Annotated in this window: 44 protein-coding genes; 34 read left to right on the plus strand and 10 right to left on the minus strand. The window is 69.7% G+C overall.

The features are described from left to right. The first annotated feature begins 100 nt into the window (after nucleotides 1-100). The 11 genes from FPZ12_RS33065 (at nucleotide 101) to FPZ12_RS33115 (ending at nucleotide 12422) form a co-directional block, all read left to right on the plus strand. Nucleotides 101-1075, plus strand: a complete 975-nt coding sequence (locus tag FPZ12_RS33065) for a sugar ABC transporter substrate-binding protein (RefSeq protein WP_166462989.1) — start codon at nucleotides 101-103, stop codon at nucleotides 1073-1075. Nucleotides 1076-1095: 20 nt separating this feature from the next. Then, on the plus strand, nucleotides 1096-2079 hold the full coding sequence (locus FPZ12_RS33070) for an ABC transporter permease (RefSeq protein WP_144749896.1): 984 nt from the start codon (nucleotides 1096-1098) through the stop codon (nucleotides 2077-2079). After that, entirely contained in the window at nucleotides 2079-2831 is a 753-nt protein-coding gene (locus tag FPZ12_RS33075; protein ID WP_144749898.1) for an ATP-binding cassette domain-containing protein, read from the plus strand. The genes FPZ12_RS33070 and FPZ12_RS33075 overlap by 1 nt, the downstream gene beginning before the upstream one ends. After that, nucleotides 2828-4012 carry a CaiB/BaiF CoA transferase family protein gene (locus FPZ12_RS33080; RefSeq protein WP_144749900.1) on the plus strand — a complete coding sequence of 395 codons (1185 nt, stop codon included), beginning with the start codon at nucleotides 2828-2830 and terminating at the stop codon, nucleotides 4010-4012. Before FPZ12_RS33075 ends, FPZ12_RS33080 begins: the two co-directional genes overlap by 4 nt. A 16-nt stretch (nucleotides 4013-4028) precedes the next feature. Further along, complete coding sequence (locus tag FPZ12_RS33085) at nucleotides 4029-5006, plus strand: MaoC family dehydratase (RefSeq protein ID WP_144749902.1); 978 nt, start codon at nucleotides 4029-4031, stop codon at nucleotides 5004-5006. Nucleotides 5007-5096: 90 nt separating this feature from the next. Then, nucleotides 5097-6455, plus strand: a complete 1359-nt coding sequence (locus FPZ12_RS33090; RefSeq protein WP_144749904.1) for an MFS transporter — start codon at nucleotides 5097-5099, stop codon at nucleotides 6453-6455. Next, the gene (locus FPZ12_RS33095; protein ID WP_144749906.1) at nucleotides 6452-7447 is read left to right on the plus strand and encodes a MaoC family dehydratase; all 996 of its coding nucleotides are present in this window, start codon (nucleotides 6452-6454) and stop codon (nucleotides 7445-7447) included. The genes FPZ12_RS33090 and FPZ12_RS33095 overlap by 4 nt, the downstream gene beginning before the upstream one ends. A 2-nt stretch (nucleotides 7448-7449) precedes the next feature. Beyond that, nucleotides 7450-9141 carry a thiamine pyrophosphate-binding protein gene (locus FPZ12_RS33100; RefSeq protein WP_144749908.1) on the plus strand — a complete coding sequence of 564 codons (1692 nt, stop codon included), beginning with the start codon at nucleotides 7450-7452 and terminating at the stop codon, nucleotides 9139-9141. 13 nt (nucleotides 9142-9154) lie between these two features. Next, entirely contained in the window at nucleotides 9155-10336 is a 1182-nt protein-coding gene (locus FPZ12_RS33105) for a CaiB/BaiF CoA transferase family protein (protein WP_144749910.1), read from the plus strand. Beyond that, the gene (locus FPZ12_RS33110) at nucleotides 10336-11049 is read left to right on the plus strand and encodes a GntR family transcriptional regulator (RefSeq protein ID WP_208026102.1); all 714 of its coding nucleotides are present in this window, start codon (nucleotides 10336-10338) and stop codon (nucleotides 11047-11049) included. Before FPZ12_RS33105 ends, FPZ12_RS33110 begins: the two co-directional genes overlap by 1 nt. After that, a complete protein-coding gene (locus FPZ12_RS33115; protein WP_144749912.1) occupies nucleotides 11046-12422 on the plus strand; it encodes a xylulokinase in 1377 nt (458 codons plus the stop codon). The genes FPZ12_RS33110 and FPZ12_RS33115 overlap by 4 nt, the downstream gene beginning before the upstream one ends. A gap of 206 nt (nucleotides 12423-12628) precedes the next feature. Here FPZ12_RS33115 and FPZ12_RS33120 read toward each other — a convergent pair whose 3' ends face one another. Then, nucleotides 12629-13246, minus strand: coding sequence for a TetR family transcriptional regulator (locus tag FPZ12_RS33120; protein ID WP_144749914.1), 618 nt, complete (start codon nucleotides 13244-13246; stop codon nucleotides 12629-12631). A gap of 353 nt (nucleotides 13247-13599) precedes the next feature. Here FPZ12_RS33120 and FPZ12_RS33125 point away from each other — a divergent pair, with 353 nt between their 5' ends. The 20 genes from FPZ12_RS33125 to FPZ12_RS33220 all read left to right on the plus strand — a co-directional run bounded on the left by FPZ12_RS33125 (nucleotide 13600) and on the right by FPZ12_RS33220 (nucleotide 33232). Further along, nucleotides 13600-15102 (plus strand): aldehyde dehydrogenase family protein, encoded by a 1503-nt coding sequence (locus FPZ12_RS33125; protein WP_144749916.1) that lies wholly within the window; start codon nucleotides 13600-13602, stop codon nucleotides 15100-15102. 5 nt (nucleotides 15103-15107) lie between these two features. After that, entirely contained in the window at nucleotides 15108-15335 is a 228-nt protein-coding gene (locus tag FPZ12_RS33130) for a ferredoxin (protein WP_208026103.1), read from the plus strand. After that, on the plus strand, nucleotides 15332-16555 hold the full coding sequence (locus FPZ12_RS33135; RefSeq protein ID WP_144749920.1) for a cytochrome P450: 1224 nt from the start codon (nucleotides 15332-15334) through the stop codon (nucleotides 16553-16555). The genes FPZ12_RS33130 and FPZ12_RS33135 overlap by 4 nt, the downstream gene beginning before the upstream one ends. Before the next feature lie 32 nt (nucleotides 16556-16587). Further along, a complete protein-coding gene (locus FPZ12_RS33140) occupies nucleotides 16588-16977 on the plus strand; it encodes an SCP2 sterol-binding domain-containing protein (RefSeq protein ID WP_144749922.1) in 390 nt (129 codons plus the stop codon). Between the two features lie 8 nt (nucleotides 16978-16985). Further along, nucleotides 16986-18095, plus strand: a complete 1110-nt coding sequence (locus FPZ12_RS33145) for an NDMA-dependent alcohol dehydrogenase (RefSeq protein WP_144749924.1) — start codon at nucleotides 16986-16988, stop codon at nucleotides 18093-18095. 57 nt (nucleotides 18096-18152) lie between these two features. Then, on the plus strand, nucleotides 18153-18725 hold the full coding sequence (locus FPZ12_RS33150; protein WP_144749925.1) for an RNA polymerase sigma factor: 573 nt from the start codon (nucleotides 18153-18155) through the stop codon (nucleotides 18723-18725). Between the two features lie 102 nt (nucleotides 18726-18827). After that, entirely contained in the window at nucleotides 18828-19751 is a 924-nt protein-coding gene (locus tag FPZ12_RS33155) for an MlaE family ABC transporter permease (RefSeq protein WP_144749927.1), read from the plus strand. Nucleotides 19752-19764: 13 nt separating this feature from the next. Next, nucleotides 19765-20559: an ABC transporter permease gene (locus FPZ12_RS33160; protein WP_144749929.1), complete on the plus strand. Its 795-nt coding sequence runs from the start codon at nucleotides 19765-19767 to the stop codon at nucleotides 20557-20559. A gap of 28 nt (nucleotides 20560-20587) precedes the next feature. After that, nucleotides 20588-21394: an ABC transporter ATP-binding protein gene (locus tag FPZ12_RS33165; protein ID WP_144749931.1), complete on the plus strand. Its 807-nt coding sequence runs from the start codon at nucleotides 20588-20590 to the stop codon at nucleotides 21392-21394. A 2-nt stretch (nucleotides 21395-21396) separates the two neighbouring features. Further along, nucleotides 21397-22635, plus strand: a complete 1239-nt coding sequence (locus tag FPZ12_RS33170; RefSeq protein WP_144749933.1) for an MlaD family protein — start codon at nucleotides 21397-21399, stop codon at nucleotides 22633-22635. Further along, nucleotides 22632-23951, plus strand: a complete 1320-nt coding sequence (locus FPZ12_RS33175) for an MlaD family protein (RefSeq protein ID WP_144749935.1) — start codon at nucleotides 22632-22634, stop codon at nucleotides 23949-23951. The genes FPZ12_RS33170 and FPZ12_RS33175 overlap by 4 nt, the downstream gene beginning before the upstream one ends. Nucleotides 23952-23953: 2 nt before the next feature. Next, complete coding sequence (locus tag FPZ12_RS33180) at nucleotides 23954-25237, plus strand: MlaD family protein (RefSeq protein ID WP_243770161.1); 1284 nt, start codon at nucleotides 23954-23956, stop codon at nucleotides 25235-25237. Then, nucleotides 25237-26541: an MlaD family protein gene (locus FPZ12_RS33185; RefSeq protein WP_144749939.1), complete on the plus strand. Its 1305-nt coding sequence runs from the start codon at nucleotides 25237-25239 to the stop codon at nucleotides 26539-26541. The genes FPZ12_RS33180 and FPZ12_RS33185 overlap by 1 nt, the downstream gene beginning before the upstream one ends. Beyond that, entirely contained in the window at nucleotides 26538-27800 is a 1263-nt protein-coding gene (locus tag FPZ12_RS33190) for an MCE family protein (RefSeq protein ID WP_144749941.1), read from the plus strand. The genes FPZ12_RS33185 and FPZ12_RS33190 overlap by 4 nt, the downstream gene beginning before the upstream one ends. Continuing rightward, on the plus strand, nucleotides 27800-29107 hold the full coding sequence (locus FPZ12_RS33195) for an MlaD family protein (RefSeq protein WP_144749943.1): 1308 nt from the start codon (nucleotides 27800-27802) through the stop codon (nucleotides 29105-29107). The genes FPZ12_RS33190 and FPZ12_RS33195 overlap by 1 nt, the downstream gene beginning before the upstream one ends. Continuing rightward, nucleotides 29104-31383, plus strand: a complete 2280-nt coding sequence (locus FPZ12_RS33200) for an MMPL family transporter (protein WP_144749945.1) — start codon at nucleotides 29104-29106, stop codon at nucleotides 31381-31383. The genes FPZ12_RS33195 and FPZ12_RS33200 overlap by 4 nt, the downstream gene beginning before the upstream one ends. Then, nucleotides 31380-32414: a peptidylprolyl isomerase gene (locus FPZ12_RS33205; protein ID WP_144749947.1), complete on the plus strand. Its 1035-nt coding sequence runs from the start codon at nucleotides 31380-31382 to the stop codon at nucleotides 32412-32414. Before FPZ12_RS33200 ends, FPZ12_RS33205 begins: the two co-directional genes overlap by 4 nt. After that, nucleotides 32411-32599 carry a hypothetical protein gene (locus FPZ12_RS33210; protein WP_144749949.1) on the plus strand — a complete coding sequence of 63 codons (189 nt, stop codon included), beginning with the start codon at nucleotides 32411-32413 and terminating at the stop codon, nucleotides 32597-32599. The genes FPZ12_RS33205 and FPZ12_RS33210 overlap by 4 nt, the downstream gene beginning before the upstream one ends. Further along, nucleotides 32596-32838 carry a hypothetical protein gene (locus tag FPZ12_RS33215; RefSeq protein WP_144749951.1) on the plus strand — a complete coding sequence of 81 codons (243 nt, stop codon included), beginning with the start codon at nucleotides 32596-32598 and terminating at the stop codon, nucleotides 32836-32838. The genes FPZ12_RS33210 and FPZ12_RS33215 overlap by 4 nt, the downstream gene beginning before the upstream one ends. After that, nucleotides 32801-33232, plus strand: coding sequence for a hypothetical protein (locus tag FPZ12_RS33220; protein ID WP_144749953.1), 432 nt, complete (start codon nucleotides 32801-32803; stop codon nucleotides 33230-33232). The genes FPZ12_RS33215 and FPZ12_RS33220 overlap by 38 nt, the downstream gene beginning before the upstream one ends. A gap of 94 nt (nucleotides 33233-33326) precedes the next feature. Here the strand turns inward: FPZ12_RS33220 and FPZ12_RS33225 are convergent, their stop codons facing one another. The 4 genes from FPZ12_RS33225 to FPZ12_RS33240 are packed head-to-tail and all read right to left on the minus strand — an operon-like array spanning nucleotide 33327 to nucleotide 37197. Beyond that, on the minus strand, nucleotides 33327-34064 hold the full coding sequence (locus tag FPZ12_RS33225) for an SDR family NAD(P)-dependent oxidoreductase (protein WP_144749954.1): 738 nt from the start codon (nucleotides 34062-34064) through the stop codon (nucleotides 33327-33329). A gap of 19 nt (nucleotides 34065-34083) precedes the next feature. Then, nucleotides 34084-34848: an enoyl-CoA hydratase gene (locus FPZ12_RS33230; RefSeq protein WP_144749957.1), complete on the minus strand. Its 765-nt coding sequence runs from the start codon at nucleotides 34846-34848 to the stop codon at nucleotides 34084-34086. 1 nt (nucleotide 34849) lies between these two features. After that, on the minus strand, nucleotides 34850-36007 hold the full coding sequence (locus FPZ12_RS33235) for an acyl-CoA dehydrogenase family protein (RefSeq protein WP_144749959.1): 1158 nt from the start codon (nucleotides 36005-36007) through the stop codon (nucleotides 34850-34852). Between the two features lie 11 nt (nucleotides 36008-36018). Beyond that, entirely contained in the window at nucleotides 36019-37197 is a 1179-nt protein-coding gene (locus tag FPZ12_RS33240; protein WP_144749961.1) for a thiolase family protein, read from the minus strand. 148 nt (nucleotides 37198-37345) lie between these two features. On the opposite strand from FPZ12_RS33240, the gene FPZ12_RS33245 reads away from it, so the two are divergent. Genes FPZ12_RS33245 through FPZ12_RS33255 form a run of 3 tightly spaced genes read left to right on the plus strand, consistent with a single transcriptional unit; the run spans nucleotide 37346 to nucleotide 40058 of the window. Beyond that, the gene (locus tag FPZ12_RS33245; RefSeq protein ID WP_144749963.1) at nucleotides 37346-38326 is read left to right on the plus strand and encodes an NAD(P)H-dependent flavin oxidoreductase; all 981 of its coding nucleotides are present in this window, start codon (nucleotides 37346-37348) and stop codon (nucleotides 38324-38326) included. Beyond that, the gene (locus FPZ12_RS33250; protein ID WP_144749965.1) at nucleotides 38323-39084 is read left to right on the plus strand and encodes a 3-hydroxyacyl-CoA dehydrogenase; all 762 of its coding nucleotides are present in this window, start codon (nucleotides 38323-38325) and stop codon (nucleotides 39082-39084) included. The genes FPZ12_RS33245 and FPZ12_RS33250 overlap by 4 nt, the downstream gene beginning before the upstream one ends. Before the next feature lie 17 nt (nucleotides 39085-39101). Beyond that, complete coding sequence (locus tag FPZ12_RS33255) at nucleotides 39102-40058, plus strand: NADPH:quinone oxidoreductase family protein (protein WP_144749967.1); 957 nt, start codon at nucleotides 39102-39104, stop codon at nucleotides 40056-40058. 709 nt (nucleotides 40059-40767) lie between these two features. On the opposite strand, the gene FPZ12_RS33260 is transcribed toward FPZ12_RS33255, so the two are convergent. From FPZ12_RS33260 to FPZ12_RS33280, 5 genes are read right to left on the minus strand one after another with little or no spacing between them, the layout of a single operon-like run. Next, entirely contained in the window at nucleotides 40768-41805 is a 1038-nt protein-coding gene (locus tag FPZ12_RS33260) for an LLM class F420-dependent oxidoreductase (RefSeq protein WP_144749969.1), read from the minus strand. Then, nucleotides 41802-44018 carry a molybdopterin-dependent oxidoreductase gene (locus FPZ12_RS33265; RefSeq protein ID WP_144749971.1) on the minus strand — a complete coding sequence of 739 codons (2217 nt, stop codon included), beginning with the start codon at nucleotides 44016-44018 and terminating at the stop codon, nucleotides 41802-41804. The genes FPZ12_RS33260 and FPZ12_RS33265 overlap by 4 nt, the downstream gene beginning before the upstream one ends. Further along, nucleotides 44015-45595 (minus strand): FAD-dependent oxidoreductase, encoded by a 1581-nt coding sequence (locus FPZ12_RS33270; protein WP_144749973.1) that lies wholly within the window; start codon nucleotides 45593-45595, stop codon nucleotides 44015-44017. The genes FPZ12_RS33265 and FPZ12_RS33270 overlap by 4 nt, the downstream gene beginning before the upstream one ends. Before the next feature lie 3 nt (nucleotides 45596-45598). Further along, nucleotides 45599-47116: a class I adenylate-forming enzyme family protein gene (locus FPZ12_RS33275; protein WP_144749975.1), complete on the minus strand. Its 1518-nt coding sequence runs from the start codon at nucleotides 47114-47116 to the stop codon at nucleotides 45599-45601. A gap of 23 nt (nucleotides 47117-47139) precedes the next feature. Then, on the minus strand, nucleotides 47140-48585 hold the full coding sequence (locus FPZ12_RS33280) for an aldehyde dehydrogenase (RefSeq protein WP_144749977.1): 1446 nt from the start codon (nucleotides 48583-48585) through the stop codon (nucleotides 47140-47142). Nucleotides 48586-48705 lie beyond the last annotated feature (120 nt).

Here is a 48705-nt window from a genome sequence, read left to right on the forward strand (position 1 = left end):
ACCCCACCCCGGTCTTGACAAGCCCCGCCGCGCCATGGCTAGATGTCTAGACGTATAGACCGATGCATTCCTGAGTCGACGATGTCTGAGGAGTGACCCCGTGCCCACCCTTCCCCGCCGCTCGGCGTTGTCCGCCGCGCTGCTCCTGGCCCTCACGGGCTGCTCGACCGGCCTGGAAACGAGGCCCGACAACACAGTCCAGTCCGGCGCGCTACAGGTCGGCGCCCTGATGTACGCCCGCGACCTCGAGTTCTGGCAGCTCGTCGAGGCCGGCATGAAGCAGGCCGCGAACGAGGCCGGGGTGCCGTTGCACGTCGACGTCTCGGACCGGAAGCTGCAGAACGAAAGCCAGCTGCTCGACACCATGTACGCCCGCGGCGACAACGTGCTGCTCGTCGCCCCGTACGACAGCGACGCGTCGTCCGCCGCGCTCCGCAGGGCGCGGGCGCGCGGGCTGACCATCGTGCAGTACGACGAGCGCGTCGACGACCAGTCCTTCGCCTACTTCGTCGGCGTGGATCAGAAAGTGCTCGGCGAAGCGGCCGGCGAAGCCGCGCAGCAGTACATCGACAGCCAACTCGGTGGGCACGCGAAGGCCGCGCTGCTGACCGGGGAGACCGAATCGCACGGCCCGCCGCGGCGGGAATCCTTCCTGGCCAAGGCAACCGGCGCCGAAGTGGTGACGACGACGGAAGCGGTCGGCTCGCCCGAAGCGGGGGCGCAGGCCTTCGAAACCGTGCTGCAGAGCCACCCCGAGACGCAGCTCGTGTTCGCGTGGAACGGCGCGGCGCTGCAGGGGGCGGCGATCGCGGCCCGGCGGCTGCGGTCGCCGGTGAAGATCGTCGGGGTCGACATGTCGCGCCAGCTCGCCGATCTGCTGGGGCAGCGGGATTCCCCGGTGCTCGCCGTCGCCGACCAGGACGCCTACCAGGTCGGCTACCGGACGCTGCAGATCGGCGTGGCGCTCGCGCGGGCGAAACCCGTTTCGCGGGATACCGCCGTGGCCCCGGTGATCTACCGCGCCGGCGACCACGCCGCGCTCGACACGTTCTACCGCGAACTCGACAACCGCTGAGTCCACAAAGGAGTGGTGTGATGACGATCCAGGCCACGGCGCCGCCGGACGGGCGCCGCACGATCGGGCTCGCCTCGTGGCGCGCCGAACTGGGCATCGCCGGCGGGCTCGTGCTGCTGGCGGTGCTGTGGACGGCGTTCGCGCCGAACTTCGCCAGCGGCACCAACCTGTCCATCCTGCTGCAGCAGACCTCCGTGCTGATGATCGTCGCGGTAGGACAGACGTTCGTGATCCTCACCGGCGAGATCGACCTGTCCGTAGGCTCGACGATCGGGCTGACCACCGTGGTGCTCGCGCTGCTCACCGTCGACGCGCACGTGCCACTGCCGATCGCGATCGTGACCGTGTTCGTGATGGGCGCGCTGATCGGGCTGTTCACCGGGATCCTGCGCGTGGTGTGGAACATCCCGTCGTTCATCATCACGCTCGGCCTGCTCACCGCGCTGCAGGGGCTGGCGTTCACGCTGTCCGGCGGGGTGACGGTTTCGCCGCTGCCGGAAGCGCTTTCCCCGTTGTGGGACGGCCGGTTCCTCGGCCTCCCGACGCCGGTGTGGCTGATGATCGTGGTGATCGCGGCCGGGCTGTGGGTGCTGCGCCAGACCCGCTACGGACGGCATCTGTACGCGATCGGCGGCAACACCGAGGCGGCGCGGCGGTACGGGCTCAAGGTCAATGCCCTGCGCGTCAGCACTTTCGTGATCGTGCAGTGCCTCGCGGTGTTCGGCGGCATCCTCTACGCCGCGCAGCTCAACTCCGGCAACGCCACCGTCGGCGACCAGCTGGAACTGGACGTGATCGCCGGGGTGGTGGTCGGCGGCGTCGCGCTGTTCGGCGGCCGCGGCAGGCTGCTCGGCACGGTGGTCGGCGTGCTGTTCATCGAGACGCTGGCCAACGGCCTGACCCTGCTCGGTGTCTCCTCGTACCTCTACCTCATCGCGCAGGGGCTCGTGGTCATCGCGGCGGTCGTGTTCGCCGCGGTGCAGCAGCGCCGGAAGGAGCACTGATGACCGCCCCACTGCTCAAGGCGAGCGGGATCGCCAAGCACTACGGCGCCGTCCGCGCACTGTCCGATGTGGACTTCGAGATCCGACCGGGCGAACTGGTCGGGCTCGTCGGCGACAACGGCGCCGGCAAGAGCACCTTCGTCAAGGCGCTCGCGGGCGCGGTGCAGCCGACCTCGGGAACCTTTGAGCTGGACGGGAAACCGATCCGGCTCGCGTCCCCACAGGACGCCCGCGAGGCGGGAATCGAGACGGTGTACCAGGATCTCGGGCTGTGCGACAACCTGACCGTCGCCGAGAACATCTACCTCGGCCGCGAACCCACGCGCGGCTGGGGCCCGTGGCGGCGGGTGGACCGGCGCCGCATGGGCGCGGAGGTGCGCGAGGTGCTCGGCACGTTGTCGATCAACATGCCGGATCCGGGTGCTCAGGTCACCGCGCTGTCCGGCGGGCAGCGGCAGGCGGTGGCGTTGTCGCGGTGCAAGCTGTGGCAACGACGGCTGGTGCTGCTGGACGAACCCACCGCGGCGCTCGGCGTGCAGGAGAGCGCGCGGGTGGTCGAGACGATCCGGGAGCTGTCCGCTGCGGGCGCGGCGATCGTGCTGATCAGCCACGACATCCCGATGGTACTGGCGCTGACCGACCGGATCGTGGTGCTGCGCAAGGGAAGCAAGGCCGCCGACGTACCCACGGCCGACGTCGGCGAACACGACGTGGTCGCGCTGATCACCGGTGCGAAGAGGGAGGCCGCATGACCGGGGCGCTGGACGGAATCCGGATCCTGGACCTGTCGCGGTTCATCGCCGGGCCGCTGTGCTGCCAGATCCTCGGCGACATGGGCGCCGAGGTGATCAAGGTGGAGCGGCCGGGCGGCGAGGACGCGCGCCGGTTCACGCCGCTGCACAACGGGCATTCGATCTACACGATGATCTACAACCGCAACAAGCACGGCATCACCCTCGACACGCGCAACCCCGAAGCGATCGAGGTGCTCGAGAAGCTGGTCGCGGAATGCGATGTGGTGGTGGAAAACTACCGCCCCGGCACGATGGCGGCGATGGGACTGCCGTATGAGCGGCTGCGCGAGATCAACCCGCGGGTGATCCTCACGTCGATCTCCGGGTTCGGGCAGACCGGGCCGAACACGCAGCGCGCGCTGTTCGACGCGATCGCGCAGGCGGCGTCCGGGCTGATGTCGGTGACCGGCGAACCGGACGGCGCGCCGATGATGGCGGGCACGTTCGTCGCCGACTACATCTCCGCTTTCCACGGTGTGATGGGCACTTTGCTCGCGCTGCAAGGCCGGGACCGGACCGGGCGCGGGCAGCACGTGGACATTTCCTGCGTGGACGCGTTGTTCGCGTGCATGGGCACGCATCCCAGCGCGTACGCGATGCTGGGCAAGGTGCCGGAGCGGACCGGTTCGTGCGACCAGATCACCGTGCCGGCCAACGTGTATCCCGCCTCGGACGGGCATGTCTACCTGCACGCCGGGACGGATCCGATGTTCCCGCGGCTGGCGCGGGCGATGGGGCGGCCGGGGCTGGTGGACGACGAGCGGTTCGGTGACTCGGTCAACCGGCTCGCCAACGTCGAGGCGATCGACGAAATCGTCAGCGCGTGGACGGCGAAGCACACCCGTGCCGAACTGGCGGAACGGCTGACCGCGGCCGGGGTGCCGTTCTCCGAGGTCGCCACGGTGCCCGAGGTCGTGGACTCGCCGCAGGTCGCGGCCAGGGAGATGATGCTCGACGTGACGCATCCCGAGTTCGGCACGGTCAGCCTGCCCGGGATCCCGATCAAGCTCAGCGACACCCCGGGCGAGGTGCGCAAACCCCCGCCGGTGGCGGGGGAGGACAACGACGAGGTCTACCGCCGCGTACTCGGACTGTCCACTGAGGACATCGAGGCGATGCGCGCCGGTGGCGTCATCTGAAACGAGAGGAGAAGGCATGACGGCGCAGGCTTACGTTCCGCCAGGCGCGGGGAAGAAGGAGGCCCGCTACGAGCTGGTGACCATCCCGGAGCCGTTCGGCCCCGTGGAGTTCACCGTGGACGAGGACAAGGTGCGTTCGTACGCGTTCGCGCAGGGCGACTACGGTTCCTGGTACTTCGGGGATTCGCCGTTCGGCGGCCGGGTCGGGCACGCGCTGGTGCTGGCGAACGACCTGCTTTTCCTGTTCTACGACGGCTATGACGGCAACACCGCGCAGGGCCTGCACACCCACGAGCACCTGCGGTTCCACTCGCCGGTCAAGGTGGGCGAGAAGGTCAGGGTGACCGGCGGCTACACCGAGAAGTACGAACGCCGGGGCCAGGGTTACGTGGTGCTGGAAGCCGAGGCGCGCGCCGAGGACGGCAGGCTGCTCGTCACGCATGTGGGGCGCGAGATCATGCGTACCGTCGCCGGGGAAGTGGTGGGGCGCAGCAGTTCCGGCGGCGGTGATGGCCGCCGCGTGCGGGCCGAGGCGCGTGCGGATTTGCCGGTGGCGGAGCACGCGGTGCCCGGCCTCGCCGAGGGCACGCCGGTGCGCGGGCTGCGGCGCGCGTTCACCCAGGACCAGATGGACGTGTTCTCCTGGGCAGGGCACGGTTATGCCAACGTGCACACCAGCATGGAGAAGGCCGCGAAGTCCGGTTTGGACTCAACGATCGTGCAGGCGCAGCAGCAGACCGGGCTGATCGTCGAGGCGATGGTCGCCTTCTTCGGCGCGAGCTGGTTCACCAGCGGCGATCTCGACATGCGGTTCGTGAACCCGACCTTCGTCGGCGAAGCGCTGACCGTGCACGGCGCCGTCCTCGGCGAGCAGGAGGGGCGGCTGGAGCTGGAAGTGTGGACCACCAAGGACGACGGCACCCGCACCGCGCTGGGTTGGGCCTCGGCCGCCCTCGAAGACGTAACCCCCGGCCCGATCCCCTTGCTGGGCTGAGCAAGCCTCACATTGACAGCGGCGCGAACAGGGAACTATAAATGTCTAGTCATCTGGACATCCTCCGCGCCACCCGACAACGGAGTCCTCATGCGTGAAGAAACCCTGGCGGACGCGCCGCCGGAAACCCCGGAAGGGCGGGCGAAACTGGCCCGCCGCGCCGCGGTCGCGAGCCTCGTCGGCACCGCCGTCGAGTGGTACGACTACTTCATCTTCGGCACGGCCTCGGCGCTGGTGTTCGGCAAGCTCTTCTTCCCCAGCCAGAGTTCGATCTCGGGCACGCTCTCGGCGTTCGCCGTGTTCGGGGTGGGCTTCGTGGCCCGCCCGGTGGGTGGCATCGTGTTCGGCCACATCGGCGACCGGCTGGGCCGCAAGGGCGCGCTGATCACCACGCTGCTGCTGATGGGCGGCGCGACGTTCCTGATGGGCGCGCTGCCGACCACCGAGCACGTCGGGATCCTCGCCCCGATCCTGCTGGTACTGCTGCGGATCGTGCAGGGCTTCGGCGTCGGCGGCGAATGGGGCGGCGCCTCGCTGGTCGCCGTCGAGTACGCGCCGGAAGGCAAACGCGGCGCGTACGGGAGTTTCCCGCAGGTGGGCAACGCGATCGGGCTGGTGATCTCGACCGGCGCCTTCGCACTGGTGTCGATGCTGCCGGACGACCAGCTGCTCGCGTGGGGCTGGCGGATCCCGTTCCTGGCCAGCATCGTGCTCGTCCTGGTCGGCCTGCTCATCCGCGTCAAGCTCACCGAAACCCCGGCTTTCGTCGCCGCGCAAAAGATGCTGGAGGAGAAGAAGACCACAAAGGACAAGCTGCCGCTGGCCACCGTGCTGCGGCAGGAGCGCAGGCCGTTGCTGATCACGATGGCGCTGCGGCTTGGCGAGGGCATCTTCGGCTACATCCTGCTGACCTTCGTACTCACCTACGCCACGAACTACACCGACATCGCCAAGGGCGACATGTTGCTCGCGAGCACCATCGCGGCGGCGGTCGGCATCGTGACGTTCTACTTGCTGGGCAAGCTTTCCGACCGGATCGGCCGCCGCCCGGTGTACATCCTCGGCGCCGCGCTCGGGATCGTGACGGTGTTCCCGCTGTTCTGGATCCTGGACACGAACTCGGTGCCGCTGGCGATCGTCGCGGTGACGGTGACCTACGCGATCGGCGTCGGCGCGATGTACGCGGTGGAGCCGAGCATGTTCTCCGAGCTGTTCGCCACCACCACCCGCTACACCGGCGTCTCGCTGGCCGCGCAGATCCCCAGCATCCTCGTCGGCGCCTGGCCCTACGCCGCCACCGCGCTGCTCATCGCGACCGGCGGCAACCCCTGGCCGGTCGTGCTGATCACCGCGGTCGTGCTGGCGCTGGGAATCTGGGCCGCGCTCGCCGCGCCGGAGACCAATCGCAAGGACATCGTCGCGCACGCGACGACCGGGGAAGGAGCGTGACCGAGTTGTGGCGTGACCTCACCGACCCGCGCCGGGCGTCCACAGTGGACGACGTCGAGGCCGGGCTGAAGGAACCGGAGTTCGAGAACCTCGAGATCCCGGAGAAGCTCGGCCCGGTCACGGTCCGGATCGACGATCACAAGATCCGCCGCTTCGCCTTCACCCAGGGCGATCACCACCGCTGGCACACCGAGGAAAGCCCGTTCGACGGCAAGCGCGTCGCACACGCCGCCTTGCTGGGCAACGATCTCGTGCAGCTGTTCACCACCGTGTACGCGGCGTCCAAAGTGGTCGGTCTGCACACCGAAGAGCAGATGTGGTTCGACTCGCCCGCGTTCCTCGACGACGTCGTGACGCTGCAAGGGGAGTACGTCGAAGCGTACGAGCGCCGCGGCCAGGGCTATGTCGTGATGGAGGCGTCCGCGACCGCCGACGACGGGCGAAGCATCGTCCGGCACCGGGGCGTGGAAATCCTGCGCACCCAGCCCGGCGCGGTCGCCGGCCGCGGCAGCTCCACGCCGGAAAAGCGCGTCACCGGCGAGCTTCCCGAGAACGCGCGCCAGCTCGGTGAGACGGCCGAGGAGGGGGTCAGCGCGGGCGGGGTGCTGCCGAAGCTGGAGAAGACGATCACGGCCGAACAGGCCGCGGTGTTCTCGCGGGTCGGCGAGTACGTCAAGAACATCCACAACGACCTCGCGATCGCCCGCGCCGGCGGCCTGCGCGTGCCGATCGTCCAAGGGCAGCAACAGTTCGCGGTGCTCGCCGAGCTGCTGACGAGGTTCTTCGGCACGGAGTTCTTCACCGGCGGCCGGCTGCGCGTCAAGTTCCTGAAAACCGTCGACGTGTTCGAGCCGATCGAGGCACGAGGCGTCGTCACCGCGGTCCGTGACGGGCGCGCCGAGCTCGAGGTGTGGGTGCGCCGCGCCGACGGCGGCCTGAGCGCCGCCGGGTGGGCGTCGAGCCCGCTGCCGCGAAACCAACGAGAGGGATGAGAATGTCGGAACAGATGACCGGGGGCAAGCTGGTCGTGAAGATGCTGGAGTCGCTGGGGGTCACCCACGTCTTCGGCGTCGTCGGGGGCCAGACACTGGCGATCACGGACGCGCTCATCGACACCCCGTCGATCGAATTCGTGCACACCCGGCACGAGGGCGCCGCGGCCGTGATGGCCGACGCGTTCGGGCGGCTCACCGGGCGCCCCGCGGTCGCGATCGCGACCACCGGGCCCGGCGCGACCAACCTGCTCACCGGTGTCGGCGGCGCCTTCCGCGACTCCAGCCCGTCGATCATCATCACCTGCAACAACAACGGCGAGAACATCCACAAGGACGACGCGCAGAACGCCGACCACGTCCAGATCTTCACGCCGTTCACGAAATACGCGCGGCTCGTCGCGCACGCCTCGTCCATCAAGCAGGCGATGGAAGAGGCCTACGTCAACGCGATGACCGGCAACCCCGGCCCCGTGCACCTCGACTTCGCCCGCGACACCATCGAAAAGCCCGTGGAGAACCCGCCCTCGGTGCCCGCCGTGCACCCGGCCCGCGAGTGGGTCGGCGTCCGGCCGGTCGCCTCGCTGGGGCAGATCGCCACGATCGCCGAGCGCGTGCTCGCCGCGAAGAAGCCGGTGATCTGGATCGGCAACGGCGGCAACCGGGCGCAGGCCGCCGATCAGGTGCTCGCGCTCGCCGACGCGCTCGGCATCCCGGTGGTGACCACGTTCAACGGGATGGGCGCGGTGCCCACCACGCATCCGCTGGTGTTCGGCGCGCTGTCCCGGATGGGCACCAACCTCACCAGCCGGGTCATCGCGGACGCGGATCTGGTGCTGGCACTGGGAAACAGCCTCAACGCGGTGTCCACGAGCCGCTGGCGCCTGAAGCTGCCCGAGGTGATCCAGGTCGACGTCGACCCGGCCATGATCGGCCGCTACTACGGCGACGTGACGACGGGCGTGGTCGGGGACCTCGGCGCGTTCAGCGTGGATCTCGTGGCGGCGACGGCGGATCGCGCCGCGGAGGCCCGCGCCTCGCGCGCGGAGTGGATCGAATCCTTGCAGCACGCGGAAAAGCAGTGGTGGGAGATGTCCGCGTCGCTGGACCCCGAGAACAAGGGCGTGGTCTCGCCCGCTGTGGTGGTTCGCGCCCTGCGGGACGCGACGCCGGAGGACGCGGTGCTGATCCCCGACGCCGGAAACCCCGGTGTGTGGTCTTTCCTGTGGCAGATGGAAAAGCCGTACCGCTACATCAAACCGGTCGGGTTCGGGAACATGGGCTTCGCGCTGCCCGCGTCGATCGCGTCGGTCGCGGCCGAGCCGGAGCGCCCCGTGCTCGCGCTGATCGGCGACGGTTCGCTCGGGATGAGCCTCGGCGAGCTGGAGACGCTCGCGCGCACCGGTGGTCCCGTGTGCCTCGTCGTGCTCAACGACTCCAGCTACGGCAACATCCGGCAGGAGCAGGTGCTGCACTTCGACGGCCGCACGACGGGCGTCGACTTCGGCGACGTCGACTTCGCGACGGTCGCCAAGGGCATGGGGCTGCCGGGCAAGCGGGTCACCGACGTGGTCGACCTCGTGGAGACGGTCGGCCTCGCGTTCGCCAGCGGCAAGCCGTTCGTGGTGGACGTCGTGCTGGACCGCGAGCCGAGCGCGTGGACATACCCGGCCTTCGTGCCGCACAAGAACTGAGGGGAGACCGGCAATGGGGCCGCTGCACGGGGTGAAGGTGCTCGACCTGTCGCGTTTCATCGCGGGGCCGAGTTGCGCGCAGACGCTCGCCGACTTCGGCGCCGAGGTCGTGAAGATCGAGCGCCCTGACGGCGAGGACGCGCGCCACCACGAGCCGTTCTACGAGGGCGAGAGCGTCTACACGATGCTCTACAACCGCAACAAGTACGGCGCCACGCTCGACACCCGGCATCCGAAGGCGCTGCCGATCCTGGAGAGCCTGGTGCGCTGGGCGGACGTGGTCGTGGAGAACTACCGGCCTGGCACGATGGCGAAGATGGGCCTGGGCTACGAACGGCTCAAGGAGCTCAAGCCCGACATCATCCTCGTGTCGATCTCGGGTTTCGGGCAGACCGGGCCGCTGTCGAAGCGGGCGCTGTTCGACGCCATCGCGCAGGCGTCGTCGGGGCTGATGTCGATCACCGGCGATGAGGACGGCAGCCCGACGCTGACCGGCACCTACATCGCCGACTACGTGACCGGCTACCAGGCGGCCATCGGCACCTTCGCCGCGCTGATGCACAAGATGCGCACCGGCGAGGGCCAGCAGGTGGACGTCGCGTCGTTGGACTCGATGTTCTCCACCCTGGGCACCCGGCTGATCTCGTGGCTGATGCTCGGGCAGGACATGCCCCGCAGCGGCTCGCGCGATCTGCTGACCGCGCCGGTGAACGTGTACGAATGCGCCGACGGCGACACCTACATCCAGGCGGGCACGAACTCGCTGTTCCCCAAGCTGTGCCGCGCGATCGGGCGCGAGGACCTGCTGGCGAGCGGCGAATACGACACCGTGCCCGCCCGGATGGCCAACGCCGCATTGCTGGAAAAGGCGGTCGCGGACTGGGCGCGGCCGCTCACCTGCGAACAGGTCGGGCAGGTGCTCGACGATGCGGGCATCCCGTTCGCCAAGGTCGCCACCGTGCCCGACGTGGCCGCCTCGCCGCAGATCGCGGCCAGGGGGATGGTCGTGGAAACCGAGCACCCGAAGCTCGGCGCGATCCGGATGCCGGGCAATCCCGTCAAGATGGACAAGTCGCCGCCCACGGTCCGCAAATCGCCGCCTTTGGTGGGTGAGGACAATGAGCACGTGTACGGCACCATTCTGGGGATGACGCCGGAGCAGGTGCTCCAGCTGCGTGAGGACGGGGCGATCTGATGAGGCGCGGGCCGATGTACCGGGTGATCTACGACGACATCGTCGGCCAGATCCGGTCGGGAGCGCTCGCCCCGAACGCCCAGCTGCCGGGCGAGCACGATCTCGCCCGGCAGTACGGGGTGAGCCGGATGACCGTCCGGCAGGCGCTCGACGTGCTCGGCTCGGACGAGTTCGTGGTCCGCAAACAGGGCAGCGGCACGTTCGTCAGCGACCTGGCGCGCCGGGGGCGCCGGTTCAACCGGCTGCGCTCGTTCGCCGCGGAGCTGGCCGGGGCCGAGGAGAAGGTCGGCAGCCGGGTGATCCGCAGCGAGGTGGCCGAGGCACCGGCGGACGTGGCCGAGCGCCTCGGCGTCGCGGAGGGCGATCCGATCAACAGGCTCACGCGTGTTCGCACGGTCGGGGAGAAGCCGGCGGCGTTGCAGGACGCGTGGATTCCGTACGCGGTGGCGCCGGGTCTGGTCCGTGAGCCGCTCGTCGAGGGCTCGCTGTATCGCACGCTGACCGAACGGTACGGCGTCGAGCTGCAGTACGCGGACCAGGCGCTGACGGCCGCGATCCTGGACGCGGAGCAGGCGAAGCTGCTGGAGTCGGAGGCCGGCTCGCCGGTTCTGGCGGGTGAGCGGCTCACGCATTCGGCGTCCGGGGTGGTCGAGTTCACCTACGGCTGGACGCTGCCCGGGTTCCCGCTGCTGCTGCGGATCGACGCGGAATGACCGCTGCGGACGAGGTCGTCGCCGTCGACGTCGGCACCTCCGCGGTGCGTGCTGCCGTGGTGTCGGCTTCCGGCGCGGTGACGGCGTCGGCGCGGGTTTCGCGGGCGGCGAGCGGTGGGGAGTTCTTCGACGCGGAGACCCTGCTGGAGGAGGTCACCGCGGCGCTGGCGCAGCTGGCCGGGGCGCGGCCGCGGGCGCTGGCGATCTCGGCGCACATCGGCACGGTCGCGGTCGACGAGTCCGGGTGCCCGGTGGACCGGGCCGGGGGCTGGTCGGATCCGCGCGGACTGGGTGAGCTGGCGTCGATCCCTTCGGCGGTGCGGGAATCGCTGCTGTCCGCGGGTGGGCGTCCCGCGTTGACCGGCGGTGCGCTGGCGTACGCGTTGTCCGGGGCCTCTGGTGCGCGATATCTGTTGTCGCCCAAGGATTTTCTGGTCGCCCGGCTCACGGGCGCGTTCGCCACGGACACGGTCGACGCGGCTTACACGTTGTTGTCGGAAGTGCGTGCCCGGCGCTGGCACACCGAGGCGATGGCGTCGCTCGGCATCGACCCGGCCCTGTTCCCGCCGCAGGCCGAGCCGACGGCGGTGGTCGGCGAACTGGCGCGGGACTGCGGGTTGCCCGCGGGCACGCCGGTGGTCGCGGGCGGTCCGGACGGGTCGGTCGGGATCGGGCTGCTGCTGGGCACCCGTGGCGCGGCGATCGCCGACGTCGCGGGGACGACGGATGTGGTCGGGAAGCTGGTCGCGGACCCGGATGCGGCCCCCGCGCGGGCGATGCTCAACCCGGCGCTGGTCGGTGGCCGGTGGGTCGCGGGTGGGGCCAGCGGGATGACCGGTGGCGCCGTCGCGCACTGGCGTTCGCTGGTGGGCGCGGCTTCGGACGAGGAGCTGGCCGCGATCCCGCCGGGAGCGGACGGCCTGTTCGTGCTGCCGACGCTGACGGGCAGCCGCTTCCCGCGGTGGCGGGCCTCCGACAGAGGGGCGGTGCTGGGCCAACGCCCCGAACACGCGGCGGCGCACCTGCTGCGGGCGGCGCAGGAAGGGGCGGCGTTCACCGTGCGGGAAGGCCTCGACCTGCTCGATCCGGACGGCACGCTCCCCGTGGCCCTCGCCGGCGGCACGGCGCGCTCGCTGCAAACCGCCCAGGTGCGCGCCGACGTTACGGGCCGCGTCACGCACGTGTGCACCGAGCCCGACGTAACACTCCTCGGCGCCGCGGCACTGGCACTGGTCGGATCAGGCCTGGTGTCCGATGTGGACGATGCCCGTGCCCGGCTGGGCTGCGGATTCCGTTCCCTGGACCCGAATCCGGCGCGGGCCGCACGGTATAGGGAGCTTTTCGTGGAGTGGGCAGGACTGCGGGGCGCTTAGCTCCGCGGCTCGCCCGGGCGTGTTTGCCGCGCTTGCGGACGTGTTTGCCCCTGGCGTCGATATGTTGGCCCGTGGCCCCGGCGGTTGGTGCGTTGGCCCCGGCGGTTGGTGCGTGGACTGGCGCGGACGGCCAACTCGCGGGCGCGGGCGGCCAACACGTCAACGCGGGCGGCCAGCACACGGGGACCCCGCGCCGCGGGCACCCGTCACGCCGCCGCGGCGCCCTCAAGGAACACCCGCACCGACTGGGCGAACAGCTTTTCCGCCGTTCGCCACGTGTTCTGGCGGACGGCGTCGGCCAGTTCCGGTTCCTCGCCGGGGTGGACGTTCGGGAAGACCCGGTTCCTCGTTTCCTCCGGTTTCGACGCCTGGGTGAGCGCGGCGCCCAGCGTGAGGTTCTCCAGGCCGTCGAGGATCAGCACATGGACGTGCGTCGCGACGCCGGCTTTCTGCAGGAATTCGGCCGCGTCGTTGTACCGGGCGCTCAGGATGTCGCGCGGGACGAACTCGAGCAGCACTGAGGCGGCGTTGGGGTGGCGAAGGATCACCCGACGGAAGTTGACGGCCACGGACACGAGCCAGTCGACCCAGTGCTCCGGATCGCGTCTGCGCGGGACGGGCGCCTCCAGCACGATCTTGCGCGCGACCCCGGCCATGATCTCCGCGCGATCGGCGAAATGGTGGTACAGCGAAGGCGCCTTGACGTTGAACTCGCGGGCCAGCCGGGGGAGGCTCGCCGCCGCGAGCCCCTCGGCGTCGATGATCTCGAGCGCTTTCGCGATGACGCGGCCGCGGTCGAGCAGAGGCTGACTTGGTCGGGGCATACCCCGATTATGCCTCTCCCTCGGCGCCCGGCGTGCGGGGAGGAGCCGCGGCGAATTGCCTCTTGTGGCCGGGCGGCGGGGAGTCTAACCTACACCCCTTAGGCGACGGACCGGGCGGGGTGCCGTCTCGGTCCGCTGTGGACCGTCTTCGTGGTCGCGGATCGTGCACGGTAAGCGCTTTCCTCTCACTCGATCGGTGGCCCTGGTATCCCGTTGACCGGCTAAACCTAAAGTGTTAAGGTTCAGGAACTCGGCCGGTCGCCGAGGTGGCGGGGACAAGTACATCGGGTGTTCTCCTTCTCAACAATCATTCGCACTGTCGGTCAACGAGGACAAAGAGGCAGCGAAGTCTGATGCTGAACTATCGGAATTTCATCGATGGTGACTGGCGTGCGTCCGCCGGCCCCACCGTGGCCGTCGACGATCCGTCGACGGGCGAGGTGATCGGGTCCATTCCGGACAGTGGAGCTGCCGAAGTGGACTCCGCGGTCACGGCGGCGCGGCGCGCTTTCACCGAAGGCCCGTGGGCGAGGATGACGCCGGGCGATCGCGCCCAGATCCTGCGCGATCTAGCGGCTTCCCTCGAGTCGCGGTTCGACGAGCTGGTCGACGGACTGGTGGCCGACACCGGCTGCAGTATCCGGATGTGCCCGATGCTGCAGGCGGGCGCGCCGCTGGCGAACCTCCGCGATTTCGCGGAAATGGCGCCATTACTGGAAAAACCGGTCTCCTATCCGATCCAGTCGGCACCGGGCTTCGGGCAGTGGGAGCTGCACCGCGAGCCGGTCGGCGTCGTCGCCGGGTTCATTCCTTACAACTTCCCGCTTTTCATCGCGGTCTGGAAGGCCGCGCCCGCGTTGCTGGCGGGGAACACGGTGGTGCTCAAGCCCTCGCCGCTGACTCCGTACGGGGTCGAAGCTTTTGCCGCCGCGGCAAAGGAAATCGGCCTCCCGGACGGTGTGGTGAACGTGGTGCACGGGGACCGGGAGGCCGGCACGTCGCTCGTGGACCACCCCGGCGTGGATCTCGTGACGTTCACCGGCAGCACGGCGGTCGGCAAGCAGGTGATGAGCTCGGCGGCCCGCACCGCCAAGGAGGTCATCCTGGAAATGGGCGGCAAATCGCCGGCGCTCGTGCTGCCGGACGCCAACGCCGAACTCGCGGTGCGCGGAACCCTGTTCAGCAGCATGATGCACGGCGGGCAGGCCTGTGTCGCCACCACCAGGATGCTGGTGCCCGACTCTCGCTACGACGAGTTCCTCGACCTGCTGGAGCGGCGGGCGAACGAGCTGGTGGTCGGCCCGGCCGCGGACTACGCCACCGACGTCGGCCCGGTCGTCAGCCAGGCGCAGCGGGAAAAGATCGAAAAGTACGTCTCCGCCGCCGTCGAAGGCGGAGCGCGGGTGATCGCCGGCGGTGACCGTCCCGCCGGCGTCCCCGAAGGCGGGCACTACGTCTCGCCGACGGTGCTCGCGGATCTGGGCGAGGACAACGTCGCCGCTCGCGAGGAGATCTTCGGCCCGGTGCTTTCCGTGCTGCGGTACTCCGATGTGGATGATGGTGTCCGGATGGCCAACGACACCGAGTACGGCCTGGCGTCGGCGGTCTGGTCGTCCGATGTGGAGCGTGCCAGGGGCGTGGCCGCGCGGCTGCAGTCCGGGCTGACGTGGATCAACGACGTGGCGCAGGCGGACGTCGCCCGCACCCCGTTCGCGGGCAAGAAGCAGAGCGGGGTCGGCACCGAACTCGGTCCGGACGGGCTTTTCGGCTACACGAAGGTGAAAAGCCTCTACACCGCACTCGACGAGAACCTCGACGCCCGTGCCTATGGCGCCGTCGGCAGCGGATGGGAGTGAGCGGCGTGGCGAACCCCGGAATCCGGGTCGACCGCGAGCTGTGCACCGGGCACGGCCGGTGCTACGCGGCCGCCCCGGAGATCTTCGAACCGGACGACGAAGGTTTCGCCGTCGTGGTCGGCACGGCCGATGACGACGGCGGGCGCGCGGCGCTGAGCGCGGCCGAACGCAACTGTCCCGAACACGCCGTGGAAGTCTTCACCGGCGAACGACTGGAGGGCGAACAGCAGTGAGCACACCGAAAACGGCGGAGAGCCCGGAGTTGCAGACCGACTTCGACATCCACGACCCGGCGAACGCCGACTCCGTCTACGAGTCCTACGCGCGGCTTCGGTCCCAGTGCCCGGTCTCGCATTCCACTGCCTACAGTGGACACTGGGTTTTCACCCGCTACGAAGACATCCACCGGATCGTGCGCGACCCGGAGGTCTTCTCCAGCGAATGCGTGAACATCCCGCCGACCATCGGCCAGGACGGGCCGATGATCCCGCTCGAGGTCGACCCGCCGGACCACACCGTCTACCGGCAGCTGCTCACCCCGCTGTTCTCGCCGACCCGGATGGCCGCGATCGAGCCCGAGGTACGCAAGATCGTCAACGAGCTGCTCGACGAGATGGCGGGCCAGGAGCGGGTCGACTTCATCACCGCGTTCGCGAAACCCTTGCCCACCAAGGTGTTCCTCACGCTGATGGGCTGGCCGCTGTCGGACGCGCCGAAGTTCCACCACTGGACCGACACCATCGTGCTCGGCAAGCCCGGCGCCTCCGAGGAGGAGGCCACCGAGGTGCGGATGGCGGCCGCGATGGAGGTCTACGCCTACTTCGCCGAAATGCTCGACGAGCGCATGGAGAACGGCGGCGGCGACCAGGACGACGTCACCGCGGTGCTGGTCAACGGGAAGTTCCAGGATCGTGAGCTGACCCAGTTCGAGATGCTCAACATCCTGTTCATCATGATGATCGGCGGCCTGCACACGGTGCAGGGCCAGCTCGCGCACAGCGTCATCTACCTCGCCGAACACCCCGAAAAGCGCAGGCAGCTCGTGGACGATCTCGACCTGGTGCCGACCGCGGTCGAGGAGATGCTCCGCTACGAGTCCGCGATCACGCCCGCCCGCGTGGTCAAGCAGGACGTCGAGATCGGCGGCGTCCAGCTGAAGGAGGGCGACCGCATCCTGATCCCGTTCGGCGCCGCCGACCGGGACCCCGAGAAGTTCGACGACCCCGACGACGTCGACCTCACCCGTGACCCGAACCCGCACCTGGCCTTCGGCGGCGGCAGGCACCGCTGCCTCGGCTCGCACCTCGCGCGGATCGAGCTGCGGATCGCGTTCGAGGAGCTGCACAAGCGGTTCCCGGACTACCGGCTCGACCCCGCCGACCCGCCGCACCGCCACCTGAGCCAGGTCAAGGGCGTGGAGAAGCTGCCGCTGGTGCTCGGGCAGTCCGCCTGAGCGCCGTTCACCGAAACCGGATTGGAGTGACCATGGCTGTCAAGTTCGGCACCCTCGACTTCTACAAGGCGATGGCCGACGAGCTCAACAACGACCCGGAGTGGGCGGAGAAGGGCAAGAACCTCTCCTACACGATGGTCTACAACTACCTGGCCCCCGTCGAGGGCTCGTTCTTCGTCGAGTTCGACCACGGCAAGGTCGTCGAGGTCCGTGACGCGTCGACGGCGGACTCCGAGGGCGCGAACTTCGTGATCACCGGCTCCAGCGACGTGTGGCGGGGCGTGTTCGAGAAGAAGATCAACCCGACCGTCGCGCTGACGCGGGGCCAGCTGCGGGTCCGCGGCAAGATGGCCCAGCTGCTCAAGAACATGGCCGCCTTCCAGCACGTCATCGTCGCGATGACGCGCGTGGACTTCGAGTAGGGGGCGCGGTGAAGTCAAGGGCGGCGGTGCTGCTCGAAGCACCGGGGAAATGGGACATCGTCGAGGTCGACGTCGACGAGCCCCAGGAGCACGAAGTCCTCGTCCGCTACGTCTCGGCGGGCCTGTGCCACTCCGACGACCACCTCACCAAGGGCGACGTGCCCTCGGCGCACTACCCGTACTGCGGCGGGCACGAGGGCGCCGGCATCGTCGAGGCCGTCGGCCCCGGCGTGCGTGACCTCGAGGTGGGCGACCACGTGGTGGCCGCGTTCATCCCGGGCTGCGGCCGGTGCAAATGGTGCTCCGCCGGCATGCAGAACCTGTGCGACAACGGCGCCTTCATGATGATGGGCACGCAGCTCGACGGCACGTTCCGGTTGCACCACAACGGGGCCGACGTCGCGCAGTGCTCGCTGGTGTCCACTTTCTCCGAGTACAGCGTGCTCCCCGAGTGGGGCGCGGTGAAGATCGACAAGGACATCCCGCTGGACAAGGCCGCGCTGGTCGGCTGCGGCGTCGCCACCGGCTGGGGTTCGGCGGTCAACGCCGCCGCGGTCAAGCCGGGGCACGTCGTGATCGTGATGGGCGTCGGCGGCATCGGCATCAACGCCGTGCAGGGCGCCAAGCACGCCGGCGCGACGCGGATCATCGCGGTGGACCCGGTGGAGTTCAAGCGCAAGAGCGCGCTGGAGTTCGGCGCCACCGACGCGGTCGAGAACATGGTGCAGGCCACCGATCTCGCGCAGTCGCTGACCTACGGCCAGGGCGCGGACTCGGCGATCGTGACCGTCGGCGTGGTCAAGCCCGACCACGTAGGCGACGCATTCGCCGCCGTGCGCAAGGCCGGCACCGTCGTGGTGACCGGGGTCGCGAACGTCGACGAGGCGACCATCCCGGTCAGCCTGTTCGAGCTGGCGATGTTCCAGAAGCGGATCCAGGGCGCGCTCTACGGCATGCTCTCGCCGTCGAGCGCCACGCCGTTCCTGCTGGACCTGTACCGGGCGGGCGCGCTGAAACTCGACGAGCTGGTGAGCCGTCGTTACTCGCTCGAAGAGATCAATCAGGGATACGAGGACATGCACGCGGGCACCAACATCCGCGGCGTGATCGATTTCTGATTTCCCTGTGGTGGCGCCGGTATTTCTCGTCCCGAGAAGTCCATTGAGGAGGGTTCGATGTCCGTGTGTGATGACTCCTGGGAACTCGTGCACGCGGTGCAGGGCGGCGACCTTCCGATGTTCGGCGAAATCTACCGGCGCTACCATTCCTCGCTGATCGGTTTCTTCGTGAGCAGGCAGTTCGACCGGGCCACGGCCGAGGATCTCACCAGCGAGACGTTCGTCCGTGCCCTGCAGGCGATCCGGACGGTGCGCTACCAGGGCCGGGATCTCGGCGCCTGGCTGGTCACGATCGCCCGCAACCTCACGCTGGACTACCGGAAATCGGGCCGGGCGCGCCGGGAGACCTCGGTGCCCGAGGTGTTCGACCTCGACGGCACGGCCGCCGGCCCGGAGGTTCGGGTGCTGGCCGCGATGGAGCTGGACCTCGTCTGCGACCGGCTGGGCGAACTCACCGGGGAACAACGGAACTGCTTGCTGCTGCGAAGAATCCACGGCTATTCGGTCGCCGAAACAGCCGCGCTGCTCGGCCGTTCCGAAGGGGCCACCAGGGCGTTGCAGCACCGCGCCGAGCGCGCGCTCGCTTCGCTGATGGCCGACGCCGGGAAAGTTCCGGCCGAAAACCGTTAGTTTTTATTGACCACTGTGGACTTGACGTCGGTCTCTCGCCTGTGCTTAAACTAATGGCAATAGGTTGACGAACCGCCGCGAACGCCTCAACGGGGAGACGAAATGCGTGAGTCGCAAGGGCGGCCGGCGTGGCCGGGCGAGGGTGGCGATTCCGCCGGCTCGGGCCTGGGCTCGGCGGCGGTGCTCGCCGACCGGCCCACCGGCCCGCCGCCGGTCTTCGAAACACCGCCGCTGGCCGGCAAACTCCCCGGCGGGGTGTTCGGCCTGCTGGAACAGGCCGGCGCGATGGCCCAGCTGCTCGGCGAAGTCGTCTGGAGCGCGATCCGGCGCCCGGTCGGGTACTGGCGCGCGGTGCGCGACGAGATGTACACGCTGCTGAAGCTGTGCTGGTTCCCGATGATCCTCGCGGTGTTCACCTTCGGCGTGATGGTCGCGATCCTCGGCATCAACTTCACCACCCTGATCGGCGCGAACAACCGGTACGGGCAGTACTTCTTCATCGCGAGCGTGCGGGAGTTCTCGCCGTGGATCAACTCCATGGTCGTGGCCGGCATCATCGGCGCCGCGCTCGCCGCCGATCTCGGCGCCCGCCGGGTGCGCGAGGAGCTGGACGCGCTGAAGGTGCTGGGCATGGACCCGGTGCGCGAACTGGTGCTGCCGCGGGTGGTGTCCGCGGTGTTCATGACCGCGCTGCTGAACATGGTCGCGATCATGATCGCCGTCCTTTCCGGACTGTTCGGCATCATCGTCTTCGGCGGGGTCTCCGGCGGCGAGTACTTTTCCACGCTGTACGCGAATCTGACGCCGGTGGAGGTGTGGGGCAGCTTCATCAAGAGCGCCGTGTTCGGTCTGGTGATCGGCGTTGTCTGCTCCTACAAGGGTTTCACCGCGCAGGGTGGCGCGATCGGCGTCGGGCGCGCGGTGAACCAGGCCGTGGTCATCTCGTTCGTGGTCATCTGGCTGGTCGATTTCGCGTTCAGCTCCATCATGCTCGGGCTCAACCCCGAGATGCAGACGGTGCGCTGAGGAAGAGGATCCGATGACGAGCTTGCAGACCGGCAGGGTGGCCGGGTTCCTCGGCAACACCGCCGACGTGGTGCGGTTCTCCGCGAGCGCCGTGCGGAGCGTGGGGAAGACCCGGCTGTATGTGTCGGAAGTGTTGCGGCAGGCGGGAATCCTGGTGCTCTCCAGCGGCCTGGTGATCTGGGCGATGGAGTTCGTGATCGGCGGCGTGTTCGCCGTCGAGGGGCACTACATCAGCCGGCAGTTCGGCGCGCAGGGGCTGGTCGCGGTGTTCCCCGCGCTCGGCGGGCTGCGCACCTGCGCCCCGGAGATGTGGGGCTGGATCCTCGCCGCGAAGGTCGGCTGCGGCATCGTGGCCGAGCTCGGGTCGATGCGCATCACCGAGGAGATCGACGCGCTGCAGGTGATGGGGATCCGGCCGAAGCCCTATCTGGTCGGCACCAGGGTGCTGGCCGCGTGGATCGCGATGCCGTTCCTGTACCTGGTGGGACTCGGCCTGATGTACGTCGCCTCGTACCTGATGCTGGTGCCGGTGCTCGGCACCGTCTCCGAGGGCGGGTTCTCCGCCGTGCTGTGGGCCTTCCAGAGCCCGCTGGACATCCTGTTCTCCTTGCTGTGGACCATGATCGCCGGAACGCTGATCGTGCTGGTGGCCTGCTACTACGGGTTCAACGCGCGCGGCGGGCCGGTCGGGGTCGGCCTCAACACCGCCAAGTCGATGCTGGTGAACATGGTGCTGATCAGCGTCGTCGGGATGATCTGCCAGCAGCTGTTCTGGGGCGGCTTCCCCAACGCTCCCATCGGTAACTGACATGCCCACTTTTCCCTTCGGAGGTCCCATGCTCGGGGAAGCCACCGCGACCCAGCCGATCCCGCCGGTGCGGGACCCTGGCGCGCCCACGGTCGAGATCCGCGAGGTGTACAAGTCGTTCGGCTCGTTCGACATCCTGCGCGGGCTGAACCTCAGCTTCGCCAACAACGCCATCACCACAGTGCTCGGCCCTTCCGGTACCGGGAAGAGCGTGCTGCTCAAGCACATCGTGGGCCTGCTCGAACCGGATGCCGGTGAGGTCATGGTGTTCGGCGACGACATCTGGAAGGCCAGCGAGGACGACCGCTACGAGCTGCGCAAGCGGTTCGGGGTGCTGTTCCAGGACGGCGCGCTGTTCGGCTCGATGGACGTGTACGACAACGTGGCGTTCCCGCTGCGCAAGCACACCAGCATGACCGAGTCCGAGATCGAGGAAGTCGTGATGGGCCGGTTGCGCGAGGTCGGTCTCGAAGCGGCCAAGAACAAGGAGCCCGGCTCGATCTCCGGCGGGATGCGCAAACGCGCCGGTTTCGCGCGGGCGCTGGTGATGAACCCCGAGGTCGTGCTCTTCGACGAGCCGGACTCCGGGCTCGACCCGGTACGCACCAGCCTGCTCAACGACCTGATCCTGCAGATGCACGCCGAGCACGGCGGCACCTACGTGCTGGTGACGCACGACATCCGGACGGCCCGCAAGGTTTCCGACTACGTCGGGCTGATCTGGAAGGGCAAGCTGATCCACTATGGACCGACCGAGGAGGCCTTCGCCTCCGAGGACCCGTTCGTCCGGCAGTTCCTCGCCGGTGACTCGGCCGGGCCACTGGGGATGGACTGACGATGAAACGCGGGACAATCCTCCGGATCGCTCTCGCCGCCGCGGTGGTGATCGCCGTGGTCGCGGGATACACGTTGTGGCCCAAGGGAAACGACGGCTACGAGGTGCGACTGGTGATGCCATCCGCTGCCGGGCTCGTCGGCGGCGCGCCGGTGCGCGTCAACGGTGTCGACGTCGGGCAGGTCGCGGACATCGCGGCGAAGGACAACCAGGCCGTCATCACGGTGAAGCTGGACAACACGCACGCCCCGCTCCACAGTGGATCCACCGCGTGGGTGGAAACGCGGTCGGTGCTGGGGGAGCGCAATATCGAGATCCAGCCCGGCCCGGCCACGAACCCCGCCGTGCCCTCCGGTGGTCTCGTCGAAGCGCGGCCGCAGGTCAACGTCGAGGACCTCCTCGAAGCGCTCGACCCGCAGACCCGCCAGCACGTCAGCGGGCTCGTCCAGCAGCTCAACACCACGCTCGCCGGCAGCCAGAACGACGTGAACGCGACGATCCACGCCGCGGGCCCGACCGTCGAAGCGCTGGGCGAGGTGCTCGGCGCGATCGGCCAGGACGGCCCCGCGATCCGCGAGCTGGTCACGAAATTGAACGGGATGACCTCGACGCTCGCGCAGCGGCAGGACCAGCTCAGCGGTACGGTGCGCAACCTCGCGTCGGTCGCGGAAACCGCCGCGGACCAGCAAGAACAGCTCACCTCGGCGCTCAGCCAGCTCCCGGCCACGTTGTCGGCGGCCAAGACGGGCCTGGACAAGATGCCCGCCGCGGCGGACGCGACCCAGCCGCTGCTGGACGACCTGCGCCCGGTCGCCGACAAACTTCCCGGTGTCGCGAACGATCTCGGCCCGCTGCTGACCGATTTGCGGCCGACGATCGCGGACCTGCGCCCCACCCTCGACTCCGCGAACACGCTGCTCGACTACACGCCCGGCCTGCTCGACGCCGTGCACAACACCGCGCCCGGCCTCAACGCCGCGGTGCAGGGGTTGGCGCCGACACTGAAGTACTGGCGCCCGTACACCCCGGAGCTCGCCGGGTTCCTCGCGAACTGGGGTTCGGTCTTCGCCGCTTACGACTCGGTCGGCCACTACATCCGCGGTCTCGTCGTGCTTTCCCCGACGAGCGCCAACTCTCTGCCGGTCAACTCGCTGCCGGGCTTCACGCGTCAGGTCGCGCCGAAGCCTGGTGAAGCGGGCGGGCAGCCGTGGACCGACGCCAACGGGGAGGGCATGCGATGAAGACGTGGTTGCGTGCCACCCTCGTGGTGGTCGTGGTCGCCGCCGTCGCGGTGACCGGGGTGTTCGTGTGGCAGGACAAGAAGGACAGCGGCCAGGCGACCGTCGTCGCGATGTTCGCCGACGCGTCCCCGCTGATCCCCGGCAACACGGTGAACCTGCGCGGGATGAAGATCGGCGAGATCACGGACATCGCGCTGGAGCACGGGCAGGCGCGCGTCGTCATGTCCGTGGACAAGGGCGTGCTCCCGCTGCACACCGACGCCCGCGCCACCGTCCGCCCGGTCAGCCTGCTCGGCGAGCGTTACGTCGAACTCGACCCGGGGACGGCCGCGGCGCCCGCGCTGCCGGCCGGCGCGGCCATCGGCTCGGACCACACGAGCGCCTCGGTGGACCTCGACCAGATCCTGAACTCGCTCGACGACCCGACCTCGACGGCGCTCGCCACGCTCGTCACGACGATGGGCGAGGGCACCGGCGGCCGTGCCGGCGACATCGACGCCGCGCTCAAGGCGCTGCAGCCGGTGATGACGCAGACCGACCAGCTCAGCGGTGTGCTCAACGACCAGAACAGCGTGCTGACCCAGCTGCTCGACCGGGTCAAGCCGGTCGCGGACTCGCTCGCGGCGAACCAGGGCAAGAACCTGGACCAGCTCATTTCCTCCTTCACCGCAACGATTTCCACGATCTCCTCGAACCGTGAGGCACTGCAGTCCACCCTCACCGAGCTGCCCGGTTTCCTCGCCGGCGCGCGGCGCGCGGTGCAACAGCTCGCCGGGGTCGCGAACGAGACCACGCCGATGCTCGCCGACATCCGCCCGGTCACCGACAACCTCACCACGATCAGCCAGGAGCTGAAGACCTTCGCCGACACCGCCGACCCGGCGCTGGCGGCGGCGCGGCCGGTGCTCGACCACGCGAAGACGCTGCTCGACCAGGCCGCGCCGCTGGTCAAGTCGTTGCAGCCGGCGATGGTCGACCTGCGCGCCGCGTCCGAGGCTTCCGTGCCGCTCGGCAAGGAACTGGCCGACAACCTCGACGGGCTGCTCGCGACCGTCACCGGCTGGGGCCTGGCGTGCACCGGCTACGACTCCGTCTCGCACTACTTCCGCGGGATGCTCGTCGCCACCCCGACCCCGCTCTTGCAGACCGTGCAGGCGGAGGCCACCGGCGGGCCCGGTGGCGGGAAAAGCGCGCCGCGGCAACAGGAACCGCAACCCACCCAGCAGGCGCCGGTCACCGATCCGCTGACCGCCACCGGGCTGACCCAGGACCAGGAGAAGTCGTTGCTCGGACAGTTGCTCGGCGGGGGGCGGTGACGATGGCCAAGGTCACCCGCAAACAAGGCCGCTCCTTCTACCTCGGCGTCGTCGTGCTGGTGCTCGCCGTGGTGACGAGCTACATCTCGCTCACCGCGGACCAGGGCCTGCCCGGTATGCCGAAAACCGTGGTACGCGCGGCGTTCGGCGACGTCGGCAGCCTGACCTCCGGCGCCGACGTCCGGCAGAACTCCGTGCGCATCGGCCGGGTCGCCTCGGTCGAAGAGGTGAACGGGCTGCCGCAGGTGACGATGGAGCTGGACGGTTCCCAGCCGGTCTACCGCAACGCCCGCGCGGCGATCTGGGACCAGTCGGCGCTGAGCCAGAAGTTCGTCGAACTGCTGCCGGGCGACCCGTCCGCGCCGCCGCTCGGTGACGGCGTGATTCCGGCCCAGGCCAACGAAAACTCCTCGGACATCTCACGCCTGTTCGACGTCCTCGACGACCCGACCCGCGCGGCGACCACGAGCGCGGTGCGCGAGCTGGGCGACGGGATGGCCGGGCACAGCCGGGACCTGCACGACCTGCTCGGCGCGCTGCCCAGTCTGCTGAACGACACCGGCGTGGTCTCCACGGCGCTGGCGTCGAAGGAGGCCGACCTGCCCGCGCTGCTCGCGAGCGCCGACCGGCTCGCCGGGCGTTTTTCCGGACGGGACAACGACTTGTCGACACTGGTGACCCAGCTCGACCAGACGCTGCAGGCGGTCGACGTCGACGGGGGAGGGCCGCTCACCCAGGTGCTCGACAAGGCGCCGGACCTGCTTCGCCACGGCACCGCGGCCGCCGACTCGCTGACGCAGCCGCTCGCCGACGCCCGCGAGGCGGTCACCGATCTGCGGTCGGGCGCGAAGGCGCTCGGCGACGCGACGCCGGACTTCCGTGGTGTGCTTCGTGAAGCGCCCGGGACGCTGGGGAAGGTGCCCGCGGTGGCCGGCCAGGCGATCCCGGCCGTGGACAACCTGACGCAGACGTTCTCCGATCTGCGGCCGCTGGTCATCCGCCTCGGCGACGGCCTGCCCGCGCTGCGCTCGCTGCTGCAGACGCTCGCCCCGTACGCGCCCGAAATCGGCGACTTCGGTTACCACGGCGGTCTCGTGTTCGCCGGGCACGCCGGCGATCGCCACTACATGCGCGTCGAGCTGGTGCTGCCCGGGCTCGCCGGGCTCACGGCCGGAGTGTCGCCTTTGGACGGTATGACCCCCGTGCCGCGCAACCCCTATCCGGCGCCGGGCCAGGACCCGCAGGACCGCGCCACGGCACCGGGTCTGCTCGGCGGGAGGAACTGATGATGCGACGAATCCGGGCCATCCCGCCGGTGTGGCAGGGCCTGATCCTCATCCTCGTGCTGGCGGCCGGGATCGCGGTGCTGTTCGAGAAGCAGGCGATCGTGACCGCGCTGCGGCCGGGCGACGAGATCGAGGTCCAGTTCCCCCGTGACTACAAGCTCCAGGCGAACGACAGCGAGGTGAAGGTCGCCGGGGTCCCGGTGGGCACGGTCGAGGACATCGAAACCGGCAGCGGGGGCGCCGTCACGGTGACGCTCAAGGTCGGCTCCGACGTCCGCGGCAAACTGGGCACCCAGCCCAGCGCGGCGATCCGCCCGACCACCGTCCTCGGCGGCCGCTACTTCGTCGAGCTGACCCCCGGCGGCGGCAATGGGCGCTTCACCGACGAGTCCATTCCCGTCGAGCGCACGTCTACGCCGGTCGAGCTCGACCAGGTGCTGGCCGCGGTGCCACCCCGCGCGCAGCAGGGAATCCAGGGCACCACGAGGGAACTCGACCAGACACTCGCCGCGGGCGGCGGGGACGCGCTGAAGAACCTGGTGCGTGACGCACCCGGCACCCTCACGCCCACCGGCGACGTCTTCTCCGCGATGCTCGGCACCCGCCCGGAAACGGATCTGTCCTCGCTGGTCCGCGACGTCGACACGATCGCCGACGCGCTCACCCGCAACGACGGCCAGCTCCAGTCCGTTGTGGACAGTGCGAACACGACCGCGGCCACCCTGGCGCGGCAACGGAACCCGCTGGCCAGGACGATCGACGAGCTGCCGGCGACGTTGACCTCGGTGCGCAACGGGCTGACCGGCCTCGGCGGCAGCCTCGACCGGCTCACGGACACCGCGCCGAAGCTCCGCCCCGCGATCCAGCAGGCCGCGCCGCTGCTCGACCAGCTCGGCCCGGTGCTCGCCAAGGCAAGGCCCCTGCTGGCCGACCTGCGCCCGCTCCTGCACGACGCGCGCCCGCTGGTGGACCAGCTCGTGCCCACCAGCGAACAGACCACCGCCGTGCTCGGTGACGTCGACGGCGCCCCGCTGGACCGGCTCAAGGGCCCGGTCGTCAACGCTCTCAACGAAAAGTGGGTGGGCACCGGCGCGTACCGCGGCGGCGGCAACACGGGCGCCACCCTCGGCCAGGAGATCGCGCACATGATCACCAACCTCGACATGGACGGGATGCGCACCAACGCCAATGGCACCACGCTCGGCATCCAGGCCGGGTTCGGGCCGGGTTCGGTGTGGGGCCTGCCCGGCGGTCTCGACGACCTGATGGCGAACCTCGGTGAGCTGGGAGGGACGCCGAAATGAAGCTGCGTCAGACGTGGCAGCGCGTGCGGACCGTGCCAGGGCTCGGCCGTGACGTGCTGGCGGTCGGCCTGGTGATCGCGCTGGGCCTGGTGTCCGGCGGGATCATCCTGTCCCACCTCAACATGCACGCGCCCTGGTCGGACCGGTACTCCTTCGCCGCGGACTTCGACCAGGCCCCGGCGATCAGCCCCGGCAACAACCAGGAGGTGCGCATCGCGGGCGTCCGCGTCGGGGAGATCACCTCCGCGTCGGTCACCCGTGACGGGCACGCGCGGGTCGAGATGGCGCTCGATCCCGGGCACACCATCTACGACAACGCCGAACTGGTGCTGCGCCCGAAGAACCCGCTCAACGAGATGTACATCGAGGTCAATCCTGGTGGGCCGCCCGGGAAACCGCTGCCGGCGAACGGGGTGATCCCGCTTTCGCGGACGCAACGGCCGGTGCAGCCGGACGAGGTGTTCGACCACCTCGACGACCGCAGCCGCAACGCGCTCACCACCCTGCTGTCCGAGTCGGACATCGCGCTGGCGAACGCCCCGCAAACGCTTCCGGGTGGGCTCCAGGCGACCGACGGGACGCTGGTGAAGCTGCAGCCGGTGGTGCAGGCACTCCGCACCCGGCAGGACACGGTCCGGCAGCTGGTCACCGCGTTCAGCCAGATCGCGACCTCGGTCGGCGGGGACGACCAGCGGCTCGGCCAGATGATCGACTCCACCCAGCAGACGCTGACCGCGCTGGCAGGCAGGCAGGACGACCTGAGCAAGTCGCTGGCCGATCTGCCCGGGTTCGCCACGGACCTGAAGAACGCGATGGACGGGGTCGGGAACCTGACCACCCAGCTGAACCCGACGCTGGACGACCTGAACAAGGCGTCGTCGGATCTGCCACCCGCGTTGCAGCGCATGACGAGCACGGTCGGCCAGCTCGGCCAGACCGTGCAGCAGGCGCGGCCCGTCGTCCAGGAAGCGCAGCCGGTGGTCGCCGATCTGCGGCCGGTGGTGGACAACCTGGACGCGTCGATGACCGCGCTGCGGCCGACCACGATGCGCCTCGACGAAATGACCAGCAAGATCGTCGGCGTGCTCGACGGCGGGCTGCAGGGCTTCGTCTACAACACCAACTCGGTGTTCTCCGTCCGCGACAACACCGGGGTCTTCCCGCGCGGCAACTTCGGCGTGCAGGTGGACACCCTCGGCACCGGCTACGTGCCGGACCAGGTGCCCGACTGGGCGAAGAACCGGCAGGGAGGCAACTGATGAACCTGCGTGCGCGCCCCGCGCTGCTGCGGGTGTCCCTCGTGCTGGCGTTCGTGCTGGCCTGCGTGGTGTTCCTGGCCTTCCTGCTCGCGCAGGCCGGCGCGAACGTGCCGCTGCTGAGCACCGACCGCACGTACCGGGTGTCGGTGCGGATCGCGGACGTGGACAACCTGGTGTCCTTTTCGGACGTTCAGGTCGCCGGGATCAACTGCGGCAAGGTCACCGCGCTGACCCGCGAAGGCGACAAGATCCGCGTGGACCTCGAACTCGACGGCTCCGCCGCGCCGCTGCACGAGGGCGCGACGGCTCAGGTGAGCGAGAAGTCGTTGGCGGGCCAGTCCTATCTGCGGCTCGTCGACGGCGCGGGCGCGGAGATCCCGAGCGGCAAGACGCTGCCGGACTCCGCCGTCAAGCCGAGCGTCCAGCTGCACGACGTGCTGGCGAGCCTGGACCAGCCGACCCGCGACGCGCTCGGCGGAACCCTGCGTTCGCTCGGGCAGGCCACGACGAACAGCGCCGACGACATCGGCCGCACGATGACCGGCCTGGCGCAGCTCGGCCGCGACGGGCACACGGCGCTGGACGCGCTGGCGGCGCAGTCGGAGGACCTGAAGGCACTGATGGCGCAGTCGACGACGTTGCTCAACGCGCTCGACACCGGCCAGGGCCAGATCGCGTCACTGGTCACCGATGCCCGGCGGCTGACCGATTCGACGGCCGGTCAGCGCCAGGCCGTCGAGTCCGCGATGCGGCAGCTGCCCGGCGTGCTGGACAGCACGCAGACGGCCGCGGACAAGTTCCGCACGCTCTCGAGTTCGCTCGCCCCGGTCGCCGCCGACCTCAAGGCCGCCGCGCCGGCGCTGAACACCGCGCTGCTCCAGCTGCCACAGTCCACACAGGACTTGCGCGGGTTGCTGCCCTCGCTGAACACCGTGCTGGACAAGTCGCCCGCGACGCTGCAGCGCGTTCCGGCGGCGGGTGACGACCTGCAGGAGCTGGCGCCGACGGTGCGCAGCGTGCTGCAGGACGTGAACCCGATGCTGCGCTATCTCGAGCCGTACGGGAAGGACATCGCCGCGTTCTTCGCCGGGTTCAACTCGGTGTGGTCGTACAAGGCCGAGGACGGGCTGACCGTGCTGCGGCTGGCGGCGGTCAACGTGACGGCGCAGATGGTCAAGACCGGTCTGCCGCTGCCCACCGACGCGGGCCCGCTGACCAAGAGCAACCCGTATCCGCTGCCCGGGCTTTCGGGCAACCCGACGATCTACACCGGCGCCTACCCACACGTGGAACAGGACTCGAAATGATCCGCCCCCGCGTCCCCCACCTGACCGGCCGCCAGGCCGGAGCCGCCCTGTTGCTCGCGCTCGTGGCCACCGGGGTGGTGGCCGGGCTGTTCCGGGTCCGCCTGGACACCAGCACCGAGTCGTTCCTGCCGAAGCACGATCCCGTCGTCGACGCGATCGAGGACAAGGCGAAGGCGTTCGGCGGCGACCCGATCGTCGCGGTGCTGGAGTCCGAGCTGCCCACCAAACTGCTCACCGACTCCGGGCAGCTGCCGAAACTGCTGGACCTGGAAGGGAAACTCGCCAAGCTCCCGGACGTCGCCGCGGTGTACGGGCCGGCGACGGTGCTCAACCAGGTCGCGGCGTCGGCGCAGGGCATGCTGGCGCAGATCGCAGGCAGGCGGGACGCGCTGCGCAACGAGGCCGAGCAGCAGGCCAAGGACGCGGGCAAGTCGGCGAAACAGGTGACCGACGCGGGCCAGGCCGCGCTGCGCGAGTTCGACCTGCGCTACGGAAGCCTTCTGGTGCAAGGACTTCCGGCAGGGTTGCCGACCCTGCGGAACCCGCAGTTCGTGAACAACGTCGTGTTCGACGACCAGCAGAATCCGCGGCCGCAGTGGCAGTTCGTGGTCCCGGACTCGTCGGCCGTCGCGATCCTCGTGCGGCCGCGTGAGGGCCTGGACCAGGAAGGCACGCAACGGCTGGTGAGCGCGGTCCGCGACTCCGTGTCGTCGGCCGGGCTCACCACGCGCAAGCAGACGGTGACCGGTGCGCCGGTGCTGACGGCGAGCCTCGCCGAGGGGGTACGAGGCGAACTTCCGTTGCTGGGCGGGCTGGCGCTGCTCGTGTGCGGGTTCTGTCTGATGTGGACACGCTGGCTGGGACGACGCCTGGTGCGGCTGTGGCCGCTGGCGGTCGCGGTGGCGGGGACTGGGGTCGTGCTGGCGGTGTTCGGCTGGATCGGGAAACCGCTTTCCCTCGGCGTGCTGGCGTTCCTGCCGATCCTGCTCGGCCTCGGGTGCGGGTATCCGCTCTATCTCGCGCAGCGGCCGGTCGAACGCCGCCGGATCGTGGTGACCGGGCTGTCCAGCGCGGCGGCCGCGGCGGCGTTGACGTTGTCCCCCTTGCCTTTCGTGTCGCAGCTGGGCATCGCGCTGTCCTCGGGCATCGTGCTGACGATGCTGCTGGCGGTGGCCTTGCACCGGCGGGTGAGCGTCACGCAGCCGGTGTCGCGGTGGGAGCCGCCGAAGCTTCCGGGCTGGGGCCGGATCGCGGCGCTGGTGGCCGCGCTGGCCGTGGCGGCGCTGGGGCTGATCGCGTTGCCGGGCATGAATGTCGAGGCACAGCCCGAAAAACTCGCGCAGGGGCTGCCCGCGATGGACGACGCGCAGTACGTCGAGGGCGTACTGGGCTCGTCCAGCGAGATCGGGCTCGTCGTGCACGGCGACGTGCGCACCCCGGCCGGGCTCGCCTGGCTGAACCAGGTGGAGCAGAAGCTGATCGTCGAGCACGGCGACCAGTTGCGGCCGGTGCTCACCCTGCCTGATCTGCTCGGGTTCCTCGGCAAGGAGCCGACGGCGGAACAGATCAACGCCGCGCTGCAGCTCCTGCCGTCGTACCTGACCTCGGCGCTCGTCCACGCCGACGGCGAGGAATCGGTGATGATCTTCGGCGCGAAACTGGACGATGTCGCGCAGCAGGCGGCTTTGGTGCAGGCGCTGCAGACTTCGCTGCCCAAGCCGCCGCCCGGGCTGACGACGGAACTCGCGGGACTGCCGCTCGCCGCCGTGCGCGGGTACGAGCTCGTGTCCGCGGACCGGTACGTGGCCAACCTCGCCGGGATCGCGGCGACCGGCTTGGTGCTGCTGATCGGGTTGCGCCGCCGATGGGACGCGGGCCGGGCCGTGCTCGCCGCCGTGGTGTCCACGGGCTGGGGGTTGGCCGTGTTGTGGCTGCTCGGCGGTACGCTCAACCCGCTCACCGTGGCCCTGGGCTCGCTGGCGACGGTGACCGCGTGCGAGTTCACCGTCCTGCTCGCCGACGCGTGGCGAGCCCGGCGCCCGTGGCTGCTTCGCGCGGTCGGCGTCACCTGCGCGCTCGCGGCCGCCGGGTATCTGGTGCTGCTGGTTTCGCAGATTTCCTTGCTACGTCAGTTCGGCGCGCTGCTCGCCGGCACGGTCGTGCTGTCCCTGCTCGCGGCGGTCACGGTCACCGCGGCCCTGCCCCCGAGACCCCGCGCGCTGCCCAAGCCGAGTCCCCGTCCTCGCAAGCTGGAGAAAGTCGAGGTGGCGTCATGAGGATGCCTTCGTGGAAGTCGCTCACGCCCGGCGGAGCGCGGACCCGGATGTTCGCGAGTGGCCTGCTCGCGCTGGTGTTCGCGGGCTCGGCGACGCAGATCGTGATCGACCGGGTCACCGCACTGCCGGACGGCGCGGTGCTGCGCGCCGCGGGAACCACGGTGAGCCAGCAGGATTACCAGCGGCGCGTGCACCTGCTCAACGCGCTCTACGGCGTGCAGGCGCCCAGCGACGGCAGCAAGACCGACGAGTTCAATCGCGCCAGCGCGAAGGCCGTCGCGGTCGGGCTCGTGCTCGATCACGCCGCCGCCGGGAAGAACATCGTCATCGCGCAGAAGGCCGCCGAGGACCAGCTCGACAAGCTGATCGCGCAGGACTTCCCGCAGGGGCGCGACGCTTTCGTGCAGAAGCTCGGGCAGAACGGCGTCTCCGAGGCCGACGTACTGGACGAGGTGAAACGGCAGCTGGCGAACCAGCAGCTGTACGACCAGGTGACCGCCGGGGTGCCGGTACCGGCCGACGCCGAAGTGACCCAGGCCTACAGCGACCGCAAGGCGCAGCTGGTGCAACCGGAAACGCGGCACCTTCGCAACATCGTGGTGGCCACCCAGGACGACGCGGCCAAGGCGCTCTCGCAACTGCGGTCCGGCACGGACTTCGGCCGGCTGGCGAGCCAGATTTCCTTGGACGGCCAGACGAAGGCCAACGGGGGAGACCTGGGCAGCCTCGCGGCGAACCAGCTGCAGGACGGCTACGCGAAGGCCGCGTTCGGTGTCCCGTCCGGCGCGTTCTTCGGCCCCGTGCAGACACAGGACGGCTGGAACGTCGGGCAGGTGCAGGAAATCCAGCCGCAGAAACAACTTTCGCTCGACGAGGTGCGCGACCAGCTCAAGAACACGCTGCTCGACGAGCGGCGGCTGGCCGTGTGGAACTCGTGGCTCGGCGACGAGATGAAGGCCGACTCGATCACCTACGCCGACGCCTACCGTCCCGCCGCCCCGGACACACCCGACGACACGGCCAAGCCGTGATCTCCGTCGCGCTGGTGTGCGGCGCGGCCGTGCTCGCGGCGGTCGCTTGGTGGGGCAACCGGAACCTGGAGGTGCTCAGTGAAGACGGCCGTTACCACCGAACCGCCGTGCTCCGGCGCGGCGTGTACGGCTGCTACGCGATCGCCGCGGTGTTCCTCGTCGTGGCCGTCGTCCGGTTGCTGTGAGCCTGCTGGTCCTCGTCGTCGCGATCGTCGCCACGGGCAAGGGCAGCAATCTGCCCACGGCGGCGGTGCTCGTCGTGGCGCTGGTGATCCTGGTGCCCAGCGTGGTGATCGACGTGCTGGTGTTCTTCAGCCCGAAACCGCGGAACCTGGACACATTGTCCTCGTACACAAGGAAACGCAAGGAACCCGAGGAGGTGGACGATGCTCGTCCTGATCCTGATCGTCCTTTCGATGGCTAGCCTGGTCACCGGGGTCGTCATCGACGAGATGGTGCTGGTGGATATCGCTTTCGGTCTCAGCGTGGTGGGGCTGGCCGTGGTGGTGTTCGGCTGGTGGCGGCGTCGGCGCTCGGCCCGGAGTGCCGACGCCGCTGAGTCCGCTGAGTCCGTGGAGTCTGTCGAGTCCGCCGAGTCTGTCGAGTCCGAAGTGGACGATGAGGTGGAGCCGGAGCCGGAGGTCGAGGAGCCTGCGCTGGTGGTGGTCCTGCCTGGTCGTCGTCGCTATCACACGCCCGAGTGCGAGAAGGTCGCCGAGGTCGAGTCCGAGGAACTCACTCTCGACGAGGCCCGGGACGAGGGGTTTTCGGCGTGCAGCCTGTGCCATCCCGAGCCTGTGGCGGCGCTTTCGGTCTGATTTCGGTTTGAGTCGCGTTGCGGGCTCGGGTTGCGTTGCGGCAGCAACGGACGCGCGCGGGGCGCGCTGTGTGTGGTCGTCGGGTGTTCCCGGCTCAAGCCCGCCAGATCTGCTCTCCCGCGCGCGTCAGCACGATGTTCGGCACCACGGCGTGCGCGGACAGGCGCGAGACGGTGAGTACCAGTTCGGCCACGTCGCCGGTGGTCAGCATCGCCTCGCGGGACAGGCTGTCGCGCTTCCACGCCGTCATGTCCGTGTCCACGTAACCCGGGGAAAGCGCTGTCGCTGTCACGCCGTTGCGCGACTCCTCGAGCGTGACCGTCTCGCACAAGGAGATCAGCCCCGCCTTGCTCGCCCCGTAAGCCGACAGGCCGGACTCGCCCGCGACGCCCGTGATCGACGCGAGAGCGACGATCTTGGCGCCGTGCCGGGGGTTCGCCGCGGCCGATTTCCGAAGCAGCGGAAGGGTTTTCTGGATGAGCAGGAACTGCGCGCGCAGGTTGACGTTCAACACCAGGTCGTAGCTCTTCATCGGCAGTTCCGCGGCGGAGCCCTCCGCGCCGACGCCACCGTTGAGCACGAGCATGTCCAGCGAGCCGTACGTGTCGCCGTGCACGGCGACAAGCTGCTCGACGTCGGCCTCCTTCGCGAGGTTGGCCACGACGGGGTTCACCTCGGCACCCGCGTCCCGCAATGAGGCCGCGGCCTCCAGCAGACCGGGCTCGCGCCGCGCCGCGATGGTCAGTGCGTAGCCTTCGCCGGCCAGCCGCCGGGCGATTTCGAGGCCGATGCCCCTTGAGGCGCCCGTGACGAGTGCGGTCCGGGTGGTCATGATCGCTCCTTACGAGGGGCTATTTGCCCTGGAAATTCGGTCGCCGCTTCTCCCGGAAGGCGGCGGTGCCCTCGGCGAAATCGGCGGTGCGGAACAGGGCTGTCTGCCCTTCGCGCTCGGCTTCCAGCGCGGTCTCCAGACCGGCCAGCACAGTCGCGTTGAACGCGCGTTTCGTCTGAGCGTAGGCGACAGTCGGCCCAGTCGCGAGCTTCGCGACCAGACTGTCCACAGTGTCCTGGAACTCCTCGTCCGGGACAGCCTGCGTGATGAGGCCCCAGTCTTCGGCCTGGCGGGCACCGATGCGTTCACCGAGCATCGCCATCCGCACCGCGCGGGCACGCCCGACGGCGGCGGGCACCAGCGCGGTGGCGCCACCGTCGGGCATCAGCCCCACGCCCGCGAAGGCGAGCAGGAAGTACGCGGATTCCTTGGCCACGGTCAGATCCGCGGCGAGGGCGACCGAGCAGCCGACCCCGGCCGCGAGCCCGTTGACGGCTGCGACGACCGGTTTCGGCACCGCGCGGATCGCGCGGATCAGCCGGTTCGCGGTGTCGAGGGTCTCCTCGCCGACGTCCTGGGTGCTGTTCACCTCGGCGAGATCGGCGCCGGAACTGAACGCCCGCCCCGCCCCGGTGAGCACGATGACCCGGACGTTCTCGTCCTGGCCGTGGGTTTCGATGATCCCGGCGACCTCGTTCAGCAGTTCGCCGGTGAACGAGTTGAGCGACTCCGGCCGGTCCAGCGTGATCCGCAGGACGCCGCCGTCAAGGGAGAACCCGCCCATGTCAGCCCTCCGCCTTGGCGATGTCGCGCCCGATGATCTCCTTCATGATCTCCGTGGTGCCGCCGTAGATCGTCTGGATGCGGGAGTCGATGAACGCCTTCGCGACCGGGTATTCGAGCATGTAGCCGTACCCGCCGTGCAGCTGCACGCACCGGTCCACCACGCGCTTCTGCACCTCGGTGGCCCACCACTTGGCCTTCGCCGCGTCCACCGCGGTCAGCTCGCCCGCGTTCAGTGCCAGGACGGACTGGTCGTGGTACGCGCGCGTCACGTCCAGCTCGGTGGCGATCTCGGCGAGCTGGAACCGGGTGTTCTGGAAATCCCCGATCGGGCGGCCGAAAGCCTTGCGCTCGAAGCAGTACTTCCGCGTCGCGGCGTACACGGCCTCCGCGCCGGCGAGCGCCGAAGTGGCGATGGACAGGCGCTCCAGCGGAAGCCGTTCCATCAGGTGCACGAACCCGCGGCCCTCTTCGCCGAGCAGGTTGGTGACGGGCACGCGGACGTTGTCGAAGAACAGTTCGGCGGTGTCCTGGGCGTGCAGGCCGACCTTGTCGAGCTTGCGGCCGCGGGTGAACCCGGGCGTGCCGGTCTCCACCACGATCAGGCTGAACCCGCGCGAACCGGCGTCCGGGTCGGTGCGGGCCACCACGATGACCAGGTCGGCGGTGATTCCGTTGGTGATGAACGTCTTCTGCCCGTTGATCACCCACTCGTCCCCGTCGCGCCGCGCGGTGGTGCGCACGCCCTGCAGGTCGCTGCCCGCGCCCGGCTCGGTCATCGCGATCGCGCCGATCAGCTCGCCGGACGCCATCCCCGGCAGCCAGCGCTTCGCCTGCTCCGGGGTGCTCAGCTCCTTGACGTAGGGCACGATGATGTTGTCCTGCAAGGAAAAGCTGGAGATCAGCGAGGCGGCGCCGACCTTGGCGAACTCCTCGATCACGACGGACTGGTAGCGGTAGTCGTCCTGCCCGCCGCCGCCGAGCTCCTCGGGGATGCTCAGCCCGATGATGCCCTGCTTGCCCCCGGCGAGCCACACCGGACGGTCGATGAGCCGTTCGGACTCCCACCGCTCGATCTGCGGTTCCACCTCGCGGACCACGAACTCCCGCACCGCTTCGCGATAGGTCTCGTGGTCGCTGGTGTACAAAGTGCGCTGCATGTAGGGGCTCCCTAGAGACGTTCGATGAGGGTCGCGTTGGCCATGCCGCCGCCCTCGCACATGGTCTGCAGGCCGTAGCGGCCGCCGGTGGCTTCGAGGTGGTTGACCAGCGTGGTCAGCAGGCGGGTGCCGGAGGCGCCGAGCGGGTGACCCAGCGCGATCGCGCCGCCGCGCGGATTGAGCTTCTCGGGGTCGGCGCCGATTTCCCGTTGCCACACCAGGGGAACCGGGGCGAAGGCCTCGTTCACCTCGTAGGCGTCGATGTCCTCGATCGACACCCCGGCGCGCGCGAGCAGCTTCTGCGTGGCGGGGATGACGCCGGTCAGCATCAACAGCGGGTCACTGCCGGTCACCGCGAAGCTGTGGAACCGCGCCTTCGGCCGCAGGCCCAGCGCGTTCGCCTTCTCCTCGCTCATGATCAGCACGGCGGAGGCGCCATCGGTGAGCGGGGAGGAGTTACCCGGGGTGATCTTCCAGTCGATTTCGGGGAACCGCCGCGCGAGACGCTCGTCCTGGAACGAAGCCTTGAGCCCGCCCAGTTTCTCCGCGGTCGTGCCCGCCCGAACGGTCTCGTCCACGGTCAGCGTCGCGCCGTTCACGGTGATCGGCAGGATCTCCGCGTCGAACCCGCCCGAGGCGGCCGTCGCCGCGGCCCGCGCGTGCGAGCGCGCCGAGAACTCGTCCAGCTCGTCGCGGCCGAACTTCCAGCGGGCCGAGATCAGCTCCGCCGACACACCCTGGTTGACCAGGCCCTCCGGGTAGCGGGCGGCGACGGCCGGGCCCGCGGCGTTCTTGCCGAGGTTCGGCGTGCCCATCGGCACCCGGCTCATCGACTCGACGCCGCACGCGATCACCACGTCGTAGGCGCCCGAGATGACGCCCTGCGCGGCGAAATGGGCCGCCTGCTGGCTCGAACCGCACTGCCTGTCGATCGTCGTGGCCGGCACGGCCTCGGGGAAGCCCGCGCCGAGCACCGCGTTGCGGGTGATGTTCAGTGCCTGCTCGCCCGCCTGGCTGACACACCCGCCGATCACGTCGTCCACCAGCGCGGGATCCAGGCCGGTGCGTTCGGTGAGCGCTCGGAGCGTGCGGCTGAGCAGCTCGGCCGGATGCAGTTCGGAAAGCTGACCGCCGGGCTTGCCCTTGCCGGACGGGGTGCGGATCGCGTCGACGATGACGGCGCTGGACATAGCGGACCTCCTCGGGGTTCTATTTAACGATCGCTAAGTAGGCGTCTTCCTGTCAAGATGACCGAGCGCGAGACCTGGGTCACTCGTCTATTTAGCGATCGCTCAGTATTCTGACCGCAACTGCCGCAGACGGAGAGGGACGTGAGCAATGGTGCGCACGCGGTTCTGTGAGGTGTTCGGGGTCGAGCATCCGATCGTGCAAGGCGGGATGCAGTGGGTCGGCCGGGCCGGCCTGGTCGCCGCCGTCGCGAACGCGGGTGGGCTCGGTTTCATCACCGCGCTGACCCAGCCGACGCCTGAGGATCTCGCCAAGGAGATCGCGCGGTGCCGGGAGCTGACGGACAAACCGTTCGGCGTCAACCTGACCATCCTGCCCTCGATCAACCCGCCGCCGTATGCCGAATATCGCGACGTGATCGTCGATTCCGGGATCCCGGTCGTGGAGACGGCCGGTTTCAACCCGGCCGAGCATCTGCCGGCGTTCCGCGCGGGCGGGGTGAAGGTGCTGCACAAGTGCACCAGCGTGCGCCACGCGGTGAAGGCGCAGGAGCTGGGCGTGGACGGCATCTCGATCGACGGGTTCGAATGCGCCGGGCATCCCGGCGAGGACGACATCCCGGGCCTGGTGCTGATCCCGGCCGCGGCCGGGAAGATCACCATCCCGATGATCGCCTCGGGCGGGTTCGGTGACGCACGCGGCCTGGTCGCGGCGCTGGCGCTGGGCGCGGACGGGATCAACATGGGCACCCGGTTCATGGCCACCGCCGAGGCGCCGGTGCACGACTCGGTCAAGCAGCGGCTCGTCGAGGCCACCGAGCGGGACACCGACCTGATCTTCCGCCCGTTGCGCAACACCGCGCGGGTCGCGCGCAACGCGATCAGCGGTGAGGTCGTTTCGGTGCTGGACAAGGGCGGCCAGTTCGAGGACGTGCGCGAGCTCGTCGCCGGCGCGCGCGGGCGCAAGGTGTTCGAGACCGGGGACCTCGACCTCGGCATCTGGACCGCCGGCCTGGTGCAGGGGATCATCCACGACATCCCCACCGTGGCCGAGCTGATTTCGAGGATCGTGACGGAGGCGGGCGAGCTGATCCAGGGTCGCCTCGCCGCGATGGTGAGGAGTGCTGAATGAAGATCGAGGACACGGTCGCGCTGGTGACCGGTGGGGCGTCCGGCCTGGGACTGGCCACGGTGCGGGCGCTGCACGGCGCGGGCGCGAAGGTCGTGATCGTGGACCTGCCTTCATCGGAAGGCGAAGCGGTGGCGAAGGAACTCGGCGACGGCGTGGTGTTCGCCGCGGCCGACGTGACCGACGAAGAGCAGGTGACCGCGGCGCTGGACAAGGCCGCCGAGCTGGGCCAGCTGCGGATCGCGGTCAACTGCGCCGGGATCGGCAACGCGTTCAAGACCGTCGGCAAGGAGGGCCCGTTCCCGCTGCCCGACTTCACCAAGGTCGTCACCGTCAACCTGATCGGCACGTTCAACGTGATCCGCCTCGCCGCCGAGCGCATCTCGAAGGCCGACCCGGTGGGCGAGGAGCGCGGCGTCATCATCAACACCGCGTCGGTGGCGGCGTTCGAGGGCCAGATCGGGCAGGCCGCGTACTCGGCGTCCAAGGGCGGGATCGTCGGCATGACGCTGCCGATCGCGCGTGACCTCGCGAGCCTGCGGATCCGCGTCGTGACCATCGCCCCCGGGCTGTTCCACACCCCGTTGTTCGCGGCGGCGCCGGAGAAGGTCATCAAGGCGCTGGGCGAGCAGGTCCCGCACCCGTCGCGGCTCGGCGACCCGGCGGAGTACGCCGCGCTGGCGAAGCACATCGCGGAGAACCCGATGCTCAACGGTGAGACGATCAGGCTCGACGGCGCCATCCGGATGTCGCCCCGCTGACCCGAGGAGGACGCGCTGTGCTCGCTCTGCGCTTGACCGAATTCGCCGGCCCGGACGCGCTCCGGCTGGAAGAGGTGGACGAGCCGCGCGCGGCCGGCCGCGTCGTCGTCGAACTCGACGCGGCCGGGGTGACCTACCCGGATCTGCTGCAGTCCCAAGGGCTTTACCAGGTGAAACGGGAGCTGCCCTGCGTGCTCGGCACGGAGGGCGCGGGCACGGTACGGGAAGGGCCCGGGTTCACTCCCGGGCAGCGGGTCGCGGTGCTCGCGTCGGAGGGCGCCTGGCAGCAGGTCGTCGTCGCGGACGACGACAAGGTGCTGCCGCTGCCCGACAACGTGCCCCTGACGACGGCCGCCGCGCTGCCGGTGAACTATCTGACCGGGCACTTCGCGCTCCGTCGCCGGGCGAAGGTCGAGCCGGGCGAGACAGTGCTGGTACACGGCGCCGCGGGTGGCGTCGGCGTCGCCGCGCTGAACCTGTGCCGGGCGTGGGGCCTGCGCGCGATCGCCGTCGTCAGCGACGACCGCAAGGCGAAAGTGGCCACCGCGGCGGGAGCCGACCACGTCGTTTTAGTCGACGGCTGGCTCGACGCGGTGCGCGAGTACACCGGCCGGCGCGGTGTGGACGTCGTGCTCGACCCCGTGGGCGGGGACCGGTTCACCGACAGCCTCCGCAGCCTCGGCCCTGAAGGCAGGGTCGTCGTGCTCGGGTTCACCGGCGGCGGCATTCCCACGGTCAAGGTGAACCGGCTGCTGCTGAACAACACTTCCGTACTCGGCGCGGGCTGGGGCGAGATCGTGCGGCAGGAGCCGGGCTACCTGCGCCGCCAATGGGACGAGCTGTACCCGCTGCTCGCGGATGGGCGCCTGCAGGTGACCGAGCCGGAAGCCCGCCCCCTGACCGAGGCGGGCGATGCTTTGCGAGCGCTCGGAGAACGTTCGGTGGCGGGGAAGATCGTGCTGTCCCTGCGCTGAGAATTCCCGCTGAAGGGAGGAGGGGGCCTGCGTCGCGCAGGCCCCCTCCTCCCTTGTTCGCGCATCCCGCTCGGTGGTGTGCCTTGTTCAGTGGCGCGCCTCGTGCAGTCGCGTGGCCTGCTTGGTGGTCTGCCTCGTGCAGTCGCATGGCCTGCTCGGTGGCATGCCGCGCTCGGCTGCGTGCTTCGTTCAGTGGCGTGCCTTGCGCAGTCGCATGCCCCACTCAATGGCGTGCCCCGTTCCGCGGGTGTGCCCTGCTCGGTGGCGTGCCCCGCTCAGCTGCGTGCTTCGTGCATTGGTGGCGCGCCCGCCTCACCGGCGTGCCCCACCCAGCCGCGTGCCTCGTTCAATGGGGTGCCCTGCGCGGCCGTGTGCCGCACTCAGCCGCGTCCCCACTCAGTGGCGTGCCCCGTTCGGCGGCGTGCCCCGTGCAGCGGTGTGTCTCGTTCTGTGGCCTGCCCCGTTGAATGGCGTGCCTCGCGCAGCCGTGTGCCCAACTCGGCCGCGTGCCGCACTCGGTGGCGTGCCCCTCCTCACCGGCGTGCCCCGCTCAGCCGCGTGCCGCACTCGGTGGCGCGCCCTACTCAGCGGCGCGCCTCGCGCAGCCGTGTGCCGCACTCGATGGCGCGCCCTACTCAGCGGCGCGCCTCGCGCGTCCGCGGCCCGCGCCCAGGATCCGCGCACCGCGCCCAGGATCCGCGCACCGGGCTCAACCGCGGACCGCGGCCAGGATCCGTTCCCGTACGTCCGGGCGGGGCCAGCCGGCCAGGATCATCGTCGTCACGCAGGTCGGGCGCCACCGGCGTTCGATGTCCTCGCAGATCTTGTCCGCGGGGCCCACCAACGCGACGTCTTCCACCATCTCCAGCGGGATCGCCGCGGCCGCGTCCTCCTTGCGCCCGGCCAGGTACAGCTCCTGCACCTTCGCGCACACGTCGGCCCAGCCCATCCGGGCGAACACGTTCCCGTGGAAGTTCACGTCCTTCGCGCCCATCCCGCCCACGTACAACGCGATGAGCGGCCGCAACCGGGCGGCGGCTTTTTCGACGTCGTCATTTTCGACGAGCGGAACAACGGCCGCCACCTCGAAGTCCTGAGCCGTGCGGCGCGCGCTGGGGCGCGAGAAGCCCTCGTTCAGCGCGTCGCGGTAGAACGCGTCGCTCTTGGGGGAGAACCACAACGGGATCCAGCCGTCGGCGATTTCGCCGGCCAGCGCGACGTTCTTCGGTCCCTCCGCGCCCAGCATCACCGGGATGTCCTCGCGCAGCGGGTGCACGGTCGAGCGCAACGGCTTGCCGAGCCCGGCACCGCCGTTGTGCGGCAGCTGATAATGCCTGCCCTCGAACCGGACCGGCTGCTCCCGCGCCCACACCGTGCGCATGATTTCGACGTACTCGCGCGTGCGCTCCAGCGGACGCGGATACGGCTGCCCGTACCAGCCCTCGACGACCTGCGGTCCCGAAGCGCCGATGCCGAGCAGGAACCGCCCGCCGCTGAGGTGGTCCAGGGTCAGGGCCGCCATCGCCATCGCCGTCGGCGTGCGCGCGGACATCTGGCACACCGACGTCCCCAGCTGCATCTTCGACGTCCGGGAACCCCACCACGCCAGCGGCGTCAGCGCGTCGGAACCGTACGCTTCCGCGGTCCAGAAGCTGTCCACGCCGAGCGCTTCGGCCTCCGCGAGCCGCCGTTCGATGTTCGCCGGCGGCCCGGAACTCCAATAGCCGACGGAAAAACCTGCCTTCACCTCGTTGCTACCTCCGGCTCCAGGCTGACGGGCACGCCGTTCAGCACGGCGTTGCCCGACAGCACGTCCACAATGCTCTCGTCGGTGAGGGCGTTCGCGTTGACGCCTTCGGCCCGGGCCGCGACACCCAGCCGCCCGTTCGAACTCCGCTGACCCCAGCCGTGCGGCAGGCTCACCACGCCCGGCCGGATGTCCAGCGTCGTCTCGACGTCCACCGTGACCGCGCCCTTGCCCGAGGCCACCCGCACGCGGTCGCCCGTAGCGACGCCGAGACGATCGGCGTCGGTTTCATTGACGAGCAGCGTGCACCGCTGCGGGCCGCTGACGAGGTTGGGCACGTTGTGCATCCAGCTGTTGTTCGACCGCAGCGTGCGCCGCCCGATCAACACGAAACCCGTGCGGTCGCCGCGAAGTCCGGCCGCCAGGGAGGCGACCTCGTCGCGCACCGCGTCCGGGCACAGGTCGATCTTCCCGTCGGCTTCGGGCAGTACCTCGGCCAGCCGCGGCCGCATCTCGCCGCGGTCGATCCCTTCCGGATGGTCCAAAAGGGACTGCAGCGTGAGTCCTTCAGGGTCCGCGCCGAACCCGTCGCCGAACGGGCCGAGCCGGAGCATCGCCTCGAAATACCGTTCCAGCGGCGAAGAACCGTTCAACTGCGCCCGCAGCTCGGCGGGGTCGCGCCCCAGCACCGGCGAACCGGCCGACTTCACGGATTTGCCCAGCACCGTCGTCACGAGCGACTCGCTCAGCGCGCTCGTGTCGCCGTCCTGCCCGCTCAGCAGCAACGACAGCCGCGCGAGGATCTCGTCCTCACCCGGCTGGCCGGGCGCGAGATCGACCACCGGCGGCGAATAGCGCACCACCGCGCGGACGAAGAAACTCGACAACGCCCAGTCGTAGTGCCCGGACTGCAGCACCCTCGGTGGCGGCAGGATCACGTCCGCGTGCCGGGTGGTCTCGTTGACGTACGGATCGATGCTGACCATGAAATCCAGGCCCGGCAACAGTTCCCCGATGCGCACCCCGTTCGGCGCGGACACCACCGGGTTGCCCGCGATGGTCAGCAGCGCGCGGATCCGGCCCTCGCCGGGCGTCTCGATCTCGTCGGCGAGCGTGGCCACCGGGAACTCGCCGAACACCTCGGGCAGCTCACGCACCCGGCTGTGCCAGCGCCCCATCCGGAACGGCTGCTCACGCAGGTACGCGGCGCGCGTCGGGCTCACCGGGAACAGCAGGCCGCCGGGGCGATCCACGTTGCCGGTCAAGAGATTCAGCACCTGGATGAGCCAGTTCGTCACGGTCCCGTACGACGTGGCGCAGGTACCCATCCGGCCGTAAACCGCGGCCCCTTGCGCCGCCGCGAGCTCCCTCGCCGTGGCCCGGATGTCCGCCGCCGCGATGCCGCAGACGTCCGCCACGGCCTCCGGGGCGAACACGGCGGCCAGCTCACGGACGTCCGCGAGCCCGGTCAGCCGATCGCCGTGCGGGCCGGGGTTTTCCAGGTCCTCTTCGAAGATCACGTGCACCAGCGCGAACAGGAAGTACGCGTCGGTGGTCGGGCGGATCGGCAGATGCCGGTCGGCGAGCCGGGCCGTCCTCGTCCGACGCGGATCGACCACCGTGACGGTGCCGCCGCGCTCCCGGATCGCGTGCAGTCTGCCGCGGAAATCCGGGGCAGTGCACAGGCTTCCGTTCGACTCCGCCGGGTTCGCGCCCAGGATCAGCAGATGCGAAGTGCGGTCGAGGTCCGGCACCGGGATCGCGGCGGCCGAGCCGTAGACGAGCCCGCACGCGACCTGCGTCGGTACCTGGTCGGCGGTGCTGGCGCTGTAGATCTGCTTGGTGCCCAAGGCTTTGATCAGTGGGCGCAGATACGGCGTGACGGCCAGCGAATGCGCGCTGGGGTTGCCCCGGTACAACGCGAGAGCCCCGGAGCCGTGCGCTTCCCGCACTGCGGCGAACCCGCGCGCGGCCTCCGCGAACGCCTCATCCCACGTCGCCTGCACCAGCTCGCCGTCGCGCCGGATCAGCGGTGTCTTCAGGCGGTCCGGGTCGGCGTCCAGCGCGCCGAGGTTCGCGCCCTTCGGGCACAGGTAACCGCGGCTGAACAGGTCGTTCTCGTGGCCGCGGACATCGACCGCGAAACCGCCCTCCACCTTGAACTCCAGCCCGCACGTCGATTCGCACAACGGGCAGATCCGGTAGCCGGTCATCGCGCGTCACCCGCGGCGGCCAGCTGCTCGGCCGGATCGACCAGCTTCCGGCGTGGCCTGCCCTGGCCCAGTTCCCGTTCGCGACGGTCGATCGCCTTCCAGCCCGCGAAGCCGATCGCCTCCGGCTGCCGGGAGCGGACCAGCCCGTCGAAATCTTCGACGGATGGCGTCGGCAGCGATCCCGTCTCGAAGTCCCGCAGCAGTGCGGCAACCGTCTCCTGCGCGCATTGGCGGTTCGTCCCGATGACCCCGGACGGGCCACGCTTGATCCACCCGGTCGCGTAAACGCCCGGCACCGGAGCGCCGTCGTTTTCGACGACGCGGCCCAGTTCGTTCGGCAGTGTCGCGCTTTTCTCGTCGAACGGCAGCCCCGGCAGAGGATTCGCGCGATAACCGATCGAGGTCAGCACCAGGTCGCAGTCCAAGACCTCGCGCTCGCCGGTGTCCCGTGCCCCGCCGGACTCGGTGAGTTCGTTGCGGCCCAGCAAGACGCCGGTGACCCGGCCGTCACCCAAAATCTCCACCGGCGACGTGAGGAACCGCAACACGATCCGCCGGTTGCCCTCGTGCGGCCGCGCGGCCAGCTCGCGCACGATCTCCGACTTCAGCCCAGACCCCGTCGCGCCCGCTACGTCCACAACGGACCCGAGCGCCAGCACCTCGGGCGTAGTATACGCGGCCTGGTCCGATCCTCGCCGCCCGAGCACGACCACCTCTTCGATCCCGCTGTGCGCCAAGGCTTCCAGCGCATGGTCGGCGATGTCGGTGTGCGTGAGGTCGTCCGTGACCAGGATCCGGGCGACGTCGAGCGCCACATTCCCGTTGCCCACGACGACGGCTCGTTTGCCGGAGAGGTCGAAGCGCGCGTCGCGGAAGTCCGGATGGCCGTTGTACCAGGCGACGAACTCCGTCGCCGAGTGCACGCCCGGCAGATCCTCGCCGGGAACCCCGAGCTTGCGGTCGCCCGCCGCGCCGACCGCGTAGATCACCGCGTGGTGGTGGGCCAGCAGCTCCTCGTGCGTGACGTGCTTGCCGACCTCGACGCCCAGGTGCAGCGTGAACCGCTCCCGCGCCGCCGTGCGGGTGAACAACCGCGTGACCTGCTTGGTGTGCTGGTGATCCGGCGCGACGCCGAACCGCACCAGCCCCCACGGCGTGAGCAGCCGCTCGACCATCGTGACCTCGACACCCTTGTGCGCCAGAAGTTCCTCGGCCGCGTAACAAGCCGAAGGACCCGAGCCCACGATCGCCACCCGCAGCGGACCGTCCACGGCGGGAGCCGGCGCGCGGTCGACGGGGCGTGGCGTGTAGTCGCGATGCGCGGGATCGGTGAAGTACTGGGCGTTGATCTCGGTGTACCGCTCGAAGTCCCCGGTCAGCTCGTAGTCCGCCTTGATGGCGTCGACCGGGCAGACGTCGACGCACGCGCCGCAGTCGATGCACGTCGCCGGGTCGATGTAGAGCATTTCCGCCGTCGCGTATGCGGGCTCGTCCGGACTCGGGTGGATGCAGTTGACCGGGCACACCGACACGCAGGTCGCGTCGTTGCAGCAGGACTGGGTGACGACATGGGGCACGGTTCAGCGGACCTTGTCGTGCTTGGCGGGGATATCGGTGTACTCGCGGCGGATGGCGACCTTCGCCAACTTGCCGCTGGGCAGCCGCGGGAGGGGCTCGTCGCGAAAAACGACGTAGCGCGGAACCTTGAAATCGGCCAGCTCGCGGCCACAATGCTCGATGACCGAATGGGGATCGTGTTCCCCGGTGGTCACCAGGATCGCCGCGGGCGTCTCACCGAACTTCTCGTCCTTGGCGCTGATCACCGCGACCTCCTCGACCCCGGCGAGCCCGCTGATCACCTGCTCGATCTCGACGGGGGAGATGTTGATCCCGCCGGAGATGATCAGGTCCTTCATCCGGTCGACGAATTTGAGCCTGCCCTCGTCGTCCAAAACGCCGAGATCGCCGCTGTACAGCCAGCCGTCGCGCAGCGCCCGCTTGGTGTTCTCCTCGTCCTGCCAGTACCCGGGCGTGACCCCGGGCCCGCGCAGGATGACTTCGCCGGTCTCGCCCGGATCGGCCGTCGTCCCGTCTGCACGGATCACCTTGAACTCGGTGAAGACCGAACCGGTGCCGCACGTGCCGGGATGCTCGGCCGCGTCCTCGGGCCGGGTGCTCGTCGCGACTCCACCCACCTCGGTCATGCCGTAGATCTGCCGCAGCGCGACGCCCTTCGCGCCCCACGCCTCGAGCAACGGCACCGGAACCGGGGCGCCGCCGGTGATCGCGGTCTTGATCGACGACAGGTCGGCTTCCGCGAAGTCCGGAGACTTCGCCATCGCCTCGAAGATCAGCGGAACGCCGAAGATCGCGGTGATCTTGTGTTTCTGCAGCAGCCGCACCGCCTGCCCGGGATCGAAGCTGCGTTCGACGACGAGCGTGCCGCCCAGCACCGTCGTCGTGCACAGCCCGGTGACCAGGCCCGGGGTGAACGCCAGCGGCAGCACGAGCAGGCTCCGCGAGCCTGGCCGCAGCCCTTCCTCGGTGAGCGTCAGCTCGAACGCGATGTTCAGCAGGGTCTGGTTGGTGCAGATGACGCCCTTGGACAACCCGGTGGTGCCGCTGGTGAACAGCACGATGGCGGGGTCCGCGGGGTCGATGTCGACGACGAAGTGATCTTCGGCGCCGTCCCGCGCCTCGCCGACTTCGGCCAGCGGACGCGCGCCGAGCCCCGGCATCTCCGCCTGGACCGCCGGCAGGGTCTCCAGCCCCGCGTCGTCCGCGACGACGAGTTTCGCGTCGGCGTCGGTCAGGATCTTCCGCACTTCGGCGGCCACCAGCCGGGGGTTGAGGGGCACCAGCACCGCCCCGGTCTTGAGGATGCCGAGCGCGGCGACGCACCACTCCAGGGAGTTGGACCCGAGCAACCCGACCCGGTCACCCGGCCCGACGCCCGCCTCCGCGAGCCGTCGCGCGAAACGACTGGTCCACGATTCCAAGGTCGCGTAGGACACGTCGTCTTCCGCGACGACCAGCGCGTCCTGGTCGCCCTTCGTCCGTGCCCACCAACGCAGGGCGGATACCACCGAAGCGGCCATGAGTTTTCCTCACCTTCGAGGGATCAAGCGGATTTCACGGTGGTGTAGATGGATTTCAGCGAGAAGTACGGCGCCAGACCCTCCGGCCCCATCTCGCGTCCGAGGCCGCTGGCCTTCACCCCGCCGAACGGGGCGTTCGTGTCGATGCCATAAGTGTTGACCCCGACGGTGCCGCTTTCCACCTGGCGGGCGATTTCGCGGCCCTGCTCCTCGTCGGTGGTCCACACGGTGCCGCCGAGCCCGTACTCGCTGTCATTCGCGAGGCGGATCGCGTCGTCGATTCCGTCGTAGCGGATCACTGACAGTACTGGTCCGAAGATCTCCTCCTGCGCGATGACGGAGGAGTTGTCCACGTCGGCGAACACCGTCGGCTCGACGAACCAGCCCGTGTCCTGTCCAGCGGGCACGCCGCCACCGGTCGTCAGACGGGCGCCACTGCCCTTGCCCGCCTCGACGTACCCGAGCACGCGATCCCGCTGCGCGCGGCTGACGAGCGGACCGATCGCGGTCTGCTTGTCCAGCGGATCGCCCACCCGCAGCGCCCGCGCCGTCTCGGTCACGGCTTCGACGATCTCGTCGTAGCGGGACGCGGGCGCGAGGATGCGGGTGCAGGCGTGACAGGTCTGGCCGTTGTTGACGAACGAGACCTCCGGCAACCCGCGAGTGAACACGTCAAGGTCGACGTCCGGCAGCACGATCGCCGCCGACTTGCCACCCAGCTCCAGCGTGACGGGGCGCAGCAACTCACCGCACCGGGCCGCGATCGCGCGCCCGGCCGCGGTCGACCCGGTGAACGCGATCTTGTCCACGCCGCGGTGGTCGACCAGCGCCTGTCCCGTCTCGCGCCCGCCGGGCACGATGTTGAGCACGCCCGGCGGAAGTTCGGCCGCCACCGCGGCGTCGGCAAAAGCGACGGCGTCGAGCGCCGCCTCGGGCGACGTCTTCAGCACCACGGTGCAGCCCGCGGCCAACGCGGGGCCGAGCTTCATCGCGGCGAGTGCCTGCGGGTAGTTCCACGGGACGATCGCGCCGACCACCCCGACCGGCTCGCGCCGGACGAGCGTCTCGCCCGCGAAACCGGGCCGGGTCTCCTCGCGGCCGTGGTCGCCGACCAGGCCGGCGTAGTAGCCGATGATCGCCGCGGGGGCGAACCCGTTGACCGCGCGGGAAAGCGAGATCGGCATCCCGTTCTCGCGGCTCACCAGCGCCGAGGTTTCCCGGCCCTGGGCCTTTAGCGCGTCGGCGAACCGGGCGACGATGGCCGCCCGCTCCTCCGGGGTCGCCTTGCCCCACGGCCCCTCCAGCGCCCGGCGGGCGGCGGTGACGGCGCTGTCCACGTCCTGGGCCGTCCCGACGCTCGCGGCGCCGAGGGGCTGTTCGGTCGCCGCCTCGATCACCTCGACGGTCTCGGCGGCCGACGACCCGGTCCACCGCCCGTCGACGAACAGCGTGACTCGCTCGCTACTCACAGGCAACTCCTTGCTTAACGCTCGCTAAGTCCACCATAACCTTACGTCTTTAGATGCGGAAGGTGCTTGGTGGCGGGTGGGCTGGGTTTTGTGGTGGTGCTGGGTTCGTGGGAACGGGGG

This window comes from Amycolatopsis acidicola (genome assembly GCF_007713735.2).
Classification (GTDB): domain Bacteria; phylum Actinomycetota; class Actinomycetes; order Mycobacteriales; family Pseudonocardiaceae; genus Amycolatopsis_E; species Amycolatopsis_E acidicola.

What these genes read in the sequence shown, in the direction of transcription:
- FPZ12_RS33070 (WP_144749896.1), top strand. Translation starts at nt 1,096, where the DNA reads ATGACGATCCAGGCCACGGCGCCGCCGGACGGGCGCCGCACGATCGGG.
- FPZ12_RS33075 (WP_144749898.1), top strand. Translation starts at nt 2,079, where the DNA reads ATGACCGCCCCACTGCTCAAGGCGAGCGGGATCGCCAAGCACTACGGC.
- FPZ12_RS33080 (WP_144749900.1), top strand. Translation starts at nt 2,828, where the DNA reads ATGACCGGGGCGCTGGACGGAATCCGGATCCTGGACCTGTCGCGGTTC.
- FPZ12_RS33085 (WP_144749902.1), top strand. Translation starts at nt 4,029, where the DNA reads ATGACGGCGCAGGCTTACGTTCCGCCAGGCGCGGGGAAGAAGGAGGCC.
- FPZ12_RS33090 (WP_144749904.1), top strand. Translation starts at nt 5,097, where the DNA reads ATGCGTGAAGAAACCCTGGCGGACGCGCCGCCGGAAACCCCGGAAGGG.
- FPZ12_RS33100 (WP_144749908.1), top strand. Translation starts at nt 7,450, where the DNA reads ATGTCGGAACAGATGACCGGGGGCAAGCTGGTCGTGAAGATGCTGGAG.
- FPZ12_RS33105 (WP_144749910.1), top strand. Translation starts at nt 9,155, where the DNA reads ATGGGGCCGCTGCACGGGGTGAAGGTGCTCGACCTGTCGCGTTTCATC.
- FPZ12_RS33110 (WP_208026102.1), top strand. Translation starts at nt 10,336, where the DNA reads ATGAGGCGCGGGCCGATGTACCGGGTGATCTACGACGACATCGTCGGC.
- FPZ12_RS33115 (WP_144749912.1), top strand. Translation starts at nt 11,046, where the DNA reads ATGACCGCTGCGGACGAGGTCGTCGCCGTCGACGTCGGCACCTCCGCG.
- FPZ12_RS33120 (WP_144749914.1), bottom strand. Translation starts at nt 13,246, where the DNA reads ATGCCCCGACCAAGTCAGCCTCTGCTCGACCGCGGCCGCGTCATCGCG.
- FPZ12_RS33125 (WP_144749916.1), top strand. Translation starts at nt 13,600, where the DNA reads ATGCTGAACTATCGGAATTTCATCGATGGTGACTGGCGTGCGTCCGCC.
- FPZ12_RS33140 (WP_144749922.1), top strand. Translation starts at nt 16,588, where the DNA reads ATGGCTGTCAAGTTCGGCACCCTCGACTTCTACAAGGCGATGGCCGAC.
- FPZ12_RS33150 (WP_144749925.1), top strand. Translation starts at nt 18,153, where the DNA reads ATGTCCGTGTGTGATGACTCCTGGGAACTCGTGCACGCGGTGCAGGGC.
- FPZ12_RS33155 (WP_144749927.1), top strand. Translation starts at nt 18,828, where the DNA reads ATGCGTGAGTCGCAAGGGCGGCCGGCGTGGCCGGGCGAGGGTGGCGAT.
- FPZ12_RS33160 (WP_144749929.1), top strand. Translation starts at nt 19,765, where the DNA reads ATGACGAGCTTGCAGACCGGCAGGGTGGCCGGGTTCCTCGGCAACACC.
- FPZ12_RS33165 (WP_144749931.1), top strand. Translation starts at nt 20,588, where the DNA reads ATGCTCGGGGAAGCCACCGCGACCCAGCCGATCCCGCCGGTGCGGGAC.
- FPZ12_RS33170 (WP_144749933.1), top strand. Translation starts at nt 21,397, where the DNA reads ATGAAACGCGGGACAATCCTCCGGATCGCTCTCGCCGCCGCGGTGGTG.
- FPZ12_RS33175 (WP_144749935.1), top strand. Translation starts at nt 22,632, where the DNA reads ATGAAGACGTGGTTGCGTGCCACCCTCGTGGTGGTCGTGGTCGCCGCC.
- FPZ12_RS33180 (WP_243770161.1), top strand. Translation starts at nt 23,954, where the DNA reads ATGGCCAAGGTCACCCGCAAACAAGGCCGCTCCTTCTACCTCGGCGTC.
- FPZ12_RS33185 (WP_144749939.1), top strand. Translation starts at nt 25,237, where the DNA reads ATGATGCGACGAATCCGGGCCATCCCGCCGGTGTGGCAGGGCCTGATC.
- FPZ12_RS33190 (WP_144749941.1), top strand. Translation starts at nt 26,538, where the DNA reads ATGAAGCTGCGTCAGACGTGGCAGCGCGTGCGGACCGTGCCAGGGCTC.
- FPZ12_RS33195 (WP_144749943.1), top strand. Translation starts at nt 27,800, where the DNA reads ATGAACCTGCGTGCGCGCCCCGCGCTGCTGCGGGTGTCCCTCGTGCTG.
- FPZ12_RS33200 (WP_144749945.1), top strand. Translation starts at nt 29,104, where the DNA reads ATGATCCGCCCCCGCGTCCCCCACCTGACCGGCCGCCAGGCCGGAGCC.
- FPZ12_RS33205 (WP_144749947.1), top strand. Translation starts at nt 31,380, where the DNA reads ATGAGGATGCCTTCGTGGAAGTCGCTCACGCCCGGCGGAGCGCGGACC.
- FPZ12_RS33220 (WP_144749953.1), top strand. Translation starts at nt 32,801, where the DNA reads ATGCTCGTCCTGATCCTGATCGTCCTTTCGATGGCTAGCCTGGTCACC.
- FPZ12_RS33225 (WP_144749954.1), bottom strand. Translation starts at nt 34,064, where the DNA reads ATGACCACCCGGACCGCACTCGTCACGGGCGCCTCAAGGGGCATCGGC.
- FPZ12_RS33230 (WP_144749957.1), bottom strand. Translation starts at nt 34,848, where the DNA reads ATGGGCGGGTTCTCCCTTGACGGCGGCGTCCTGCGGATCACGCTGGAC.
- FPZ12_RS33235 (WP_144749959.1), bottom strand. Translation starts at nt 36,007, where the DNA reads ATGCAGCGCACTTTGTACACCAGCGACCACGAGACCTATCGCGAAGCG.
- FPZ12_RS33240 (WP_144749961.1), bottom strand. Translation starts at nt 37,197, where the DNA reads ATGTCCAGCGCCGTCATCGTCGACGCGATCCGCACCCCGTCCGGCAAG.
- FPZ12_RS33245 (WP_144749963.1), top strand. Translation starts at nt 37,346, where the DNA reads ATGGTGCGCACGCGGTTCTGTGAGGTGTTCGGGGTCGAGCATCCGATC.
- FPZ12_RS33250 (WP_144749965.1), top strand. Translation starts at nt 38,323, where the DNA reads ATGAAGATCGAGGACACGGTCGCGCTGGTGACCGGTGGGGCGTCCGGC.
- FPZ12_RS33265 (WP_144749971.1), bottom strand. Translation starts at nt 44,018, where the DNA reads ATGACCGGCTACCGGATCTGCCCGTTGTGCGAATCGACGTGCGGGCTG.
- FPZ12_RS33275 (WP_144749975.1), bottom strand. Translation starts at nt 47,116, where the DNA reads ATGGCCGCTTCGGTGGTATCCGCCCTGCGTTGGTGGGCACGGACGAAG.